This window comes from Parafrankia sp. BMG5.11 (assembly GCF_004337455.1).
In genome coordinates, this window is sequence record NZ_SJXI01000018.1 from 1 (window position 1) to 56107 (window position 56107).

Consider the following 56107-nt stretch of genomic DNA (forward strand, 5'->3'; position numbering starts at 1 on the left):
CAGCGTGGACGAACGACAGGTCGGCATGACCATCGCCGCGCCGGCTCGGCGTGCCGACCGCGATGAAAATGGCAGAGGCGCCGCGGATGCCGGCGGCGAGATCGGTAGTGAATGACAGCCGCCCAGCCTTCACGTTGGCTTCCACCAGCGCGTCAAGACCCGGTTCATAGATCGGCATGATGCCGTTCTCTAGCCGCTCGATCTTGGCGGCATCCTTGTCGATGCAGACCACCTCGTGCCCAAAGTCGGCGAAGCAGGCTCCCGAGACCAAACCGACGTATCCCGAGCCCACCATCGCGATCTTCATGCCGTCAGTGCTCCGTGTTCGATGTGCGTCGCGCCATCACGCTCCACCGCCTGGATGACCCGTCGTCCGGTCCCCTCCAGCACCAGGGCCGTCAGGCAACCCGAGCGATAGGCGCCGGTATCGATCCCGATCCGATTGGATCGCTGGTCGAGCCCCTCAGTGATCGTGTGGCCATGGATCACAAAGTGTTCATGCGGGTCGGCATGGTCGAGAAATGGCTCACGGATCCAGCGCATATGATGGTCCGCCTGCTCCGCCAGCGGGACGCCGGGCGCGATGCCCGCATGCACGAACAGGTAGTCGCCGGCGACGAGGTAATCCTTGGCGCTGCTGAGAAACTGCCGATCCTCCTCCGGCAACGCATTCGATAACAGTTGCTGCACCTCTTCAACGGTCGCGCGATCGTAGTCTTGACGGGAGATCCCGTAACTCAGCGCGGTTTCACGCCCGCCATGTCGCAGAAAGTGGCGCAGCACGGCCACGTCGCTGAGCCCTTCGAGGAACATCTCCTCGTGATTGCCGGCGAGCAGCTTGACCCGGCGCGTGGCCTGCCAAGCGCGCGCGCGGGCTACCACGCCCGCGCTGTCCGGCCCCCGATCGACGAGATCGCCCAGCAGGACGACCGCAGTTTCCGCTGGAGCAGCGGACGCGTCGTCCTGCTCAATCGCGGCAATGAGGGCTTCGAACAGATCCAGGCGGCCATGAATGTCACCCACCGCATACCAGCGAGTGCCTGGCGGTACTGCGGGAGGCGGACGGTCTGCTGCGCGGGGGCGCAGCCGGAACATTTGGCGGAGCGGTTCGAACATCAGGCGCGGTCGCATAGGCCACGGTATCCTGCCGGGCAATGAACGATGCCTGCGGGCGATGGCTGTGATGCATCGAATCCACATCGGCACGTCTCCTAAAGGCGACACGCCGTTTTTTCTTGTGCGATGCAGCAACTCGCGGCAAGAAAGTTGCGCATTGGCTGCCAATCGCCCGCGAGCACGACGGGCTTCAGCCGCGGCGCAGGTGGGACGATCGGCACAAACGAGGAGTTTGCCATGCTAACGTCCATCCGCGGTCTTGGGGCCGCAACCATTCTGGGTCTATCCGTCGTCGCGGCGCCTGCTTTCGCGCAGGACGAAAGCACTGCGGCCACCGGCGGCTTGTCCGTGTCTGGCAGCGTCACGCTGGTGTCTGACTATCGCTTTCGCGGCGTATCGCTGTCGGGGGGAGATCCGGCCATCCAAGGCGGCGTGACTGTCACCAGTGACACCGGGTTTTATGTCGGAACTTGGGCATCCTCGATCGACGATGGCGGCACCGACGTCTTTGGCGACGTCGAGGTCGATCTGTTCGGCGGGTGGAGCGGCGCCGTGTCCGAAGGCATCGGACTCGATGTGGGACTGCTGGGCCGGGATCGATGCCGAGTACTTCGAGCCTTACGCGACGGTCTCAGGCGATCTCGGACCAGTCTCGGCCAAGTTCGGGGTCAATTATGCGTGGGATCAAAAGGGGTTGGCCGACGACAACCTGTACCTTCACACCGAATTGAGCTCGGCAATTCCCACCACGCCGCTGACGCTGTCGGCGCATCTCGGCTATACCGACGGTTCGCTGGCGCCGACATTGCTCGCGGGCACGGGTGATGACAGCGCGTTCGACTGGTCGGTGGGCGCCAGCGCCACCGTCCTCGGCAGCCTCACCCTGGGTGTCTCTTACGTCGGTGTGGAGGGCCCCTCGATCGACGGGCTGACGGACGACGCGGTGGTGGTGTCCTTAGGCGCAAGCTTCTGAGCCGAATTGCGGGGCCGGTTTTCGCACCGGCCCCGACTTCGGCCATCGCCCGAGACCGCTAGTGATCAGTCACCCGCAGGACCATGGTGAGCGGCCGGGTTGATCGATCACCAAGTCAGCGGCTAGTTGCCTGGCTTGCAGCCGGCGGCATGGGCCGATCGGCCAGTGCTGACCGGAGTGTCCCTTGGCGAAGTTTCTTCACACGATGATCCGGGTGACGGACCCGGATGCGACCATCGCGTTCTTCAACCTCGTGGGTCTGGAAGAAGTGCGCCGGTTCGATAGCGAGCAGGGACGCTTCACCCTGATCTTCCTTGCGGCGCCGGGGCAGGAGGGGGTGGCCGAGGTCGAATTGACCTACAACTGGCCGCCCGCCGATGGCAGCGCGACCGAGCAATACGACGGGGGGCGCAATTTCGGGCACCTCGCCTACCAGGTCGACAATATCTACGACACGTGCGCCGGGCTGGCTGAGGCGGGCCACATCATCCACCGCCCGCCGCGCGATGGACACATGGCGTTCGTCAAGTCGCCGGACGGTATCTCGGTCGAGCTGCTGCAGGACGGTCGCCTGCTTCCGCAAGAGCCGTGGGCGTCGATGGAGAATACCGGCACTTGGTGACGCTGACCTGATCGACTTGAGCAGAGGCGGCGCGGCTAAAAGCACGATCCCCCGAGGTGCGCCTATGCAGCGTTGCTACCCCGCCAAGCTATTGAACAGTCTTCACGAATAGCGCGTTGCGCCCGGGTGTGCCGCTTGGTAGGCGGCGATCTCGGGCAAGAGGGGGTCGCAATTGCCGGGAGAAGGCTTCACGCCTGCGCAATGGCTTGTGCTGGTCGAGCATGAGCTGTTGCTTTTCGCCGGATTGTTCTTCCTGCTCGGCGCGCTCGACGAGCTGGCGGTCGATCTGATCTGGGTGTGGCTGCGGATCACCGGGCGCGGAAAGTCCGAGCGGCTGATGGCGGACCAGGAACAACTGCCGCTATCGGGGCGGGCGGCGGTTTTCATTCCGGCCTGGCGCGAGGAAGCGGTCATCGAAGCGACCGTGCGGCATGCCCTTGACGCATGGCCCCAGGCAGACCTGCGGCTCTACGTCGGCTGCTATCTCAACGACCCCGCGACCGCTCGCGCCGCGCGCGCCGGAGCCGATGGCGATGGCCGCCTCCGGGTGGTGATCATGTCCCACCCCGGTCCGACGACCAAGGCGGATTGCCTCAACGGCCTATATAGAGCGCTGCAAGATGAGGAGCGATCGTCTGGCGTGCCGTTCCACATGGTCGTGCTGCACGATGCCGAAGACATGGTTGATCCCGCTGCGCTGAGCCTGCTGGATCGGCACATCGGCGCTGCCGACCTGGTGCAGCTGCCGGTCCTGCCACATCCGATGCCGCAGTCGCGCTGGATCGCATCCCATTACTGCGAGGAATTCGCCGAACAGCACGGCAAGGGCATGGTCGTGCGCGATGCCCTGGGCGCGGGTCTGCCAACCGCAGGCGTGGGATGCGCCATTGCCCGCCACGCTTTGATGACTCTCGACAGCCGGAGTGCGGGCGAAGGGCCGTTCGCGGCGGAATGCCTGACCGAGGATTACGAACTCGGCCTGGGCGTTTCTGCGCTGGGCGGGAATGCCCGGTTCGTTCGCTGCCGGACGGCAAGCGGGCGCCTGGTCGCTACGCGCGCCTGTTTCCCGGCCAAGCTGGAAGCAGCTGTCCGCCAGAAGACCCGCTGGGTCCACGGCATCGCCTTTCAATCGTGGTACCGGCTCGGCTGGAGCCGCAATCCGGCCGATTTGTGGATGCGGCTGCGCGATCGGCGCGGTCCGCTCACCGCGCTGGTGCTATTGATCGCGTATCTGCTGCTGTTTCTTGTGTCAGCGGGATGGATCGCGCAGCTCGCCGGGTTTGCCCCAGAAGCCGATTTGTCGCCCGCGCTGCTCGTCCTGTTGGCTATCAATTTGGCGAGCTTTGCGTGGCGGGCGGCGTGGCGATTTGCCTTCACCGCCAGAGAATACGGCGCGGCGGAAGGTCTGCGGGCGATCCTGCGCATTCCTGTGACCAACGTCATCTCGATCATGGCGGGGCGGCGCGCGTTCGTCGCCTACGTCGCCTCGTTGGGAGGACGCAATCCGCGCTGGGACAAGACCGAGCACATAGTTCACCCGGCGCTCGCCGCCCCGCACCGGGAAGCAGCGTGAAACCACACGCCACCGCGCGCCGCCGCGGTGAGCCGCTGGCGGCGCTTGTCCTGCTTGTCGCAGGATGGATGGGTGTGCGCGCCGCGCTGTGGGAAACGCCCTTCTCATTTGTGCGGGAAACGCCCGCGCAAGATGCCGATGAGGACGCGCGGCTCATCAACTCTACTTCGCACGCAACACCGCGGGAATCGGGCCCAGAGACTGCGTTGCTTACTCGGGAGAGGAGCGCCGTCCGGGACCGGAAGTTCGTGTTCGCCCTGGCCCCCGTCGCGCCCTACCATGCCGGGATTGCGGCGCCTCCCTTGCCACGGCACCTCTACATCACCCCGGAGGCTGCACAAACGACGGCGAAAGCGCCCGATCGGGATACGCCGGTTCCGGCTATCGTCGCCTTGCCACCTCCCTTCATGCGCCCGCCAGCGACACGCTTGCACCTGGCAGCGTGGTCTTCGTGGCGGCAGGGAAGCGGACTGCCCAGACTGGCGAATGGGGCGCGGCCGGCGGGCTATGGCGGCACGCAGATGGGCTTTGTGGGACAGTTCGACCTGATGACAGAACCGCATCGCCCGGCGGTGCACGTGCGGGCGACTTACGCGCCCGATCGACCCCGCCAGCGCGAGGCGGCGGTGGGGATCGGCGTGCGTCCGCTGGCTGACGTGCCTATCCGTGTGCTCGCAGAGGTGCGGGCAACGGACAGCCAAGGATCGACCCAAATCCGGCCCGCTGCCTTTGCCGTCACCGAACTTGCGGCGACGCCTTTGCCGCTAGGTCTTTCCGCCGAAGGCTACGCCCAGGGCGGGTGGGTCGGCGGTCGTTTCGCCACGGCCTTCGCCGATGGCCAGCTTCGCGTGATGCGCCCGATAGCCCGGGGCGGCGGGGTTCGGGCAAGCATAGGTGTGGGTGCGTGGGGCGGCGCACAAAAGTTTGCCGAGCGCCTGGATGTCGGGCCAAGCGCCACCATCGACCTTGCGCCGGTGCGGCTCTCGCTGGACTATCGCGTGAGGGTCGCCGGCAATGCCACGCCCGGCAATGGCGCCGCTTTGACGCTTTCGACGGGTTTCTAGGCACCGGCACCTTCAATCGCGCGGCGCTAGGGCGTAGGGCCCCTTGTATGGACGTCTACCTCCCGATCGCGAACCTGTCGGTGAACGGACTGGTGATCGTCCTGCTGGGCGCGCTGACCGGTGTCCTGTCCGGCCTGTTCGGAGTGGGGGGTGGGTTCCTGACGACCCCGCTGCTGATCTTTTACGGCGTCCCGCCGACGGTGGCCGCTGCCTCTGCCTCGACACAGGTGACCGGAGCGAGCGTATCGGGCGTGCTGGCCCACAACCGTCGCGGCGGGGTCGATTACCGGATGGGCACGGTGACGATCGTGGGTGGGATAATCGGCAGCGGTATCGGCGCACTGCTGTTCCGCTTCTTCCAGTCGATTGGGCAGATCGATACGGTGATCTCGATCCTTTACGTGGTGATGCTCGGGTCGATCGGCACCCTGATGGCGCGCGAGGCGTGGACTTCGCTGCGGGCGGACAAGCGGAGTGCACGTCCGCGGGCCGCCAAGCGGCGCCACCACCCGCTGGTGGCGGCCTTGCCCGGCCGGTGGCGGTTCTATCGCTCGGGCCTGTACATCTCTCCGCTCGCGCCGCTGATCCTGGGGGTGGGCGTGGGCATTCTGACGATGCTGATGGGCGTCGGCGGCGGGTTCATCATGGTGCCCGCGATGCTCTACATCCTTGGCATGAGCGCCGGGGTGGTGGTCGGCACCAGCCTGTTCAACATCCTGTTCGTGACCATGGTCACCACGATGATGCACGCGTTGACCACCAAGGCGGTCGATATCGTGCTGGCCGCGCTGCTGCTGCTGGGGTCGGTGTCCGGGGCGCAGATCGGCAGCCAGTTGGCCCAGAAAGCCAAGCCCGAGACCCTGCGCCTGATCCTGGCGGCTTTGGTGCTGCTGATAGCGCTGCGCATGTTGTGGGGGCTGGGCGTGCGGCCTGACGAAATCTACACGGTGGCCCCGCTGTGAGGCGGCTTTTCTTGCTCCTGCTCGCGTTGTTCGCGCTCACCGGTGCGCGGGACCCCATCCTGGTGCCCGAAGTCAGCCAGCACGAGGTGCTGGTGCGCCAGGGCTTTACCGGCACCGAGCTGCTGTTGTTCGGCGCGATCCTCGACCCGGCGGGAACGCGGGCGGCGCGCGACTACGATGTTGTGGTGGTGCTCAAGGGGCCGACCGAACCGATCCGCCTGCGCGAGAAGTCGAAGGTGGGCGGCGTCTGGCTCAACGCCGCGAGCACCGATTTTCGCTCCGCTCCGTCATACTTTGCCGTCGCCGCGTCGCGCCCGGTCAAGGATATCGTCGATGAACGGACCGCCGCGATCTACGAATTCGGCACCGACTTCATCCAGTTATCGCCCATCGGGGAGATCGACCCGCAGGAACAGGCGCGCTTCAGTGCCGGGCTGGTCGATCTCATGCGCCGGCAGGGTCTGTATGCCGAGGCGATGACGGGGGTGAAGATCAGCGGCCAGGTGCTCTATCAGGCGCGCTTCCAGTTGCCGTCGAGCGTGCAGACGGGCACGTACACGGCCGAGACGTTTGCCGTTACCAGAGGCCGGGTGGTCGCTTCCGCTATCGCCGAAGTAGAAGTTCGCAAGGTCGGTTTCGAACGCTTCGTCGAGCTGTTCGCCCAGCAGCAGTCGTTGCTGTATGGCCTGCTCGCCGTCAGCCTGTCGGTAGCCATGGGCTGGATCGCGGGACGCCTGTTTGCGCTGATCTGATCAGGGAGCGCTCTCCACAGCGTTGACCCGATCTTAACCGCATTCAGGTCATGGCCGCCCTTCACGATTGTCGAGGGGCAGGTCCGCACATGGACGACATGGGTAAGCAGACGTTTCATGGTTCCGCCGGTAGTGCGCCGGCACTGGCTGCGGAGGACGGCGCAGCGGATGCGTCGATCGACAATGCGATGCAGCCAATCGGCGTGGTCCTGGAGATCGCCGGATCGGGGTCGCAGATCGCGCTTGATCTGCAGCGGCTCAACGAATGCATGACCGACGGCGACCCATCCATCGCGCTGGCGGGCCAGGTCGGCAGCCAGGTAAAGATTCGCGTTGGCAATTCGTGGCTGCTCGCCAGCGTGCGCAACCAGAAGCAGGACCGGCGAGCCGGCGGCGGGATTGTCGCCAACATCGATTTTCTGGGTGAAGGTAACGAAGAGAAACTGACCGGCCGGATCCACGGCTTCCGCCGCGGTGTCACCCGTTACCCTGTTCCCGGGGCGCTGATCTATCCGGCGACCACCGCGGACCTGCGGCAGATCTACGCCAGCGACGGCCGCTCGAATATCCAGATCGGCACGGTCTATCCAACCAAGGACATCCGCGCCGGCGTCTATATCGACGCGATGCTCGGCAAGCACTTTGCTCTGCTCGGTTCCACCGGCACGGGCAAGTCGACCAGCGCGGCGCTGATCCTGCACCGGATCTGCGATGCGGCGCCAGACGGGCACATCCTGATGATCGACCCGCACGGCGAGTATTCGGCGGCGTTCCGCAACACCGGCCTGATCCTCGACGTGTCCAACCTCCAGATGCCGTACTGGCTGATGAATTTCGAAGAGCACTGCGAAGTCTTGCTGAGCAGCAGCGGCAACGATCTGCAGACCGATCAGGACGTCCTTGCCAAGTGCCTGCTGCGCGCGCGCGGCAAGAACCGCCTGGCCGAAACGATGGGCAAGATCACCGTCGATTCGCCGATCCCGTATCTGTTGTCGGACCTCACCAACGAGATCCAGAACGAGATGGGCAAGCTCGACAAGGCGACCAACACCGCGCCGTACATGCGGATCAAGACCAAGCTCGACGAGCTCAAGGCCGATCCGCGGTACCAGTTCATGTTCTCCGGCATGCTGGTCGGAGACACGATGGCGGACTTTCTCGCCAAGATCTTCCGCATGCCCAGCGCCGGCAAACCAATCGCGATCATCGACGTGTCGGGCGTGCCGTCCGACATCACCAGCACCGTGGTCGCCGTGCTCAGCCGGTTGGTGTTCGACTTCGCCATCTGGGGCCGCGAGGAGCGTACCCGGCCTATCCTGTTGGTGTGCGAGGAGGCGCACCGGTACGTGCCGAACGAGAAGAATGCCGATGGCTCTTCGGTCGGCAAAATTCTCAGCCGTATCGCCAAGGAGGGCCGCAAGTACGGCATCAGCCTGGGCCTGATTACCCAGCGACCGTCCGACCTTGCCGAAGGCGTGCTGTCGCAGTGCGGCACCATCATTTCGATGCGCCTCAACAACGAACGGGATCAGGCGTTCGTGAAAGCCGCGATGCCGGAAGGTGCGCGCGGCTTTCTCGATTCCATCCCGGCGCTGCGCAACCGCGAGTGCATCATCTGCGGCGAGGGCGTCGCGATCCCGATGCGGGTCAGTTTCGACAACCTGGAGGAGCAGAAGCGCCCGGCTTCCGAAGATCCCAGCTTCGTCGATCTGTGGCGTCAGTCGGGTGGTGAGGAAGAGCGGGTTCACCGCATCGTCCAACGCTGGCGCAGCCAGGGGAAGTGATCACAGCTCCGGTTTGAACCGGCCGGCCGTGTCGGCGGTGGTGAGGCATTCCTCGGCTGCGCGCTCCGGGCTGATGGCGCGGCCTTGGGTGCGCCAGCCAGGACGGCGGTAAAACCAGATCGCGATCAGCATCGAAACCGCCGAGCCGAACGGAAAGCACAGCCACAGCGCGTCCTGGCCCAGCCATGGTTCGAGGGCATAGTAGAAGCCCAGCCTTGCCGGGAACATGGCGACGCCAAGCGCGATCAGCGGCACCCACACCACGCCTGCTGCACGCATGGTGCCGAATAGGACGATAGTGACCCCGAACAGGATGAAGCTCCAGCTCGCGAGATACTGGATGTGCCGGGCCAGCGGCACGGCGGGGCTGTCCGGGCCCAGGAACAGGACCAGCGCCGGCCGGTCGAACAACAGCAGCAGCGCGGCCATCGATCCGGTCATCGCCAGGTTCACCAGAATGCCGGCGCGGCTGATCTGATCGATCCGTTCCGGCAACCGCGCACCGATTGCCTGCGCCGCCATCGCGCTCACCCCCGCGCCGATCGCCATCGCTGGCATCTGGAGATAGGTCCACAGCTGGAGCGACGCCCCGTAAGCGGCGGCGGAGATGATGCCGTAGCGGTTGACGAGCCCGATGATGACGATCCCGGCGGACGAGATCAGCAGCATCTGCGCGCCCATCGGCAGTCCCTTGCCTACGATATAGCGGAGCTCCTCGCGGCGCGGGATCAGGTATCGGATCTCCGCCCCTCGCAGCCGCAGCGGCAGGTCCTTGGCATAGACGTAACCCACCAGCGCGGCGAGCGAGGCGTAGCCGGCAAAGGCGGTCGATGCCGCCGAACCGGCGATACCCATCTGCGGGAAGGGTCCGATGCCGGAGATCAGCAGCGGGTTGAGGATGACATCGAGCGCCACGGACAGGCCCATGAACAGGAACGGGGTGCGCGAATCGCCTGCTCCTCGCAGACCCATCGCGATCATCACCGTCAGCATCCCGCCGGGGATCGAGATGAAGATGATCCGCAGGTAATCGAGCGCCAGTGCATAGCTTTCGCCGGGCGTGCCGAGCAGCGTCAGCAGCGGTGGCGCGAACACCCACCCGGCGGTCGCCACGATCACCGCCAGCACCAGGCACAGCCCGACCGCGCTGCCGAACGTGCGGCGGGCGACGTCGACCTCTCCGGCGCCGAACGCCTGGCCCATCTTGACGGTCGCCGCCATGCCGAAGCCGAACACGGCGGAGAAGACGAGGAACATAACGATGTTGGCGTTGGCGGTCGCCGCCAGCGCGGCTTCGCCGATCAGCCGGCCAACCCAGATCGAATTCACCGTGCCGTTGAGCGATTGCAGCAGGTTCGATCCCAGCGTCGGCAGGCTGAACAGCACTAGCGTCCGCAGCACCGGCCCGGCGGTGAGATCGCGCATGCCCGGGCGGCGGGCGGGCAGGGCGGCCGCATCGCTCATGTGCCGCGCGTGTCGCCGTACAGGTGGATGTGCAGGCGGTCAGACGTATGGAAGCCGTGGCTGTCAGCCAACGGCACGAGCCATTCCTGCCGGGCGCGCAGGGTTGCGCTGTCGGTGCCCTCGGGCATCAGGAAAATCTTGTCGGAAGCGATGGCATAGGCACGTTGCAGGAACAGAACCTCGTCCACATCGGCGGGTTCCGCGATGACGAACTTGAAGAACGCGCGGGGATCGCCGGCCCATTGCCGCATCCGCGGCGGCAGCAGGGCAAGGGTGGCCGGATTGCCGCTGTGCGACAGTTTGGGGCTGACGTTGTACTGACTGACAAGAGGATCGAAGCGCGCGTGCGGCTCGAACGTGCCGTTGGTTTCGACCTCGATCGTGTGTTCGGGGAGCAGCGCGGCAAGCTGCGCCAGGGCCGCCCCTTGCAGCAGCGGTTCGCCGCCGGTCACGACCAGCCGGCGCGGCGGAACGGCGGCGATGAGACGCGCGGCTTCCGCCACATCGAGCACCACCTGGTTAGCCTTGCGAGCGTACGTCACCCCGCCGCGATGGGGCCGCTTGTCCCCCTCGAAGCGCCAGGTATAGTCGGTGTCGCACCACACGCAGGCAAGGTTGCAGCGCGACAGGCGGATGAACGCGCACGGGACACCGATCGATGGGCCTTCGCCCTGGAGCGAGGCGAAAATCTCCGGCCCGCCGGTGTCGTCGGTGGCGAGGACAAGGTTCACCGCTCAGCCCCGCGCGGCTGATGCTGAACCGTGGATCCCCTGGACCACTGACTTGGATTCAACGGCCAGACCTGCGGAAAGCCGGCGTAACGCGGTCGATTGAAGGCGCAAAGGAAGCACATCGCTCGCCCATGACACAGTCGCCGAGGGTAGGAAATTGCCATGGCCCGGGCGCATTGTCGTGCATCACGTGATGGCTCGGAAGTGGGCCGCGTTCTCAGGAATAAACCGTCACTTCGATGCGCATCCCATCGGGATCGCGGAAGAACGTCGCGATCTCGCTGCCAATATATTGCTTCTCAGGCACCTCAAACCCTGCCGATGTCATTCCTGCCCGGACGCGGTCGAGATCGCCCTCAGTGAGCGCGGTGAACCCGAGATGGTTGAGGCCCGGGCCGCGCCGTTCGTAGTCCCGCGTGTCCGGCTCCGCCTGCTTGAGGTCGAGATGAACGCCGTCCGCGTTGCCCCAAACGTGCGCCCGGCTCCTGGTGAAACCGATCAGACCCAGCAAAGTCTCGTACCAGGGAAGGCTCGCTTCGAGCGAGCGAACCTTCACGACCATGTGATCAAGCTTCACCGCGGTCAGCCCAACCGCTCGAGCGCCGCCTTGAGGCGATCGGCTTCAGCGCTGTGATGCGCGTGATCGGCGCGGGCCTTTTCCACCGCTTCGGGCTTGGCGCGTTCAACGAAGCTCGCATTGCCGAGCCGGCCGGCCAGGGAAGCCGCTTCTTTCTCAGAAGCCGCCAGCGCCTTGGTCAGGCGGGCCTTCTCGGCCTCAACGTCAATCAGTCCTTCGAGCGGTATTACCAGGGCATCGCTGCCCGCGCCGACCTGGATCGCCGGGCCTTCGGGCGCCGGAGTGACGTTCACCGCCAACAGCCGGGCGACCCGTTCGATGGCGGACGCGTTACCCGACAGCACCCGGCTGGCGGTGTCGGACGGGGTCGCCAGCCATGCTTCCAGCTTGGCACCGGGCGCGAGGCCGAGCTCGTTCTTGGCGGCGCGAAGCGAACGGGTTAGGTCGATCAGCCATTCGACCTCGGCGGTCGCGGCGGCATCGATCTCAGCCTCCGGCCGGGGCCATTGCGCCACGATCAGTTCGTACGGCCGCGAACCTTGCGCATGCCACAACTCCTCGGTGATGAAGGGCATGAACGGATGGAGCATAACCAGGATCTGGTCGAGCGCCCAGCCGGCGACCGCCTTCGTCTCCTCGTCTATCTGACCCTTGATGAGTTCCAGATACCAGTCGCAAAAGGTGTCCCACGCGAAGCGGTAGATCGCGCCCGCTGCCACGTCGAAGCGCAGCTCGGCCATGGCCTTGTCGAGTTCGCCCACGGTGGCGGCCACTTCGCCGATGATCCACTTGTTGACCGCCGCGGTCGCTTGAGGCGGGGCCACCGACGCGCTCGCGCCGATGCCGTTCGCCTGGCAGAAGCGGGTGGCATTCCACAGCTTGGTCGCGAAGTTGCGATAGCCTTCAACCCGGCTCTCATCCATCTTCACGTCGCGGCCCTGGCTCTCCATCGCGCACATGAAGAAGCGCAACGCATCAGCGCCATAGCGGTCGATCAGGCCAAGCGGATCAACCACGTTCCCCTTCGACTTCGACATCTTGGCGCCATCAGAGGCGCGCACGAGACCGTGGAGATACAGCCGTTTCCACGGCACATCGTCCATGAAGTGCATCCCCTGCATCGCCATCCGCGCGTCCCAGAAGAACAGGATGTCGAAGCCCGAGATCAGCAGGTCGTTGGGGTAGTGGCGCTGGACCAGGTCGCTCTGTTCGGGCCAGCCGAGCGTGGCGAACGGCCACAGCGCGGATGAGAACCAGGTGTCGAGCACATCTTCGTCGCGGGTCAGCACGGCGCCTTCCCCGGCGAGTGCCTGCGCCTCGTCCTCCGTCTCGGCGACGTACGCCTTGCCGTTCGCGTCGTACCACGCCGGAATCCGGTGCCCCCACCACAGCTGGCGGCTGACGCACCACGGCTGGATGTTCTCCATCCAGTTGAAGAAGGTCTTCTCCCACGTCTTGGGGACGATCTCGATCCGCCCGTCGCGCACCGCCTGCATCGGCGCCTGCGCCAGCTTCTCGGCATCGACGTACCACTGATCGGTCAGCCACGGTTCGATCACCACGCCGCCGCGGTCACCGAAGGGGGTGGCGATGGTGCGCGGCTCGGCGTCGTGTTCCGCCCCGTCCTTGTCGACGTGGGGGATGAGGAAGCCCAGTTCCTTCATCCGGGTCACCACCAACGATCGGGCAGCGAAGCGGTCGAGACCGATGAATTCGTCCGGCACTAACCCGTCGGCGGTCTGCACCACCGCGGCCTTCGCATCGAGCATGTTGAGCATGTCACCCGCCGCGAAGCCGGCGCGCTTGCCGACCTCGAAGTCGTTGAAATCGTGGCCCGGGGTGATCTTCACCACGCCCGAACCAAGCTCTGGATCGGCATGTTCGTCGGCAATGACCTTGAACCGGCGGCCGGTGATCGGCTGGACGATCTCCTTGCCGATCACGCTGGCATACCGCGCGTCATCAGGGTGCACGGCGACGGCCATGTCGGCCAGCATCGTTTCGGGCCGGGTGGTCGCAACCACCAGGTGATCCGCCCCGGCATCAGTGGTGACGCCGTCCGCGAGCGGATAGCGGAAGTGCCAGAAGCCGCCCTTGATCTCGTGCGTCTCGACCTCGAGGTCGCTGATCGCAGTGCCCAGCGCCGGGTCCCAGTTCACCAGTCGCTTGTCGCGGTAGATCAGGCCCTGGTTGTAGAGGTCCACGAACACCTTCACCACCGCGCGGGTGAAGTGGGGGTCCATCGTGAACTGCTCGCGCGACCAGTCCATCGAACAGCCCAGCCGGCGGAGCTGGCCCGTGATGGTGCCGCCGCTTTCCGCCTTCCACTCCCACACCTTGTCGACGAACAGTTCGCGCGAATAGTTCGTGCGCTTGTCCTGGTTGAGCGCCATCTGCCGTTCGACCACCATCTGTGTGGCGATGCCCGCGTGGTCGGTCCCGACCACCCACAGCGCGTCCTTGCCGCGCATCCGTTCGTACCGCACCACCACATCCTGGAGCGTGTTGTCGAGCGCATGGCCGATGTGCAGCGAACCGGTCACGTTGGGCGGCGGGTTGACGATGGTGAACGGCTGCGCGTCCGGCCGTTCGGGCCGGAACAGGCCCTTGGTTTCCCAATGCTGGTACCACCGCGCCTCGATGGCGGCGGGATCGAAAGTCTTGGCTAGTTCGCTGGTCATGGCGCGCGGGGACATGCCAGCGCGTCCCGCCCCGCGCAACGGGTTCAAGCATCCGCTTGTGGCAACGTGCTTTTCACCGCATACGCGCAAGCGATGAGCGACGGGGCGGCATTCACGATCGACGAGGCGAATGGAGGCCGGCGGCTGGCGCTGTCGGGCAACTACCTCGTATCGACGATTGGCCGGATCGACACCGACCTTCGCGCAGTCGACGAACCTCTGCAGGAGATCGACCTGTCCGCGGTGCGCGAGATCGACACCGTCGGCGCGTGGATCGCGCTCAGCCTGTCGCGCAAGACGGGGGGCGAGATCGTCGGCGCGAGTGATCGCGCGACCCGGCTGATCGAGGCGCTGAGCGCAACTGACGACAGCGGCCCGCTGGAACCTGAACGCCTGCCGGTGTTCACCCGCGTCGCGTCCGCCACCGGTGCCAGGGTCGCCGCCGCCCAGCGCGGCACGGTGGGCGCGGTGGCGTTCGTGGGCCAGTTCATCGCCGCCGTGGGGATGCTGATCCGCCACCCGCGGCGGTTCCGGACCAAGGCGTTCGTGCGGCAGATGGAGCTGGTGGGAGTCGACGCGCTCGGCATCATCGGTTTGATGAGTTTCCTGATCGGCATCGTCATCGCGCAGCAGGGCGCGGTGCAGTTGCAGCAGTTCGGCGCCGAGACGCTGACCGTCAACCTGGTTGGACGGATCACCATGCGCGAACTGGGCGTGCTGATGACCGCGATCATGGTCGCGGGCCGTTCCGGCAGCGCGTTCGCCGCCCAGCTGGGCACGATGAAACTGACCGAGGAGGTCGACGCCATGCGCACGATCGGCATTTCGCCGATGGAGGCGCTGGTCGTCCCGCGCGTGCTCGCGGTCACGGTGATGATGGTGCTGCTGGGGTTCTACGCCAGTTGCGTGGCGATCGTCGGCGGCGCGGTAATCGGAGAGCTGTCGCTCGGCATCCCGTTCGGATCGTTCCTGGCCCGGATCAAGGATGTCGTCCCGACCTATGACCTCTATGTCGGCCTGGTGAAGGCGCCGGTGTTCGGGCTGATCGTCGGGATGACCGGCTGCTATCAGGGGCTCAAGGTCGAAGGCAACTCGGAGCAGGTCGGTCTGAAGACCACCAACGCGGTGGTGTTCGCGATCTTCACCGTGATCGTGCTCGACGCATTCTTCGCGGTGTTCTTCACCAACGTGGGCTGGGCGTGATGGCGGACGACAAGCCCGACGAAGCCCAGACCGACGGCGCCGCCCTTGGCGACCCCGACGTCAACCGCCCGCTGGAGCGGTTCCGGGGTCAGTACCCGATCGTGGTCGAAGGGCTGACCAACTCTTTCGGCGAGCAGGTAATTCATGAAAACCTGTCGTTGATGGTGCGCCGCGGCGAGATTCTGGGTGTCGTCGGCGGGTCGGGCACCGGTAAATCGGTGCTGATGCGTTCGATCATCGGGCTGCAAACGCCGGATTCCGGCAATATCGAGGTGTTCGGTCGCTCGATCACCGATGGCGACCCGGAAGACGTGATCGGCGTGCGCAACCGCTGGGGCGTGCTGTTCCAGGGCGGGGCGCTGTTCTCCACCTTGACGGTGGGTGAGAACGTCGAGGTGCCGCTGAAGCAGTTCTATCCCGACATCGCGCTCGACCTGATGCACGAGATCGCCCGTTACAAGGTGACGCTGTCCGGCCTGCCGCCGGAGGCTGCGGCCAAGTTTCCGAGCGAGCTGTCGGGCGGCATGCGCAAGCGCGCCGGGCTGGCGCGCGCGCTCGCGCTCGATCCCGAACTGTTGTTCCTCGACGAGCCGACCGCGGGCCTCGACCCGATCGGGGCGGCGGCGTTCGACCGTCTCACCCGCGAGTTGCAGGATACGCTGGGGCTGACGGTGTTCCTGATCACCCACGACCTCGATACCCTGCACGAGATCTGCGACCGGGTGGCGGTGATTGCGGACAAGCGGGTGATCGCGGTCGATACCGTGCCCAACCTGATGAAGCTCGATCACCCGTGGATCCAGGAATACTTCAACGGACCGCGCGGCCGGGCGGCGCTGACGGCGCAGGCACTGGACGAACTGCGGCGGCACATGGACCAGCCGATCGCGGCGCACGCGGTCAAAGCGTTGGACAATATCAACGGTAAGCAGGCATAGGCGAAGGCGAATGGAAACCAGGGCCAATAATGTCTGGGTGGGGGCAGTCACCCTCGCGCTGCTGGCGGCGCTGGCGCTGTTCTTCGTCTGGCTGGCTGGCCTGAACAAGGGCGAGCAGAACGAATACGACATCTTTTTCAAGCAGTCGGTCGCCGGTCTTGCCAAGGGTTCGCAGGTGTCGTTCGCGGGCGTGCCGTCCGGACAGGTCGACACGATCGAGCTGTGGCCCACCGATCCCGGCTTTGTCCGTGTGCGGATCAAGGTGGATGAACAGACCCCGATTCTGGTCGGCACCACCGCCACCATCCAGGGGTCGTTTACCGGGGTTTCGACCATCCTGCTCGACGGCGCGCGCCGTGGGGCGCCGGCGATAACCTGCACCGGCACTGGTCTGGGGAAGACCGCTTGTCCAGAAGGCGTGCCGGTCATCCCGACCAAGCCGGGTGGCCTTGGCGAACTGCTCGCCAACGCGCCGTTGCTGCTGGAGCGGCTGGCGACGCTGACGGAGCGGCTGACGATGCTGCTGTCCGATCGCAATCAGGCCTCGATCGCGGGCATCCTCGACAACACCAACCAGATGACTGCCGACCTCTCGCAGGCGACCCCGCAAGTCCAGCGGACGCTGGCCGAACTGCAGGTGACCTTGCGCGAAGCAAGCGGCGCCCTGAACCAGTTCGAGACGGTGCTGGGATCGACTGACCGGTTGCTCAACCAGGAAGGGCAGAGCCTTGCCGCGCAGATGCGCGAGACGTTGAAGTCGGCCGGCGCGGCGGCGGATGCATTGACTGCCACTGCCAACGATGCGCGCCCTGCTACCCGGCAATTGTCCGAAAGCACGCTGCCTGCGGCCGAGGCTACCTTGCGCGACCTGCGTGAGACCAGCCGCGCCCTACGGGCGGTGACCGAGAAAATCGAAACCCAGGGTGCGGGCGGGCTGATCGGTGGGCAGAAGCTGCCCGATTACGATCCGAAGTAAGGTTGGCCGGCGCGCACCGGCCCAGAGAGGGACGCCATGAGCAAGATCAAGATCGCGGCCGCCGTGGGTGCCACCGCTCTATTGGCCGGCTGCATCAGCTTTGGCGCCGAGCCACCCGAAAGCTTGCTGAACCTCACGGCCGCCCGGACAGTGGCCGCGGGTACCACCATCAACGGTGATATCACCCAGGCGATCGCGGTGGTCGAGCCGGAGGCGCCCGCCAAGCTGGCGGTTACGCGCGTGCCCGTCCAGATCGACGATACCAAGGTGGCGTACGTGAAGGATGCGGTGTGGGTCGACCGGCCCACCCGCCTGTTCCGCCGGCTGCTGGGGGAAACCATCCGCGCTCGGTCCGGCCGGCTCGTGATCGACAACGACGATGCCGCGCTGACGCCCACGAACCAGCTGCGCGGCAGCCTGATCGACTTCGGATACGACGCGCGCACCGCCAGCGTGGTGGTGACGTTCGACGCGGTGCGCGACGTGAACGGCACCCAGGTGATGACCCGCCGCTTTTCGTCCACCGTGCCGGGCATCGCGGCCGAGGCTGCGCCGATCGGCGCAGCGCTGAACCAGGCGGCGAACGACGTGGCGGGCCAGGTCGCCGACTGGGTCGGCTGACCACGCGCAGCCCCGGCTGGGTCAGCGACGCGCCATTCCGCTCCACTTTGGCGGGGCGAAGCGCAAGATGGTGAAGCCGACCAGCGCCGACAGCAGCGAACCGCCCAGTACGCCGATCTTCATTTCGGACTGCAGCAACGGATCGGCAAACGCGAGGCCGCCGATGAAGAAGCTCATCGTGAAGCCGATTCCGCACAAGATCGACACGCCGTAAATCTGCAGCCAGGTCGAGCCGCTTGGCCGCGAGGCCAGTCCGAGCGCGATCGTCAGGGCGACACCGGCGAATACGCCGATCTGCTTGCCGAGAAACAGCCCCGCGGCGATCGCGACGGGCAGCGGTGCGAACACTTCACTCCACTCCATTCCGCCAAGCGGAACGCCCGCGTTCGCAAAGCCGAAGATCGGCACGACCGCAAATGCGACCCACGGCTGGATGCCGTGTTCGAGCCGGTGGAGCGGCGAAGTCTGGCTGTCCGGCCGCCCGGGCGTGCGCGTGACGGGGATGGTGAAGGCGGCGAGTACCCCCGCCAGGGTCGCGTGGACCCCTGACAAGAGCACCGCGAGCCACAGCACCGCAGCCAGCGCAAGGTAGATGGACAGGCGCTGCACCCCGGCTTTGTTCAGTCCAAACATCACCAACAGGATCACCGCCGAGGCGCCGAGGGCGAGCAGGTTGAGATCGGCAGTGTATGCAAGCGCGATGATCGCGACCGCGCCCATGTCATCGACGATCGCCACGGTGGTGAGGAACAACTTGAGCGATGTCGGCGCGCGGCGGCCGAGGAGGGCGAGCACGCCGATGGCAAAGGCTATGTCGGTCGCGGCGGGGATCGCCCAGCCACGGGCCAGGCCCGGCGTTCCGCCAACCACGAGCAGGTAGACCAGCGCCGGAATTGCCATGCCCGCAGCGGCGGCAATGAAGGGCAACATGCGATCCGCCCAGGTCGCCAGCCGTCCGTCGACGAATTCGCGCTTGATCTCCAGGCCGACGAGCAGAAAGAACAGCGCCATCAGCCCGTCGTTGATCCAGTGATGCACCGACAGCGGCCCGAGGTACGAATGGAGCACCTCGAAATATGGATCGGCGAGTGGGCTGTTGGCGACCACCATCGCCAGCGCGGCGGCGGCCATCAACAACAGGCCGCCGGTCGCCTCGCTCTTGAGGAAAGAGCGGAGGACCGAGTTGGTCCCGGTGCGCGCCACAATTGGTTTCGCAGGCGTGCTCATGGGTGCGCCGCCGCCCGCGCGAATTGCACTGCGTGGCGGAAATCGTCTGCGCGCCGTTGCCGGCGTTCCTCCGCCAGCGCATCGCTGCCCCACAGTTCCACTTGCCAGGTCTCCTCCAGTTCGGCCGCGGCCCACAGGGCGGCGGGATCGGCATCGGGTTCGAGCGCAGAAAGGGCGACGGTCAGCGATGCCGAAAGCGAGGCCAGCACTTCCAGCGCGGCCAGGGTGAATGGGTCGAGCGACTCCAGCCGCTGCTGCAGACGGTCGAGTGTCGCGGCCGGTTGCCGGCGGTGGACGATGCCGCTGACCCGTTCCAGCGTCACGCCTTCGCGCGCTTCGAACGCGGCGATCACCGGCTCCCATTCCGCCCACTGCCGCCGGTGCAGCGGCTCGTCGGGATCGGCGCGGTAGCAAAGCGTGTCGGTTTCAGCGTAGCGCAGGATCTTGGCGACCGCCTGGGCCGGATCGAGCGTGACAACATACAGCGCATAGTCGGCCAGGTCGCGCGCCCGGAACGCTGCGGGATCGATCTCCTCGCCCTGTGCGCGCCATTCATCGGCCAGCAGTTCGGCCAGCGCGCGGGAGGGGACAACCTGAGCGGCGCCGCCCTGGGTGCGCACACGGCGCCCGTCGAGCGTGACCTGCCAGCCACCGCTTTCCTGCTCGACCGACACGTCTTTCCAGAAACGCTTCATTTCGGCGTGCGCCACCTGCGAGCGAGAACCTGGGGCAAGACAAACAGATCGATCAGGCCGGCAATGATGATCGCGTATCCGACCACGCGGCCTTGATCCCGCTCAAAGCCCCAAATTCCCTGCGTGATCAGAATGCCGAGGATCACCAGCGCTACGCCGGCAAGCCGCGCCGCCTGCAACGCCGCCCAGCGGTTGCGGGCCCGCGTGTCGCTTGCCGCGGAACGGTCTACCGGTCCGTGGTCCTCAGGCGGGCGGCTGGCGATCGAGCAATCCTTCAAGTTCGTCCATCGTGTGCGCCACCGCGTCCGCCCCTGCGGCGACGAGTTCGCTCACTGTGTGATAGCCCCATGCAACGCCGATCGCCCGCACGCCAGCGGCGCAGGCCATCGCCATGTCGAAGCTCGTATCACCAATCATCACCGCCTGCGCCGGTTCCGCGCCGGCCTCGGCGAGAGCGGCTTCGAGCATCGCGGGATCGGGCTTGGATGCATGGCGGTCGGCAGTTTGCAGCGAACAGAACAGGTGGTCGATCCCATGGCTGGCGAGGCACGCGGCGAGACCCCTGTCGGACTTGCCGGTCGCGACCGCGAGCTGCCAGCCCGATGCGTGCAGCCGGGCCAGCAGGGCGGCCATATCCGGATAAAGCGGCTCCTCCAGCGATCCGCTGTCACGCGCGGCGCGGAAGGCGGCTTTGTAGGCGTCCACCGCCGTGGCCTGCCGGTCAGGCTCGGCTTCAGGAGCAAGCACGCGCACCGCTTGCGGCAGGCTGAGGCCGACGATCCGCCGCACATCGCCGCGGTCGGGTGCCGGCAGCCCGGCCTGCGCGAACGCGGCGTCCATCGCGTCGCACACCGCCGCCTGGCCATCGACCAGCGTTCCGTCGCAGTCGAACACGGCCAGCCTCATGGCGCCAGCCGCCGGACCAGCTCGGCCAGCGCAGGCGATCCGGCGGAATCCAGCCCGGCAGCGATCGCGGCGCGGTCTTCGGCCGGCTTGTTTTGCGACAGCTTGATGGTCGGCCGCCAGGCGAGCACCTCCAGCTCGAACCCGACGATGCCGCCCAGCAGCTGGCGCCACATGGCGGGCGGAGTTTCGTCAGCGCGCCACGGGTCCCCGCCCAGCTGTGTTTCATGCCGCTGGATCAGACCGTGGAGCAGAGCCTCTAGCCCGTCGCTGTCCATCCGCCGCACGCGGCCTTCCAGCTCCAGCGCGACATAGTTCCAGGTCGGCACGGTCGCCCGGTCGGAATACCAGCGGGGCGAGATGTAGCCGTCCGGGCCGTTGACCGTGATGAGGGCGGTGGCGCCGTCCAGCCAGCGGGTGAGGGCGTTGCCGCGCGCGAGGTGGAACTGCACCGCACCGTCCCCGGTCGAGAGAACGGGCGTGTGGGCCACCCGGGGGCCGTCGGGCGTGGTCTGGAAGATCATCCCGAAGCCTACCTCCTCGATCAGCGTTTCGAGCAGCGCGCGATCGTCGCTGCGGAACAGCTGGTTGGGGTGCATCAGCGCTTGCCCCGGCCGGGCGGTTTGGGTCCGGGCTTTGGTCCACTCTTGTTCGGGCCCGTCTTCTTCGGCGGAGCCTTGGGCACGTCCTTGCGCCCGCGGCGGGTCGGCTTGGACTTGCGCAGTTGCTTGGCGTGCTGGCGCGCTGCCTGCTTCTTGTCCTCGCGCGACGGCGGCGGCGGGCCTTCGGTGGGGGACGCATCGCTCAAGGATTCATCGAAGCCCAGCTGGATCATGCTGGCGGCGAAGTGCTCGGGCAGCGGTGCGGTGACGTCCAGCTTGCCGCCACCCCCGGACTTACCGACCGGGTGATCGATGATCAGGCGGCGCGCGTGAAGGTGCATCTTGCGGCTGACGCTGCCGGTCAGGAACGCCTCCTGCCCGCCATACTTGCCGTCGCCTACGATCGGGTGGCCAATCGCCGCCATGTGCGCGCGCAGCTGGTGCGTGCGGCCGGTGAGCGGTTCCAGCTCCACCCATGCCGCGGCGTTGCCGGCGCGTTCGACGACGCGATAGCGGGTCTTGGCCGGCTGACCGTTCTCCTCGTCGACGTGCATCTTTTCGCCGCCGGTGCCGGGCTGCTTGGCGAGCGGCGCCTCGATCACGCCGTGCGCCACGTCGGGCACGCCGGTGACCAACGCCCAATAGACTTTCTTGGCCGAGCGGCCGGAGAACCGCTTGGAAAAGAACGCCGCGCTGCCGGGAGTTCGGGCGATCAGCAGGACGCCGGAGGTGTCCTTGTCCAGTCGGTGAACCAGCCGAGGGCGCGGCTCCTCGCCGCTGACGAAGGCATCGAGCAGGCCGTCGACATGGCTGTGGGTCTTGGTGCCGCCTTGCGTGGCCAGGCCGGGCGGCTTGTTGAGCACGATGGCGGCCGGCGTCCTTTCCAGCACCATCGCTTCGGCTTCCGCGATCTGCGCGTCGGTCAGCTCGCGCTTGGCGGGGGCGGCCTTGCCGCGCGGCTGGTCGCCGCCGGGCGGGACCCGCAGCACCTGACCAGCGGCGAGGCGATCTTCGGGCTTGGCGCGTTTGCCATCGACCCGGATCTGTCCGGTCCGCGCCCACCGGCTGACGGTGGCGAAGCCGACCTGCGGCAGGTGGCGCTTGAACCAGCGGTCGAGGCGGATGTCGTCATCGTCCGGCGAGACGGTGAACTGGCGCACATCGCTCGATGGCAGGGGATCGCTCATGCCGCGAGCCGCATGATGATGAGCCCGATATACAGCCCGGTCAGCCCCGCCAGTACCGAAACCGCGGCGTATGCCAGCGCAGCACCGCTCTGCCCCCGCTCAATCAGCAGCATCAGTTCCAGGCTGAAGCTGGAGAAGGTGGTGAACCCGCCAAGCAGGCCCACGCCCACCAGCAGGCGCCACTGCTCACCACTCGTGCCATGGCGCGCTAGCCAGCCCGCGAGCAGGCCCATCGCCAGGCTGCCGGCGACGTTGACCACCAGCGTCGCCCATGGAAATGCCATCATCGCGGAGGGGCCGAACACCTGGGTGAGGCCGCGCCCCACCTGATAGCGCAGCAGGGCGCCCGCTCCGCCGCCGGCGAAGACCATGGCACTTGCGGTCAATGGAGAAGGGGCGTTCACGCCGGGCGCCTTAGCGGGTGCCTCGCGCGATGCAAAGGCATGCGCGGCCTTGCAGAATCGCGGAGGCCGCGCTAAGGGCGCTCCGGTTCGCGGGACATCCGGCTCGGATGCCTCGCCTTTTTCGTTATAAAACAATGGCGCAATCCCGCCGCGAAGCGGGCTCTGGGCTTTTGCTGTGAGGTTTACGGCTACATGCAAATCATCGTTCGCGATAACAACGTCGACCAGGCTCTGCGCGCGCTCAAGAAGAAGCTGCAGCGCGAGGGCGTGTATCGCGAGATGAAGCTGCGCCGGCACTATGAAAAGCCCAGCGAAGTGCGCGCCCGTGAAAAGGCTGCCGCCGTTCGCCGCGCCCGCAAGATGGAGCGCAAGCGCGCGGAGCGCGACGGGGTCAAGTAAGCCCCGCTTGCACCGAACACAGCTCTAAGGCATCGGGGCGCGGAGAAATCCGCGCCCTTTGCTTATCACCCGCGAGAACAGTTTATGACCGAGATCACCCGCGTACCGCTCCGGCCGATCACCAGGGGATCGCTGACCAAGCTGTGGCTGGGCGTCGCGGCGGCGGTTGCGCTGGCCGGCGGGCTCGCCTGGGCGGCCGCGCCGCAAGGGGTGCAGGTGGAAACCGTGACCGAGGGCAGCGGACCGCGTCCGGGACCCGACGATGTGGTGTTCATCCGCTATACCGGCAAGCTGACCGACGGCACGGTGTTCGACCAGTCGAAGGAACTGCCGTTCCCGACCGGTGGACTGCTGCCCGAAGGCATGCCGATGCAGGTGTCAGGCGTCGTCCCGGGTTTCAGCGAAGGGCTGCAGCAGATGCAGAAGGGCGGCAAGTATGTCCTGACCATTCCGTCGGATAAGGCGTATGGCGCCACGCCGCCCCCGGGCGCTCCGATCCCGCCCAATGCGGACCTCGTGTTCGATGTCGAACTGGTCGATTTCATGAGCGAGGCCGATGCCCAGCGCCGGTTCCAGGTGCTGCAGCAGATGATGGAACAGCAACAGGGTGCCCAGGGAGCCGCTCCCGGCCAGGCTCCGGGCGCGCCGCGCGATCCGGGCGCCCCGCAGTAAGCTTTTCACGACAAGCTCACCTTTCGCTCATGGCGCGCGAAATGTGATGCGCTAGCGTGGCTCCATCGAAAAGGGAGGAGCCACCTGTGCGCGAAACGACAACTGATGACCTAACCGGCGAAGACCGGGCGGAATGGCCGCTGCGCCCATGGCTGTTGGCGGCCTTGCTGGGCGGCGCAGGCCTGCTGGTTTACCTTGCCAGTGGCGGCGACGGTCCTGACACGCGGGTCCCTTGGCGGGCAGCGGTCGTGGCGCTGTGCTTCTTCGGCCCGCTCGCGTTCGCCTTTACCCTTGAGCGGGAGCGGTGGAGGGAACCGCTGGCGTTCGCCGCCCTTGCCGGCGCGGTCATGGCCGGTCTGGCGTGGCGCGCGGTGGCGGGCGCGGAAAGCTATGCCAGCCCGCAGTACGGCTTCCTTGCTGGAGTGATTGCCACCGCGATCGCGCTGCCGCTGTTTCAATCCGGTTTTCACCGCACCCGCTTCGCCACGTCCTATCCACTGGTGCACGGGCACGCCTGGGGCGATGCAATTTCTGCCGCGGGCGCACTGGCGTTCACCGGCGCGTCGTGGCTGCTGCTGCTGGTGCTGAGCGAGCTGTTCCACCTGCTCAAGATCGACATCCTGCGTGACGTGATGGACGAAGGCTGGTTCGGCTGGACCTGGTCGGGGGCCGCCTTCGGCGCGGCGCTGGGCGTGCTACGCAACGAAGCACGCATCATCGGCACCCTGCAGCGGGTGGTGATGGTGGTGATGAGCATCCTAGGCGTGCCGCTGGCCGCTGGGCTTGCGCTGTTCCTGGTGGCGATGGTCGTGTCCGGGCCGGACGTGCTGTGGCAGGCAACCCGCAGCGCCACGCCGGTGCTGCTGATGTGCGCGGCGGGCGCCTGGCTGCTGGTGAACGCGATCGTGCGCGACCGCGATACCCAGACCAGCTCCAGCCGGATCTTGCGCGGCGCCGCCTTGGTGCTGGCGCTGGCGGTGCTGCCGCTGACCGCGTTCGCCGCCGTGTCGCTCGGCACGCGGATCGCGCAGCATGGCCTCAGTCCCGAACGCCTGTGGGGCCTGATCGCGATCGCTGCCGCGACTGCGTACGGTCTTGCCTGGCTGGTAGCGGTGGCGTGCGGTTGGCGGAGCGGCGCCTGGCGCGAGCGACTGCGGCGCGCGAACCTTCACCTGGCGGTGGTGATCAGCGCCATCGCGCTGTTCCTGGCGCTGCCGATTCTCGATTTCGGCGCGATCAGCACGCGCCAGCAACTCGCCCGGCTGGAGAGCGGCAAGGTCAGCGCAGAAAACTTCGACTACGACGCGCTGCGGTGGGACTTCGGCAATGCCGGCCGGCGCGCGCTGGCGCGCCTGGCCAAAAGCGACAACGCCACGGTCGCCGATCTGGCCCAAGTGGCGGCCGCGCAGACCGCGCGCACCTGGCGCGGCTTTGGCCGGCCGGTGCGCGATGCCGCCGACATCAACGTGCGGCTGCAGCCGGAAGACCCGGCGCTGCGTGCGCAGGTCATCCAGTACCTGCGCGCCAATCAATGGCTTTGTGACACCTACTGTGTCGCTCTCGATCTTGGTCGCGCGGAGAACGGCGCACGCGAAGTCGCGCTGGTGACCGGGTCCACTTACCAGCGGGTGCAATTCTCGTCGGCGGGGGGCGGGGTGCAGGCGCCCGAGGTAACCCCGGCGGCGATCCCCCTGACGCCGGACAGCGCGGTGGAGGTCCGCACGATCGAGCGCCGTTACATCATGGTGAACGGCAAGCCTGTTGGCCCGCCGCTGGACGATGCCGCACAGCCGCTTGAAGGTGCCGCCCCGCCTCGCTAACGCGCGGGCCATGTCAGTCACACGCGAAACCGTGGCCAAGATCGCCAGCCTCGCGCGCATCCGCATGGATGAGCCGGCGCTCGACCGGATGGTCCCCGAACTCAACGCCATCCTCGACTGGGTGGAGCAACTGGGCGAGGTCGACACCAGCGGGGTCGAGCCGATGACGGCGGTGATCCCGAACCACCAGCGGCTGCGCGATGACGTGATCGATGCCGATCCGCTGACCGGCGGCGGCATCCGTGAGGCGGTGCTCGCGAACGCGCCAGCAGCCGAGCATGGCTTTTTCGGCGTACCCAAGGTGATCGAATAGATGAGCGACCTGACTGATCTGGGCGTCAAGGCGATCCGCGACGGGGTCGCCGGCGGTGACTTTTCCGCGCGCGAAGTGGCCGAAGCGTTCAACGCCAACGTCGCGGCAGCGCAGGACGCGCTGAACGCCTTTATCGTCGCCACGCCGGAAAAGGCGCTGGAGGCGGCCGATGCGGTCGACGCCGCACGGACGAAGGGCGAACCGCTCGGCAAGCTTGCCGGCGTGCCGATCGGTATGAAGGACCTGTTCGCCACCAGGGGCGTCCAGACCACCGCGGCGAGCCACATCCTCGAAGGTTTCGTACCCGAGTACGAGAGCACCGTATCCGCCAACCTGTGGCAGGCGGGCGCGGGGATGCTGGGTAAGCTGAACCTCGACCAGTTCGCGATGGGTTCGTCGAACGAGACCAGCTATTTCGGCAACGTCATCTCGCCCTGGCGGACGAACGACGGTGGCAACGCCGCGCTTGCTCCCGGCGGATCTTCGGGCGGCAGCTCGGCGGCGGTGGCGGCGCGGCTGTGTCCGGCGGCGACCGGGACCGACACCGGCGGCTCGATCCGCCAGCCGGCGGCCTTCGTCGGCATCTCGGGCATCAAGCCGACATACGGCCGGTGCAGCCGGTGGGGTGTGGTCGCGTTCGCCTCCAGCCTCGACCAGGCGGGCCCGATGGCGCGCGACGTGACCGACTGCGCAATCATGCTGGAAGCGATGGCTGGCTTCGATCCCAAGGATTCGACCAGCCTCGACCTGCCGGTGCCCGAATGGGAAGCCGGCCTGTCCGATGACTTGCGCGGCAAGCGCGTGGGCATCCCGCGCGAATACCGGATGGACGGCACCGACCCCGAAATCCTCGCCAGCTGGGACCAGGGCGTCGCCTGGCTCAAGGACGCGGGCGCCGAGGTGGTCGAGGTCAGCCTGCCGCACACCAAGTATGCGCTGCCGGCGTACTACATCGTCGCGCCCGCCGAAGCGTCGAGCAATCTGGCGCGCTATGACGGCGTGCGATACGGCCTGCGCGACCTGCCGCAGGGCGCGGGGCTGCAGGACATGTACGCCGCCACCCGCGCCGCCGGCTTCGGGGAAGAGGTCAAGCGCCGCATCCTGATCGGCACCTATGTGCTCAGCGCCGGGTTCTACGACGCCTATTACAACCAGGCGCAGCGGGTGCGGACGCTGATCGCGCGCGACTTTGCCGAAGCGTTCGAACAGTGCGACGTGATCTTGGCGCCGACCACGCCGACCGCCAGTTTCCCGCTGGGCGACAAGGTGGACGATCCGCTGGCGATGTACCTCAACGACGTGTTCGCCGTGCCCGCCAGCCTCGCCGGCCTGCCCGCGATGAGCGTGCCGTGCGGACTTAATGCCGCCGGGCTGCCGCTGGGGCTGCAGGTGATCGGCCGCGCGTTCGACGAACAGGGCGTGCTCAACGCCGGCCTCGCGATCGAGAAGCGCGCGATGTTCAACGCCAAGCCGGAGCGTTGGTGGTGAGCATCGCCACGATGGAGGTCATCGCGGGCATTGCAGTCGTGATCGTCCTGTCCATCATCCCCGCGATCATCGCGCGGCGAGTGCAGCATGGTGAAGCGCGCTTCGATAAAGACGGAAAGCTGATCAAAGATGAGTAGCTATCGCATCCAGGGCGCCACGGGCGAGTGGGAGGTCGTGATCGGCCTTGAAGTCCATGCGCAGGTCACTTCCAGCGCCAAGCTGTTCAGCGGCGCGGCGACCGCGTTCGGGGCGGAGCCGAACAGTCAGGTGAGCCTGATCGACGCAGCGATGCCGGGCATGCTGCCGGTGCCCAACCGCGAATGCATCCGCCAAGCGGTCCGCACCGGCATGGCGATCGAGGCGCAGATCAACCGTTGGAGCCGGTTCGACCGGAAGAACTACTTCTACGCCGATCTGCCGCAGGGCTACCAGATCAGCCAGCTCTACCACCCGATCGTGGGCGAGGGGTCGCTGACGATCGAGGCGGACGAGAAGGCGGGCATTCCGACTGACAAGGTCATCGGCATCGAGCGGATCCATGTCGAACAGGACGCGGGCAAGCTGATGCACGACCAGCATCCGAGCATGTCCTACGTCGATCTCAACCGCAGCGGGGTCGCGCTGATGGAGATCGTCAGCCGCCCGGACATGCGCTCGCCCGCCGAAGCCGGGGCTTATGTGCGGAAGCTGCGCGCCATCCTGCGCTATGTCGGCAGCTGCGACGGCAACATGGAAGAAGGCTCGATGCGCGCCGACGTCAATGTTTCGGTGCGCAAGCCGGGTGACGAGTTCGGCACCCGGACCGAGACCAAGAACGTCAATTCGGTGCGCTTCGTCATGCAGACGATCGAACACGAGGCGCGCCGCCAGGTCGACCTGATCGAGGATGGCGGCACCGTGGTGCAGGAAACCCGGCTGTTCGATCCCGGCACCGGCACCACCCGGTCGATGCGCAGCAAGGAAGATGCGCACGATTACCGCTACTTCCCCGATCCCGACCTGCTGCCGATCGAACTGGACGACGCGTTCCTCAGCGAATGCCGCGAAAGCCTGCCCGAACTACCCGACGCGAAGAAGCGCCGCTACGTCGAGGAACTGGGCCTTACCCCCTACAATGCGCGCGAACTAACCGCCGAGGTCGAGGGGTTTCGCCGGTTCGAGGAGTTGCTGGCCGTGACCGCAGGCACCATCGGCAAGTCCGAAGCCGACGTGGCGACGCAGGTGGCCAACTGGTCCCTATCGGTCGCGCCGGGCGTGCTCAGCGCCGCCGGCGCCGAAGAGCACGCGCCGCCCAAGGCGCAGGCGGCGATCCTTAGCATGCAGGCCGCCGGAGAAATCAGCGGCGGGCAGGCCAAGGAAATCTACGAGATCGTCCTCAAGACCGGGCGCGAACCGGGCGAGATAGCCGAGACCGAGGGTCTCAAGCAGCAGAGCGACACTGGCGCCATCGAAGCCGAGATCGACAAGGTGCTCGCCGCCAATGCGGACAAGGTCGCCGAATACCGGGGCGGCAAGGACAAGCTGTTCGGCTTCTTCGTCGGCCAGACGATGAAAGCGATGGCGGGGAAGGGCAACCCCGCCGTGGTCAATCAGCTGCTAAAGGCAAAACTCGACGCCGGCTGAGCGCGCTCGCGCTCAGCCCCACAGGCGCTCGCGATAGGCATCGAAGCAGCGTTCGCCGCATTTTAGGCGGATTAACGCGCCTTCGGCCATCGCTGTCGCGCGGCGCGGATCTTCCTCAACCGCGGGGCGGATCGCTTCCTTGTTCCACTCTTCCGAATGCTTCACGTCGAGCACGGCATGGAGCGTGAAATAGCGCGCTTCCTTGGGCGTCAGACCCACGCGCTTGAGCGCGTCGGCCACCAGCGCCGATCGGCCAGGGGCGGTCAGTTCGACCACGCCCAGCGCACCGACCGACAGCCATGCGTAACGCCGGTTGACGGCCATCGCCGTCATCGCGTTAGCCAGCGCCAGGCTCTCCCACACGGTGTTCTCGATCGTGGGGTCGACCTGCAACGTCTCGACCAGGGCATCGAGCATCGGGCCGTGCATGCCCTTGACGGTGCCGTGGCCCATCTCGTCCCAGTAATTGCGGGCCAGTTCCAGCTTCGGGCGGGTCGGCAGCTTTACCTGCGTGAGAGCAACCAGATCATCGAACCCTGCCTCTCCGGCTGCTTCCTGCTCAAAGAACCAGCGCAGTTGATCCTTGTCGGCATGCTCGGCGAGCCAGGGGAATAGCGGATCGCCTTGACCCGGGCCAACCCGCTTCAGGTTCTCGAACCAGTCGATGAAACCATCGGCATCGGTGGGAGCGCTGGCGGCTTCGTCGCGTACTTCTCGGCGCAGTTCTTCGATAAATGCGCCTTCCAAGCGCTGCATGCGATGATCGCGCTCGGCGGTTTCGCGCCAGTCATCCTGCGGGAGACCGGGCTCAAGCCGCTGGCGATTCCAGTGCGCGAGACCGCGCTGGAACGAGTCCGTGAGGAATTGCGAGTCTCGTCGGACCCGGTAGTCTGTGGCGCGCGTAGCCATGAGTGGATGCTGCTCCTTGTTCGACAAGAAAGCGTGCGAGCGCGCCTTGGGTTCCCTGGCTACTCCGTAAAGGATTGATTTTGAGGGCTAACTCTTATCAACTTTGACCCTCCGACTCGCCGAAACACCTCACGTGCAGCGAGCTTGTTCGATCCGCGCCCGGCCGCGCGATTTGGCGCTGAGGAGCGCCAGTTCGGCTTCGCGCAGAGTGGTGTCAGCGCAAATATGGAACGGCGCGATGCCGCCACTGGCGGTGAAGCGATGCTCCGTCCGGCCGGCCCCGTCCATCTCGCCCAAGGCCTCGACGACCCGCTGACAGGCTGCTATCGCGCGCGGCTGGTCGGCGTCGGGCAGGAGCACGCCAAACGTCCCGCCGTCGATCCGGCTGAGGATGTCGTCGGCCCGCAATAGCGTGCGCAGCAGGCGGGCGAAGGCGATCAGCACCCGGTCCCCGCCGCTGTGCCCGTGCCGCAGGTTGATCGTGCGGAAATGATCGAGATCGAACAGCGCCAGGTGTCCCGGCGCGCCGCTTTCCACCAGATGCCCCAGCATTCGGGTGAAGGCGGCGCGGTTCGTCAGGCCGGTCAGCGGATCGGTCATGGCGGCCACGAACAGCCGGTTCTCGAGACTGCGGCGATCCTCGATCGAGCGCATCATGCACAGGGCGCCATTGCGTTCGGGCAGGGCGCCTAGCTTCATTTCCATCCACCGCTCGGCGCCATCCTGCGCGACCACCAGCACTTCGATCCAGCCGCCGCCCATGCTGCCGGCCATCGCCGCGCTGTGTTCGGCGATGACGATGTCGGCGAACGATGGGTCGATCAGTTCCAGGATGTGCCGGCCCACCGGATCGCCGGCGAACGCCATGCCCAGCCGCGAACTGCCGGCCGTGGCGTGAACGATCCGCCCGCGTCGATCGGTCTTGACCACCAGGTCGGTCGGGCTGGTCGCGACCAGCCGGTACAGCGCCGAGCATTCGCCCGGCGAAATCGTGCCCCACATAGAACCGCACAGCCCCTGCCTTGCCGCCGCCCCCCGCGTCCACCCGGCGCGAGAAGCACGCGTGCCCCCTGCAACGTCAGGCGAGCCTGACGCACCACGACCTCAGAGCAGCCGAAACTGCTCCGCGGGGTTCCGAACAACCGTTAGCTTTTCCGGTTAGCTTAGACTAACTATATGATATAAAAGCTAAAAGCGATTCGTTAACCAACTTCGTCATGCGCCGGATTTGCAACTGATCGCAAGGTTTTTTGCCCGGCTGAGTGCCTACAGCTCGATCATGATCCGCACGCGGGCCGGTTCCACTCCGTATGCATCAGCGATTCTGCGGCGGCTCAGTTCCAGTTCCCGATCGGGGCCGGGGGCTGCCGGTTCCAGCCCCGAAAGGCTGACGCCCAGGACATCCGCCAGCGCCGCAAGGCGCCGTTCCACCGGGCGCGACTTGCCGTGCTCCCACGCCCATACGGTCGGCTTGCTGACGCCTAGCCGGGTCGCGATGTCCCCCAGCGAGAGGCCGCGAGCGACGCGCAGGCGATGGAACCGGGCCCCGAAATCCTCCGCGCCCGCTCCCGCGTCAGCGTCGGTGAGCGGTTCGCCGCGCAATTGCGCCGCGCTCAGCGCCGCCGCGCCGAGCGGTTCGGCAAAACGGCACCCGAACATAGGCGCATCGGCCCAGACGACTTCGGCGCTCTGTTCCCCCGCCTGCGGCAGCACGACGGCGAAGGTGTCGCCTTGCCTTAATGGCTCGCGTGTTTCGATCAGCAGGCCGCTTTGCGACACGTTGTGCACCGTGACCGCGCCGTCGCCGCGGGCGAACTTGCCGGTGGTGCCGAGCCGCAACATGCGGCGGCCATCGCCGCGGCGATTGGCGGCATCGCCCTCGAATCGGGCTGCGATCTTCACTGGCGACTCTCCTGTTATTGAAACCGGAGAATCGCGCCTGAGGGTTAAGACCGGGTTAGCTTGACCCCGCCGCCGGGCGCGCGCGGGGCTCCACTCGGCGGATCATGCCCTCCTGCGCCACGCTGGCGACCAATCGGCCATCCTGGAAGATTTGCCCGACGTTAAACCCGCGGCTGCCGCCGGACCATGGGCTTTCGCAGTGGTACAGCAGCCAATCGTCGGCCCGGAACGGCGCATGGAACCAGATCGCGTGGTCCAGGCTGGCGCTTTTCACCTCGCCCCGCATCCACGACAGGCCATGCGGCATGATGCTGGTGCCCAAAAGCTGCATGTCGCTGAGATAAGCGAGCACTGCGCGGTGAATGCGCGGATCGTCGGGCAGCGGCGCGCGTGCGCGGAACCACGAATTCTGCAACGGCTCCTGCGGGCCCTCGCTCAGCCAGTGGCGCGCAGTCGTCGCCTTGATCTCGATCGGACGCGCTTCGGTGAAGATATGACGGACCCGCTCGGGCATGGTTTCCGCCACCCGCAGGCGCAGCACCTCGTCGCTTTCCAGGTCGTCGGGCGGAGGCACGTCGGGCTGCACAGCGCGCTCGTGCTCCAGGCCGGGCTGGTGCTTCTGGAAGCTGGCCGCGAGGTTCAGAATCGGCTGCATCGTGCCGTCAGGCCCGGGCTGGCTCGCGACGACGCGGCGGTTGGAGAAACTGCCGCCGTCGAGCTGGCGGTCGACGGTGAGCTGGATCGGATGATCCTCGCTGCCCCCACGCAGGAAATAGGCGTGTAGCGAATGGGCGGCGCGGTCATCATCCACCGTGCGCTCCGCGGCGATCAGCGCCTGGCCGATCACCTGGCCGCCGAACACGCGGCCGACGCCGCCCTTCTTGCGCGGTCCTTCGAAACGGTCATCTCCCAGCGGCGCGGGATCGAGCAGCGCGAGAAGATCGGCGATCAGTTGTTCATCGTTCGGCATGTCGGTCATCCGCGTGCCTTGCGGCAGCTTTACGCTTGCGTCAACTTGCCCTGAATAAGCGCCGCCAGGCGCGGAAGGCCAGCGCCTTGCCACGATTGGTTTGGGGCCAGCGGCCAGGCGTGCGGGGTCGCAGCCCGGCCGAGCGCAGCAAGCCGTTCCAGCAGCGCGCGTCGGCTTCGGCGAACGACCAGTCGCTGCGCCAGGTGATCGACATGGAAATGGAGCTGACCGGGCCATTGCGCACATGATGCGGCGCCATAACCGGCACCATCACCGCTTCGCCCGGGCCGATGGCGAAGGCGGTGCCGCCGTCGGCCAGCGCGTCGTGCCAGACCAGCTCACGCGGGCCGCCGGAGTGATAGCTTTCGTGCGTCGTATCGGGCGCGAAGCGAGGATCCCCGGCCGGGAACTGGGTCATCACCTTGTGGCCCGCCAGTTGCAGCAGGATGTTGTGCTCAGGATCGAAGTGATAGGGTGTCACCGCATTGGGGCTGGAGATGAACACGAAGCCCTGCGGCCGCAGCATCGCGCCGGTCTTCGCCTCTATTTCGCCCCGCAGCTCGCCGAGCAACGCCAATAGCAGCGCCTCGTAAGCCGGATCCTGCTCGATGTTCTTGAGCACCGCCCAACTGTTGCTGATCGCGATGTGCCGGATAGTGTCCTCGATCCCGATGTCCGTGGGACCAGGCTTGCCGTCCACGCCCAGCGGCAGGTCGCCGCGATTGTACTCGATCGCGGTGTCCGGCAGCTTGGCCGCCAGTGCGGCGAGCGCGTCCAGCGTCAACAGGGGGTGCTCGGCCAGGTCGTGCCGCAGGATGACCGGCGTTTCGGGATAGGCAGCGGCAAACTGCGCGCGCGCCTGCGGCCCGAACACAGGGCGGTCGGTGATGGTGAAGCCGGTCAGCCCATGCATGGCTTACAATCCTTCGGCAGGTCTGCGCAGTTCGGCGCGGAAGATGGAAGCGGTAGCAGCGCGGCGGAGCGGGCCGCCGATCGCGATGCTGACCCGAACGACTGGGCGCTTTTCGCGCCAGATCCGCTCGATCATCGGGTGGTCGGCAGCGGCGCAGCTGTCGGCCCAGGCGATGTCTTCGCGCGCGAGCAGGGCGAGGTTTTCGCGCTGCAGCAACACGCCGGGGGAGAACCGGGCGTAGCGTTCGTCGTACGCGGTCTTGAAACTGTAGGCGCCGGGCGGGCTGATGAAGTTCGCCAGCATGGCAATCGGCGCGCCGTCGAGGGCGAGGGTCAGCCGCTCCAGCCGGCCACGCCCGGCGGCGCCAGCGAGCGACTGGCGGAAGAACGCCGCCGTCGCAGGATCGCAGGCGAGCGCCGAATTCTCGCGGCCTTTCCAGCCAGCGCGTTCGAGCGCGAGGAATGCGTCGGTCCACGCGTCCAGCCCGTCCGGGCCGGTCTGCCGGTCAAACGACAGGTCCCCCTGTTCGGCCAGCCGGGCGTGCTGGCGCCGCGCTTCCTTGCGCTTTTTGCCGCTCAGCGCCGCGTCGTAATAGTCCTGTGGCGCCAGATCGGAGGAGAGCAGCGCACGGTCGAGCCGCTGAACCACCGCTGCCGGTCGCTGTTCCAGCGCGCAGACATCGCGCAGCGCCGCGAACAGCGGTCCATCGGCGGGCAGGCACTGAAGGTGCAGGAACAGCGCGCGGCCGGCGTGGCGATCGGCCCACCGCAGCAGTGCACGCCAGAACGCGTGTTCATGGCCGGCGGCCGCCAGCGGCGCTCCGCAAAAGGCGTTGGCGTGCATCCAGTTGCCGAGGTGCGGGAGGGGGCGCCCCGCGTACGACCAGCGGCGAGCCAGCGGCAGGCTGCCGACGAGCGCGCCATCCGCGGTGACGGCGGCAAGCCGGACCCCGTCCCGGCGATCGAACGCCGCCAGTCCTGCCTCGAGGCACCAGCGTTCGGCAAACGGGTTGGGCTCGGCCACACGGCTGGCCAGCGATTCCCATCCGGCGCGGTCGGCGAAGTCACGCCAGGGCACCACGGCGCAGCAGGCGTCGATCCCGCGGGTGGATCGGGTGAGGCCGAGCGGTTGTTCCACCCGTGCGCCGGTAGCGGATCACCCTGATGGAAGCTTTAACGCGGCCAGCAAAAACCCCGCCCCGTATCGAAACGGGGCGGGGTTCTGGCCACCGGTTAAGGTGCAGGTGGTCGATCAGGCTCCCGCCCGCTTAGACACCAGCCTGGGCGGCCAGCGCCGCGAGCAACAGCAGCGCGACGATGTTGGTGATCTTGATCATCGGGTTCACCGCCGGGCCGGCGGTATCCTTGTAGGGATCGCCGACCGTGTCGCCGGTCACCGCGGCTTTGTGGGCTTCGGAGCCCTTGCCGCCGTGATGACCGTCCTCGATGTACTTCTTGGCATTGTCCCACGCGCCGCCGCCGGCGGTCATGGACAGCGCCACGAACAGCCCGCTGACGATCACGCCGAGGAGCAGCGCGCCCAGTGCGGCAAAGCCGTTCTCCTGCCCCGCGATCGCGGTGATCGCGAAGTACACCACCAGCGGCGCGAGCACCGGCAGCAGCGACGGGATGATCATTTCCTTGATCGCCGCCTTGGTGACGAGGTCTACCGTGCGGGCGTAGTTGGGCTTGGAGGTGCCGGCCATGATGCCCGGGTCGCCCGCGAACTGTTCGCGCACGTCCTTCACCACGTCGCCCGCCGCGCGGCCAACGGCGGTCATGCCCATCGATCCGAACAGGTAGGGCAGCAATGCGCCGAGCAGCAGCCCGACGATCACATACGGGTTCTCGAGGCTGAAATCGACGTCCGCGCCGGGGAAGTATTCGGCGAGGTCGGCGGTGTAGGCGGCGAACAGGACCAGCGCGGCGAGGCCCGCCGATCCGATCGCGTAACCCTTGGTCACTGCCTTGGTGGTGTTGCCCACCGCGTCGAGCAGGTCGGTCTTCTCGCGCACGCTGTCGTCGAGGCCCGCCATTTCGGCGATGCCGCCGGCGTTGTCGGTGACAGGGCCGTACGCGTCGAGTGCCACCACCATGCCGGCCAGCGCCAGCATCGCGGTCGCCGCGTAAGCGATGCCGATCAGGCCCGCGAGCTGGTAGGCGATGACGATGCCCGCCACGATCACCAGCGTCGGCAGCGCCGTCGCTTCCATGCTGATGGCAAGGCCTTGGATCACGTTGGTGCCGTGGCCGGTTTCCGACGACTTGGCGATCGAGCGCACCGGGCGGTAGTTGGTGCCCGTGTAATACTCGGTGATCCAGATGATCAGCCCGGTGATGACCAAGCCGAGGAGCGAACACCAGAACAGGTCCATGCCGGTGAACGACACGACCTGTTCGGACAGGCCTTCGGTCGCCATCGGATCGCCGATGCCGACGCCTTCCGGATTGGCGCCGATGGTGGTGCCGAGGCCAACGGCATAGTCGATGGCCAGCCAGATCAGCGGGATCGACAGGATCGCGGTGACCAGGAAGCCCTTGTACATCGCGCCCATGACGTTCTTGCCGCCACCCAGACGCACGAAATAGGTGCCGATGATCGAGGTGACGATGCAGGCGCCGCCAATCAGCAGCGGCAGGCTCATCATCGGCATCAGCAGATCGCCGAGGCCCTTCATCAGCAGCGCAGTCAGCACCATCGTCGCGCCCACGGTCACGACATAGGTTTCGAACAGGTCGGCGGCCATGCCGGCACAATCGCCGACATTGTCGCCCACGTTATCGGCAATCACCGCCGGATTGCGCGGATCATCCTCGGGAATGCCGGCCTCGACCTTGCCGACGAGATCAGCGCCGACGTCGGCCGCCTTGGTGAAGATACCGCCGCCCAGGCGCGCGAAGATCGAGATCAGCGAGGCGCCGAACGCCAGCGCAACCAGCGCGTCGATCACGGTGCGGTCATTGGGGGGAAGGTTCATCGGCCCGGTAAGGACGTAGAAGAAGCCTGCGATGGCCAGCAGCGCCAAGCCCGCCACCAGCATGCCGGTGATCGCGCCGGCGCGGAATGCCAGCGTCAGACCCTGTTGCAGCCCTTCGCTCGCCGCCTGCGCGGTGCGAACGTTGGCGCGGACCGAGATGTTCATGCCGATGAAGCCGGCCACGCCCGACAGGATCGCGCCGAGCACGAAGCCGGTGGCCGAGATCGGCCCGAGAAACACGGCGACGAGCACCGCGACAACCACGCCGACCACCGCAATGGTGGTGTACTGGCGCCGCAGGTAGGCCTGCGCGCCTTCCTGGATGGCGGCGGCGATTTCCTGCATCCGGGCGTTGCCGGCGCTGGAGCTGAGCACCTGGCGGCTGGTGACGAAGCCGTACACGATCGCCAGCAACCCGAGTATTATCGATATCAGTACAAGGTCCACGTAAGTCCCCTCCTGCTTAGTGGAAAACCGCCTCTCCCGAGCGGCTAGAGGCGTCGAGGTATAGGCAAGCGATTCGGGTGCGCAAGAGCCAAACGCGCGCAGCGCCGGGGCGCACGCTCAGTGCTGATAACCCAGCGAGTCGTCTGGCGCGGGCGCGGTCCCGTTGATCAGCAGCGACGAGCCTGCGAAGGGGCGTGCTTCGCCAATCTGGTGCGCCGGGATCGGCGGTTTCCAGTGGACCGGCAAGGTGAACAGCAACTGGTAATCGTCGCCCCAGCGCAGCGCTTCGGCGCGGCGGTCCCCGGGCGCGCTGATCGGCACCGCCGCCGTGTCGATCGCCAGCGTTACGCCGCTGGCATCCGCGAGACGCCGGGCATCGAGCAGCAACCCGTCGGACACGTCCATCATTGCACTCACCAGCGGTGCGAGCGCCCGTCCCTCTGACAGCAGGGGGCGGGGGCGGCGGAACGCGGCGCTGTCGGCGGCGGTGCCGTCGCGCAGCGCCTCGAACCCCAGCATCGCCGCGCCGACCGGTCCGGTGAGCCACAGCGTGTCGCCCGCGCGCGCACCGCGACGGTCGGGCACCGGACGATGAGTGGCACGGCCGACCGCGGTCAGCCCGAAGGTGCGCGGCGGCCCGCCCGCGACGGTGTCTCCGCCAAGCAGCGGTACCAGGTACTCGTGCAGCACCTCGCCAAGGCCGGTGACGAACCGCTCGTCCTCAGCGCCCAGCATGAAGCCGAGCAATACCCCGATGGGCTCCGCGCCTTTTGCGGCGAGGTCGGACAGGTTGGCCGCGACCAACTTCCACGCGACGTCTGCCAGGTCCTGTCCGGGTAGCCAGTGGACCCCTTCGACCATGGCATCGTGCGTCAAGACCAGCGCTTCGCCGCCGATTTCGATCACCGCTGCATCATCGGCCAGGCCGCGCGCGGCGGGGGTGTCCGCCAATCCGCGGAGCGCTGCGATGATGGACGCCTCGCGGCTCAGCGCGCGTCCTTGGCGACGGCATCGAGCACGCCGTTGACGAACTTCGCCTCGCGATCGTCGAAGAACGCCTTGGCGACATCGACCCATTCGCTGATCGCCGCGCCGACCGGCACATCCGGCCGGGCGAGCAATTCGTAAGCGCCGGCGCGCAGGATCTGCAGCATCGTCTTGTCGAGCCGCTTGAGCGTCCAGCCTTCCGCCAGCTTGGCGGTCAGCAGATCGTCGATTTCCTCGGCGCGAGCGATCGCGCCGCGCACCAGGTCGTCGAAGAACGCGACCTCGGCATCGGCGAATTCGGCGTCGTCCTCGTCATCGCTCATGCCCAGGCGGTGCTGGTGGAACTCGTCGAGCAGTCGGGCGGTGGGGGTGCTTTCCAGATGGTGCTGGTACAGCGCCTGGACGGCGGCCAGGCGGGCGGCGGAACGCGCCTGGGAGCGCGGGTTCTGGTTCATTTCAGACGGACCTCGATCGATTGGGCGTGGGCCGGCAGTCCCTCGGCGTGGGCGAGAGCAGCGGCGGCGGGGCCGATGGAGCGGAGCGCGTCCGCGCCGAGTTCGATGAAACTGGTCCGCTTCATGAAGTCCAGCACCGACAGCCCGCTGGCGAACCGCGCGCGGCGGCCCGTGGGAAGGACGTGATTGGGGCCGGCCACATAATCACCGACCGCCTCGGGCGCCATGCGGCCCATGAACACGCTGCCGGCGTGGCGGATGGCGCCAAGGAACGGCTCGGGATCGTCCACCGCCAGTTCGACGTGCTCGGCAGCGAGCGCGTTGGCGAGGGCGATTGCCTGCTCCAGCCGTTCGACCACGATGATGACGCCGTGATCGTCCCAGCTCGTCTGCGCGGTGCGGCGGGTGGACAGCATGGCGCACTGAACGTCGATCCGGTCGGCCACCTGATCGGCGAAGTGCTCGTCATCGGTAATCAGGATCGACTGCGCATCGGGATCGTGTTCGGCCTGGCTGAGGAGGTCGGCGGCGATCCAGTCGGGATCGTTGCGATTGTCGGCGATCACCAGGATTTCACTGGGGCCCGCCACCATGTCGATGCCCACCACTCCGAAGAGCTGGCGCTTGGCCTCCGCCACCCAGGCGTTGCCGGGGCCGGTGATCACGTCCACCCGCTTGATCCGGTCGGTGCCATAGGCGAGCGCGGCGACCGCCTGCGCGCCCCCGACGCGCCAGATCTCGTCCACCCCGGCAAGGTGCGCAGCGGCCAGCACCAGCGGGTTGGCCGTGCCGCCGGGCGTGGGCGTCACCACCACCAGCCGCTCCACGCCGGCGACCTTGGCGGGGATCGCGTTCATCAGCAGCGACGAGGGATAGGCCGCGCGCCCACCCGGCACATACAGCCCCGCGGCATCGACCGGGCGCCATTTCGCGCCCAGGCGGACGCCGGCGCTATCGGTTTGGTCGCGGTCGGCCGGGCGCTGGGTCTCGTGAAATGCGCGGATGCGCTCCGCCGCCAGCGTCAGCGCATCGCGCAATGCGGGGTCGAGCGCGTCGAACGCCGCGCGGCAATCGGCAAGGTCGATCCGCCAATCACCCTCGTCGGTCAGTTGATGGTCATCGAAACGGTGGGTGTATTCGGCCAGCGCGGCGTCGCCTTTTGCCCGCACGCGGGCGATGATCGAAGCGACGTCAGCCCCCACGTCGCCGCCGCTTTCGCGCCGGTCATCGACGATCCGGCGGAACCGGGCGTCGAAGTCCTTGTCGGTGATCCGCAGCCGTTTCACGCCGCGAACTCCCGGAACCGCTCCACCAGCGCGAAGACCCGCGGGTCTGTTTTTAGCGCCGCGCGGTTGACGATCAGCCGCGCGCTCACTTCCATGATCGTGGCGGTTTCCACCAGGCCGTTCTCCACCAACGTGCGCCCGCTTTCGACGAGGTCGACGATGCGCCCGGCAAGACCCAGCGCCGGGGCGATCTCCATCGCGCCGTTGAGCTTCACGCATTCCGCCTGAATGCCGTGCGCTTCGAAATGGCGGCGGGTGAGGCCGGGGTACTTGGTCGCCACCCGCACGTGGCTCGCCCCGTCGATCGAGGCGCCGCCGCCGGCAGGCTCGGCCACCGAGAGCCGGCACTTGCCGATGCCCAGATCGACCGGCGCGTAAAGGTCCGAATAGTCGAACTCCTCGATCACGTCGGAGCCGACGATGCCGGCCTGCGCCGCGCCGTGGGCAACGAACGTCGCGACATCGAACGCGCGCACGCGGATCACGCGAAAGTCCTGGTCTTCGCACCCGAACGCCAAGCGCCGGTCGGCCTTGTCGTGAAAGCCTGCTTCGGGCACCACTCCGGCGCGCGCCATCAGTGGCAGCGCCTCGTCGAGGATGCGCCCCTTGGGGACGGCGAACGTCAGCGCGGTCTTGGACAGGGGCGGGGCCATCGCGGGGGCGCTTAGGGCAAACCGGCGGGGAAGGGCAACGCGAACATGGCCGAACATGGCGAGAAGCCGCAGTATCAGCGGATCGACCTCGATGCGAAAGGGGCCGGCACCGTGGCGACCGCGTTTTCCAACCAGGTCGCGTACTGCACCGCGGCGGACGCGCCGATCACCGCGCGGGTGGTGGCAGCGGTGGGCGATTTGCTGGACGATCAGACCCCGGGCGTGCTGCTCGACCGCATCCGCGGGTGGGAGGGCGCGCCGCTCGCCGATGCGCTGCCCCTGCGGATCGCGGGCGGCTTGCACGCGCTGTTCCTGTCGGGCGACGCGCCGGCCCTGGGCGCGATCTATCGCGGCAAGAATGCGGACGACGCGGCGATCGTGCGCCAGGTGATCGCCGCGCACGAAGATCGGCTGCTGCCTTCGCTCGATGGCCCGCCGCAAACGAACGAGGCAGGGCGCTCGTCGAGCTTCATCGCCGCGGTGCTGTGGCTCGCGGAACAGGGCCTGCCTGCGCGGTTTCAGTGCCTTGAAATCGGTTCGAGCGCCGGGATCAATCTGATGATCGACCGTTATGCCTATGATCTGGGAGGGGTGAAGGCCGGCCCGTCCGATCCGGTGATGGCGTTCGCGCCCGATTGGCAGGGCAACCCGCCGCCTGACCACCCGATCGCCATCACCAGCCTGAAGGGCTGCGATGTGGCCCCGGTCGACCTGACCGACCCGGCGCAGGCGCTGCGGTTGAAGGGGTATATCTGGCCCGAACACGGCGTGCGGTTCGAGCGGATGGACGCGGCGATCGGCGCGGCGCGCGCCAAAGCACCTGACCTGGTGCGCATGAATGCCGCCGACTTCATCGAGACAGAACTGGCGCGGCCGCAGGAACCGGGCACCACCCGGATGCTGATGCACTCGATCGTCTGGCAGTACGTGCCCAAGGATCAGCAGGCGCGCGTCACGAAGGCGATGGACGCCGCCGGCGCCGCGGCCACGGCGGACCGCCCGCTCGCTTGGGTCGCGCTCGAAGCCAACCGCGACACGCACCGGCACGAACTGGTCGTCCGCTATTGGCCAGGCGGGGCCGGGGGCCAGCTATTGGCAGAAGCGCACCCTCACGGTGCTTGGATCAAGTGGATGGCCTGAAGCGGCGTCGGACCCGCGGCATGATGTTGCGGGCGTTGCCGCTTTCGCTCGCGATTGGCGGCTGGACACGCCGCCGGCTCCGCCAGAGCGCAGGGTCGATCTCTTTAGCTGCGACCACGACCTGACGGACCGGGCCCGCCCGGATCAGGCCACTTCCAGGCTCGCGGACTTGGCTCGGCCCTGCAGCAATGCGACGGCTTCGAGACACTGGCTTTGGGAGCGGTATCCGCACCCTTCGACCAGCACATCCCCGGCGGCGCTTGCCAGTCGCCAGTGCCAGTCCCCGCCCGAAAAAAGGGTGGAGGTCAATTGCACCTCATCGGTGCGGAACACCTCGAAACTATCTCCGGTGGCTGCGTCACCGGCAGAGGTCGGGCCATCGCCGTTTCGCCCCCCGGCAACCGGCGCCGCGCCATCGGTGCTTTCCTGAGACCCGGACGATTGCACACACTGCGCCTGCACCAGGGCCACGCCGCGATCGTGGTACAGCTTGTTGACGGTCATTTCGTTGTCCGATCCTGGGGGGACGATTGCAGGTCACCGACGCGCAGGCTCACGATATAGCTGACCAGATCGTTCACGTGTTCTGCCGGGATTTCGAAATACATTTCGTCCGGGTGTGCGTGCTGGGTTCTCAGCCAGGTGCCCAGGCTCGACGGGGTGAGGCCGGGCCTTCGGGCGATGGCGGTGAAGCTGGGCGCCTGCGGGAGCGGGGAATCCTTCCCGGCCTCTACCGCGTGGCAATCCGCGCAGCGATCCTGGGCGAACTTGTGCCCGCGCCACTGCGGGGACGCGAGCTGTGCCGCCCGCAACTGCCTTGCCTGCGAAGCGCTCGAGACGTCAGGCGAAACCTGGCAGGCGGCCAGCAGAGTGGTTGCGGCAAGAACGACAGCTGGCTTCACAATCCGTCCCGATCTCTCTGTGCCCCCGCTGCCCGGCGCGAACGGCGTTTGTTGCAACTGGGCCGGTCAGGCACCCGGCACGAGCGGGAACTGGAACTCGGCTTCACCCTTCAGGCGCGCACCAGCCGCGACCATCCGCCTGCCCTCGGCGAGCGATGCCGCGGCCTTGCGCGCGTCGGCGGTGGCTCGATCGGCGCGGGCTTGATGCCTGCTCGCCGTGCGGGAGTAACTGGCGACTCGGTCCTGCGAACGCGCCATCAGCTTACGCCCTTCGACGGTCATCTTCTCGCCCTTCTTCCAGTCTTTGGCCAGGTGCGACTGACTTTCCGCGCGCTCAGTCGTGTGCCGGGCCTCTGTTGTCATTTCAGCGCCGGTATTCTGAGCAGTCACTGGCGCAGAAGCAAGGAGGGCGATGGCGGATGCGCCGATGATCAAACGAGGGGTCATGCGTTTTTCCGATTAATATGGGGATCAGGCGGGGCGGATGATGCGGCTACCAGAAGTTCCAGAACAGCAGCCCGATGGCGGAGAAGATCACCACCACGCTCAGATACTTGGGCTTGTCGGCGTCGCGCGCGGTCATGCCAGGCGCTCTTGCGACAAGGACGGTTCGACGACTAGCGCGCGCGTCATTCCGCTTGCAGCCCGTGAGCCACCGGAGCGTAGCGCGACAAAAAATCCGCCACGCGCGTCGTCTGGTAAATTGGGTGAAAGAAAGCTGATAGCGACACCCCGTCAAAAAAGCGGGAGCGCGATGTCTCTCAGGCGACGGCTGCCGAAAAAGTAGGCCATCGATATACACCAATATGAGGCGGCGCGGCGTTATTACAAGCTGAGCAGGCGAATCCGCTCAGCGATAACGAACCTGTGATGGCGAAAGACTTGTCTGGAGAAGGGACAGGAGACGAATCAGCCGGTTCGCGCCAGGAACGCCTCGATCGCCGCGTTTACCGCATCCGGCGCTTCCCATGGCACGAAGTGGCCGCTGCCCGGCACCTCGACCAGCGTCAGGTCGTCGATGATCGTGTCGAGGCCATCGAGGTTCTCGGGCGGCAGGGCGAGGTCGTCCATGCCCCAGATCACCAGCGTCGGGATCGACAGGTTGGGGAGCGTTGGCGGGGTCCAGCCGGCAGGCACCTCGAACGGAGCGTCCATCGGGGGCACGTCGATGGGCGACGCGCGGTACCAGTTGAGCATGGCAAACGCGGAGTCGCGATCCTGCCAGTCCTGCAGCAGCGCGGCGCGCTCTCCAGGTTCCATCACGTCGCCGCTGTCCCACTTGATCTCCTGCAGCAGGATGCCGGCGAGGCCGAACTCGCGGACCAGCGCATCGTTCTTGGGATCGCGGAACCCGCGCATGTACTGGCTGGATTCGCGCTGATGCGGGTTGGTGTAGAGCAGCTTCTGGAAAATCGCCGGATGCGGCGCGTTGGCGATGATCGCGCGCGCGACGCGGCCGTTCATCTGGCCCGAAATCGCGGTTCCCCATGCGATCGCGCCGCCCCAGTCGTGGCCTAGGATCGTGAAGGTGTCGATGTCGAGCGCGTCGGCCAGCTGGAACACGTCGCCGATCAGCTTGTCCGGGGTGTAGTCGCTCACCTCTGGCGGCTTCGACGAACCGCGGTAGCCGCGCTGGTCGGGTGCGATGCAGCGGTAGCGGTCGGAGAAGTGCGCCACCTGGTGCCGCCAGGTGCGGTGGCTTTCGGGAAAGCCATGGAGGAAGATCAGCGCCGGCGCATCGGTCGGCCCTTCGTCAACCACATCGAGCGCGATGCCATTGGCGAGTGTTACCCGGTTCATGCGCTAATCTCCCTTAAGGCGCTGCATGTACCCGGCGGCGACCATCGCCGCGATCTGATCGAACAGCGCATCGGGCGTGCGCCGCGCTTCGCCCGTCGCCTTTTCCGCGCCTTCGGCCACGATGATCTCGCGGGCGCCGGCGGCGATCGCGTCAAGCATTTCGGCGGCGGCGGCATCGGGGTCGATCCCCTCGTCGATCGCCTTGTCGCTCTTGCCGCGCACGCTGCCGTCCGCGGTCAGCGCGTTGCGGCTGACATCGGTGCGGATCGATCCGGGGTAAATTACGTGCACCGCGACGCCGCTTTGCGACAGCTCCCCGCGCAGGGCGTCGGCATAGCCCGCCAGCCCGAACTTGGCGGCGGAATATGCCGTGCGCATCGGCACGCCGACTTTGCCGGCGATCGAGGAGATGAAGGCTAGCCCGCCGCTGCCCCGTTCGCTCATCGGGCCGATCAGCCCTTGGGCGAAGGCGATCTGGGCGAGGAGATCGACCTCGATGATCTCGCGGTAGACCCGCATGTCGGTTTCGACCGCGGCCGACCGCTGGGAAATGCCAGCGTTGGCCACCGCCAGGTCGATTGCGCCTTTCCACGCCAGCGCCTTTCCGGTCGCCTCCGCGAGCGCCGCCTCGTCGCGCACGTCGAACGGGAGGATCAGCGCCTCACCGCTCAACGAACTGGCGACCTCGCCCAGCCGGACCTCGTCCCGGCCCGACAGGATCACGTGCCCGCCGCGCTTCGCCCAGCCGCGTGCCAGCGCCGCGCCGATGCCGCTCGATGCGCCGGTGATCCAGGCGACTTGTCCTGCCATGCTCATGGATAGCTCACTGTGTTGGGTTGATCGGGAATGGGAATGAATTCGTCCGAGTCGCCCGGCACCAGCGGGAAACGCCCGGCGCGCCAGTCGTCCTTGGCCTGGTTGATCCGCTCGCGGCTGGAACTGACGAAGTTCCACCACACGTGCCGCTTGGTCTGGAACGCTTCGCCGCCCAGCAGCATCACCCGCCCGCCGCCATCCGACGCCAGCCGCATCGCCGCGCCCGGTGCCAGCACCGTCAGCACATATGGATCGAGGGGGTGACCATCGATCGACGCCGTGCCGCCGACCAGCATCACCGCCCGCTCATCGGCCTCGGCATCGATCGGCAGCGTGCCCCCGGCAGCCAGGTTGATCTCCGCATAAATCGTTTCGGCGTGGGTCGTGGTTGGGGCGCGGGTCCCCCACAGCTCGCCCATGATCACGGTCGCGTGCGCGCCGGAATCTTCCACGATCGGCAATCCGATCTGCGCTTCGAAGGCAGGTTGCACCTCTTGTGCGTCATCGGGAAGCGCCAGCCAGGTCTGCATGCCATAGAGCTTTGCGCCCCGGTCACGCTCCTCCTGCGGGCTGCGTTCCGAATGGACGATACCGCTGCCCGCGGTCATCAGGTTGACCTGCCCCGGGCGGATCGTGACGTATGTGCCCAAGCTGTCGCGGTGGTCGATCGCCCCTTCGAACAGCCAGGTGACCGTGGCCAGGTTGATGTGCGGATGCGGGCGGACGTCCATCCCGGCCCCGATATCGAGCGTCGCGGGACCGAATTCATCCACGAAGATGAACGGACCCACCATCGTCCGTCCGCGGCTGGGAAGTGCGCGGCGGACCTGGAATTGCCCCAGGTCGTGCGTGACCGGTTGAATGGTGTCGATCACGCTCATGCTTCGGCTCGCTCCAGCAGGGTCAGGATTTCGGGGGGAAAGATCGTCTCGTGCCAACCGGCCAATTCGGCGCGGGTAAACCAGCGGTGATCCAGCATGATCTGGCGTTCAAGCTCGGTATGACCGTCGGTGCGGATGTCGCAGGTCGGCACCCGGATGCGGAAGTACCGCTCGTCAGCGGTGACCGGCTCGCCCTCGGCGGTGACGAACTCGTTGCCCCGCTCCGCGATGGCAGGCCCGGGGTCGCACGCCAGCCCGGTCTCCTCGAGCAGCTCGCGCCGTGCGGCGGCTGCGAAACTTTCGCCGGGGTCGCATTCGCCGCCGGGCGTGGCCCAGAATGGGGAACGACCGCCGAAGGTGAAGCGGAACAGCAGGACCCGACCGGCGTCGTCGGTCACCAGCAGCCGCGCCGCCCGGCGAACGCGCCTTGCCGAGGTTGCGGTCGTCATTGCCGGGTGCCGGGGGCAAAGGCGCGGATCGCCAGCGCGTGCACGCGGTTGCCGGGAATGTCGCCCAGGGCGCGGTTCACCATCCGCTGCCGCTCCAGCCGCGACTTGCCGGCGAAAGCGGCGCTCTCGATCGCGACGGTAAAGTGCGATTCGCCGCTTCCATCATCGCCGCTGTGTCCGCGATGCTTGGCGCTGTCGTTGATGACCTCAAGGTGCAGCGGCTCGAACGCTTCCCGCAGGAGAGTTTCCATTTCCAGTTGTAGCGGCGTGCTCATGGGGAGCAGGTTTGGGGGTTCACATGCGGCTTGTCCATTCCCATCCTTGGCCGGTGAAGCAGTCCAGATTCCATGGCCGGGTCGAAGCGGACGATCGCGAGTGTGAAGCGGTCGGATGCGAGGAACCGGGAGAATTCCGCGCGCCCGGCGACCGCGGGGCGGGGTTCGACGGGCCGGGCCAGTGGCGCTGGTTCTGCCTCGATCACGTGCGCCTGTTCAACTCGAGTTATAACTGGTTCGCCGGGATGAGCGCGGACGAGATCGTCGCCGCGCAGCATCCGGCGGCGGGCTGGGCGAATTCCAGCACCACCCGGGCGTTCCGGGCCGATGCCGGTGTCGACGGCACTCCGCGGTGGGCGGACTTCGACGATCCGCTGGACGCGATTGGCGCGCGGGCACATGACGTTCGGCAACGCGCGCGAAGGGAAGCAGCCACATCGCGCTTCACGCGTGACGAGCGCGCGGCGCTCGACACGCTGGAACTGGCGCCGGACGTCGATCGGGCCGGGCTGCGGCGGCGCTACAGCGAACTGGTCCGCCGCTACCACCCTGACCGGAATGGCGGCGACCGGCGGCATGAAGTGCGGCTGACCAGCGTGGTGGAAGCGTATCAGCTCTTGAAGAAGAGCGCCGCGCTCGCCTAACCGGGCGGGATGAAATTCATCCGCTTCGCCGCCCTTATCCTCGCCGCCACGGCGGTGCCCGCCCACGCGGATACGCTGGTGGACAATGTCCAGGGCATGTCCATCGATCGCGAGGGGAAAGTCACCCGCTTCACCGGCATCTGGATCGATGACGATGGCCGGGTGAAGCAGCTGCTGGACCGGAAGGACAAGCGTCCGCGCGCCAAATACGGGGTCGACGCGCAGGGAGCGGTGGTGATCCCGGGCCTGGTCGATTCGCATCTTCACATGATGGAGCTGGGGTTCGGCGCCCTGACGCTGGACCTGACGCAAACCCGTTCGCTGGCAGAGGCGCAGGCCGCGATACGCGAGTATGCCGCGGCGCATCCCGACCGCAAGTGGATCATTGGTCGGGGGTGGAACCAGGAGACCTGGGGGCTGGGCCGCTTCCCCACCGCCGCCGACCTCGACGCTGCCGTATCTGACCGCCCCGTGCTGCTCGCGCGGGTCGATGGCCATGCGCAATGGGCGAACAGCGCCGCTCTAGCGGCCGCAGGAATCAGCGCGCAGACCGCCGATCCCGCCGGCGGCCGGATCGAGCGGCTCGCCGGATCGCGCGCGCCGGCGGGCGTGCTGGTCGATAACGCGATGCAACTGGCCGAACGCGCCATGCCCGCGCCGCGGCCTGACGACCACGATGTGGCCTTGGCAAAGGCGCAACAGATCCTGCTGTCTCGCGGCATCACCGCAGCGGCAGACATGGGGACCACGATCGAAGCCTGGCAGAGCTACCGCCGCGCCGGCGACGACGGCTGGCTCCGGGTGCGGATCATGGCCTATGCCGCAGGGGTTCCGGCGATGGAACTGATCGCTGGCCCGCGGCCCACTCCGTGGCTTTATGCCGATAAATTGCGCATGGCCGGGGTGAAGCTGTACCTTGACGGGGCGCTGGGCTCGCGCGGGGCGTGGCTCAAGGCCCCTTATGCCGATGACCCCAGGAACACCGGTTTGCCCTTGCTGACCGGCGCGCAGCTCAGGAACCTGATGAGCCGCGCCGCCCTCGATCAGTTCCAGGTCGCGGTGCACGCGATCGGTGACGCCGGCAACGCCGAGGCGCTGAACGCGATCGAGGAGCTGTCTGAAACCTACAAAGGCGATCGGCGCTGGCGGATCGAGCATGTGCAGGTGGTGGACCCGGCCGACATCGCGCGGTTCGGGCGGAACGGCGTGATCGCTTCGATGCAGCCAGTGCACCAGGCATCCGACCGGCTGATGGCTGAGGCGCGGCTGGGTCCCGCCCGGCTTGCGGGCACGTACGCCTGGCGCTCGATCGATGCAGCCGGCGCACCGCTGGCATTCGGCTCTGATGCACCGGTGGAGGCGCCGGACCCGTTCGCGGGCATGGCAGCGGCGATCAGTCGGACGGGGCCCGATGGCCAGCCGTTCGGCGGCTGGATGCCGGGCGAGACGGTGAGGCGCGAAGCTGCGCTGGCCAGCTATACCGCGCAAGGAGCATTCGCCGGTTTTGGCGAAACGCGATTTGGCGAACTGAAGCCCGGCTTGCGAGCGGATTTCGTGATCATCGATCGCGATCCGATGCTGGCCACCCCCCAGGATCTACGGGCGGCAAAGGTCCTGCAAACGTGGGTTGGCGGAGAACGGGTCTATGTCGCTGGTGACCAGGCTGGAGAACGCCAAGAGGGACGTTAACCTCATCGTAACTCACTTGGTGCCAACCCACGCTCCGCTCCGCAAGGTCACTGATCCGTCAAACGCGACGGGAACAGGCCGGCATCTGGAAGGTTGGTGGTGCGGCTTGGTGGAGCCGAAAGGCGTACCGTTGCGCAATTGCAGCAACGGCATGGAAATGGACCAAGCGACTGTTATTTTCGCAAAATTGCGCAACAACCGGGGTTGCCTGAATCGCCGACCTCATCTAGGGGCGGCCGGGACTGACCATAGAATACCAAGACTTCGAGGAGATATCATATGAAGATCAGCAAACTGGCTACTGCCGCTGCAGCAGCAATTCTCATGGCGGCTCCGGTCGCCGCTCAGGCCGCTCCGCAGCGCGCCGCAGCACCGACTGTTGAAGGCAGCGAAATCGGCGGCTCGTCGAGCGCGCTGATCATCGGCCTGCTGGCGCTCGCCGCCATCATCGCCGCGATCGTGATCGCGACCGGTGACGATGACGACTCTGTCAGCGCCTAAGCTTTCAGTCGACTTGTTAGGAAAACGGGGCTTTCGGGCCCCGTTTTTTTTGCGCGCGTGACGGGCGGCAACCGGGTTCCGCTTGCCAGGTCGCCGGGTCATCGGCACGTGCCCTTCAGATGAACATGTTCGAGGGACCCTTTAACGCCGAAGTGCTGTCGAAGTGGGTCCTAACGCGCGCGCATCCGGGGTGGCTGGGCCTCAAGTATCGCGATCACGGGGCCGACTGGGTGGAGCTCGAACTCCCTTGGCGCGCCGACCTGGTCGGCGATGAACGACGGCCGGTGCTCGCCTCAGGTCCGATTGTCAGCTTGATGGACATGGCCGCCGGAATGTCCATCTGGGCCGCTAATGGAACGTTCCGTCCGGTGGCTACGCTCGATCTGCGGGTGGACTACATCCGGCCCGCGCGGGAGCGGGCGTCAGTCATCGGACGCGTCACGTGCTACCGCAGCACCCGCTCGGCCGCATTTGTCCGCGGCACCGCGCATGACGGCGATGCAGCCGATCCCGTGGCGGACGTATCCGGCGTGTTCATGGCGCTTGATCCGGCGCGCATGCGGTGACTGTCCGTCTCACCGCCTATGCCCGCGCGCTTGGTATAGCCGAGGCCGAAGAGGGCCCCGCCGGCGCGCCCACGCTGGTGCAGGCGTTCAGCCACGATCTGGAAGGCCGGCCGGGTGCCTGGCACGGCGGGGCGATCGCGGGCCTGCTCGAAACCGCAGGCTATGCCGCCCTCCAGGCGGAACTGGCCGCGAGAGGGCGCGATCCACTGCTCAAACCGATCAATGTCACGGTGCAATACCTGTCAACCGCGCGCACGCAGGCGAGCTATGCGCGTGGACGGATCGTCCGGCTGGGCCGGCGCAACGCCAACATTGCGGTCGAGGCATGGCAGGATGATCCGGCCAAGCCGATCGCCAGCGCCGTCATGAACATCCTGATGGCGGAAGAGACGCGCTAGGGACCGCCGGGGGCGGGTGGAGCGCTGGGTGTAGGGGTGGGCGCCGGCTGCACCCGCAGCCCGTCTCGGTCCAGCCGCACGTCGACTGGAAGTCCTTCGATATCGGTGGTGACGGTGACCCCTTCGCCGCCAATCCGCACGCGGGAGCGGTCATCGATCGGGAATTCGGCAGTCGGGATCGCGTCGGGCCCGGGCACGTCCATCGGTTCAACCGGAGTGCCGGGATCTTCGCTCGCGCCCGGCGCGGGCGCGGGGCGGGGCGCTGATTTGCCGAGCGCCTGAGCCATGAAATCGCGCCAGATTCGCGCCGGGATGCTGCCGCCGGTCACTCCGTTCAAGGGGGTGTTGTCATCGTTCCCGACCCACACGCCGACCACCAGGTCGCCGGCGTAACCCACGAACAACGCATCGCGGTAATCCTGGCTGGTGCCGGTCTTGCCGAACGCGGGCACCGACAGCGCGGCGGCGCGGCCGGTTCCGCGGCTGACCGCCGCGCGCATCATCTGTTCGATATCGCGGTGCGTGCGGCCGGACAGGCTCTCGTGCCTGCTCCACTCCCACGCTTTGGCAAGCCAGCCCTGTTTGGGCGTGGCGAAGGCATGCGGCCGGACTGGAAACTGGTTCGCCGCGACCCCGGCATATGCGCTCGTCAGTTCCAGCAAGGTCATTGTCGAAGTTCCGAGCGCCAGGCTGGGGTCGCCCTGTGCGAGCGGCGCCTGAACGCCTAGGTCGCGGGCCGTGGCGATGACGTTTTCGCTGCCGACGGTCTTCAGCAAACGCACGGCCGCCACGTTACTGGAGCGGGCAAAAGCGTCCTCAAGCGTAATGGACGCCGAATAATTGCCCCCGGCATTCTTCGGGCGATAGCTGCCGGTGGTGATCTCGCGATTGTCGATCATGTCATCGGGCGACATCCCGCTTCGCAGGGCGGCGAGCCACACGAACAGCTTGAAGGTGGACCCGGGCTGCCGCCGCGCCTGTGTCGCTCGGTTGAAGGGTGAGCGAGCGTAGTCCTTGCCGCCGATCATCGCCACGACCTCGCCGTTCGGGCGCATGGCGACGAGTGCGACCTGCGCCTTGCCAGGCACCCGCTGGGTCGCACGGCGCGCGATCGCCTGCAGCCGCGAATCGAGGGTCGTGGTAAGGGTCTGTCCGCCGTAACCGGCCTCGGCAAGTTGCCGGCCCTGCGGCAGCGCCCAGTCAGCGAAATAAGTGCCTGTGGGCAGCGCCTTGTTCGGCCGCACGTCGAGCCTGGGCGGGCGCATGGCGCGCGCTTCGGCCGCGGTGATGTAGCCGGCATCCTCCATCGAGCCGACGACGAGCTTCATCCGCCTGGCCGCGCGTTCATAGTGCTTGGTCGGAGCATAGCGCGAAGGCGCCTGAACGAGTCCTGCCAGCATCGCGGCCTGATCCGGCTTCAGCCGCTCTGGCTGGCGATAAAAGTAATGCAGCGATGCCGCCCGCAGGCCGTAGACGTTGTCACCGAAATACGCGTTCGACAGATACCGTTCGAGGATCTCGTCCTTCGTCAGCCATGCTTCCAGCCAGAAGGCGATCAGCATCTCGCGCGCCTTGCGGGTCAGCGTCTGTTCGGGCGTCAGGAAGGTGAATTTGGCGAGCTGCTGCGTGATGGTGCTGCCGCCGCCGTATCCGGTCCACGCCGCGCGGGCCATGCCGCGCGGATCGATCCCCCAGTGGCTGTAGAACCGCCGGTCCTCGATCGCCATGAACGCCTCGACCACATGATCAGGCAGTTGGGCCACCTCGACCGGCTTGCCGATAACCGCGCCGTTGCGCGCGATCGGCGTCCCGTCGCTGGCGAGCAGCGTCAGTTCCGGCGGAGCAATCGGCTGCAGCGACTTGGACAGGGGGGCGGTGACGGCGAGCCAGGCGACGATCACGATGAACAGTGCGATGAGCGCGGCGATGGCGCGTACGATCCACCAACTGCGCCGGCGCCCGAACCACAGCCGGTGGGCGGTGTCCGGTTGAGTGGTGCCAAGTCGCCGGTCCCAGTCGTCGAACTTGTCGCTTACCGGCGTGTCGTCGCCATACGCCTCGTGCAGGGCGAAATAACCGGCGTGAGGCGCCGGCTCGGGGGCGGGCTTGGGACGCGACCTGAAAAACGCCATCGGCAGTGTATTACCACTTCAACACAGCGCATCAAGCGCCGTCAGTTCTTGCCGACGACGCTTTCGGGCAGATCGACGCCGAACACCCGCTGGTAATATTCGGCCACGAGGACTCGCTCGGCCTCATCGCACTTGTTGAGGAAGGTCAGGCGGAACGCGAACCCGACGTCCCCGAAGATCGAGGCGTTCTGCGCCCACGTGATTACCGTGCGGGGACTCATCACCGTGGAGATGTCGCCGCCGATGAAGCCCTGGCGGGTCATGTCAGCGACCTTCACCATGTCAGCGATCACCTTGGCATCGGTACCCGGGCTCTTTGCCGCAACGATCGCCTGTTCTGTCTTGGCCGGCAGGTAATTGAGCGCGACGACCAGGTTCCAGCGGTCCATCTGGCCTTGGTTGATCGCCTGGGTGCCATGATACAGTCCGCTGGTGTCGCCCAAGCCAACGGTGTTGGCGGTGGCGAACAGGCGGAAGTGGGGATCGGGACGGATGACGCGGTTCTGGTCCAGCAACGTCAGCTTGCCCTGCTGTTCCAGAACACGCTGGATCACGAACATCACGTCGGGCCGCCCGGCGTCGTATTCATCGAACACCAGCGCGACGGGGTGCTGCAGCGCCCACGGCAGCAGGCCTTCGCGGAATTCGGTTACCTGCAATCCGTCCCGCAGCACGATCGCATCCCGCCCGACGAGATCGATGCGGCTGATGTGCGCATCCAGGTTGATGCGGATGCACGGCCAATTAAGCCGCGCGGCGACCTGTTCGATGTGAGTGGACTTGCCGGTGCCGTGATAGCCCTGGACCATCACCCGCCGGTCGTGCGCGAACCCGGCCAGGATGGCGAGCGTGGTATCGGGATCGAACACATAGCTGTCGTCGATGTCGGGGACCCGCGCATCCGCCTTGGAAAACGCGGGGATTTTCCAGTCGATGTCCAGGCCGAAGACTTCTCGCGCATCGACCTCGGTGTCGGGGGCGGCGAGCAGGGTTCGCTGGGCGGTATCGAGGCCGTCGGTCATGTCGTTCATCGCCGGCGGTGCCTATACGCGGGGGGCAAGCCTCGCAAGCGTCCTTGCGAGCAACTTATCGCGCCCCGATATATGCCGGCGATGCTGCCCACCCCGTCCGACCTGATCCGCCGCCGCCTGGTGGGCCAGGTGCGCGCGGTGTTCAACGATGCAGCGTCCGGCCAGCAGCCGGTGCCGATCAGCGAGCACGCCTTGTTCGAACGCGATTCGCCGATCCGGATGGTCCATTCTGGCGTGGTGTCTATGCTGGTCGGCGGCATTCGTTCACTGCTGTTGCAGATGCTCCATCCGCACGCACTGCAGGGCGTGCTCGATCACTCCGATTTCCGCGCCGATATGCACGGCCGCCTGCGGCGGACCGCGCGGTTTATCGCGGTGACGACGTTCGCACACCGCGATGACGCGATGGCGGCGATCGGCCGGGTCAACCGCATCCATGAACGCGTCAGCGGTACGCTCCCCACCGGGGAGGCGTACTCAGCGACTGCTCCGCGCACGCTGGCCTGGGTGCACGTGGCAGAAGCGACCAGCTTCCTGGAGGCGTATCTGGCATACGTGCACCCGGCGATGCCGCACGGCGAGCAGGATGAATACTTCCGCCAGTTCGCCGTGGTGGCCCGGGCGCTCGGTGCCGACCCGGTGCCTAAGAGCCGAGCCGAAGCCGAGGCGCTGATCGCCGAATTGCGATCTGATCTTGCCGCCAGCGACGCCTCCCGCGAGGTCGCGCGCCTGGTTCTCAGCCAGCGGCCGAAGGGCGCGCCGGTGGCGGTGCAGCGGACTCTCGGGACTGCTGCGGTTGATTTGCTGCCATCTTACGCGCGAACGATGCTGGCCTTGCCGCGCCCAGCGGTCACCGCGCTGCCGGCCCGTCTGGCGACGCGAACGATGTCGCAAACGCTGCGGTGGGCTTTCCGCCAGCGCTAGGCGATTTTCGGCGGCAGCGAGAACAGCGCTGCATATTGCAGGGCAAGCGCGCGGTTTCCGCTGATCACCAGGCCGGCATCGCGCTCAAGATCCGCCCACGGCACACCGGCATAAAGGCCGGCGGCCATCACCGGCGCCGCTGGCGCGGTGAACACGGCGTGCGCTGCGTCCAGGTTGCCCCGTCGGATCGGCAGGGTCCCGTGATCCGGCTCGGCAAGAAACGTCTCATCGCCGATCGCAAGACCGATGGTGCCCTTCACGGAGCCGACCCGTCGCTTGTCCACCATGGTCCGCATCGACAGCATCAACGACACCGGTGACAGGGGCAAGGTGGGGTCGTGCGAGCTCGATTGTGCGGCCCATCGCCCCAACTCCTGCAACAGTGGTTCGGCGGCATATCCCCACTGGGTCAGTTCATAGACTTGCGCCTTGCCCGGCGGCGGTAACTGCCGGCGGACGACCACCCCCGCCTCTTCCAGAGAAGCCAGCCGTTCGGTGAGAACCTTTGCGCTGATACCGGGCAGGGCGGCGCGAATATCGGAAAACCGCCGCCCGCCCAGCATCAGTTCGCGCACCACCAGCAATGACCAGCGCTCGCCCACCAACTCCATTGCGAACGCAGTGCCGCAGGCATCACCATACCAGCGGCCATGAGCGCCTTTCTCCGCGTCAGTTTCCTTTGGTAACTCCACAGTTGCAATTAGTAACTTCTAGGATCAAGAAGAACAAGGGGGGCGAGTCGCGGCGAGAGATAGCGCTGGCGTGGCTCGAAGGATGTTGAGGACCAGCCGGCGGACAACGTGAACGCGGCAGGCGCGACCGCTTAAGGGAGACAGGTAGTGAGCTATTTCGATGGTTTCGTGATCCCCGTCGCAGCGAGCGACCGGGATAGGTTTGTGCAGCACGCGCGCACGATCGACCCGATCTTCCTTGAGAACGGTGCGTTGCGGGTGGTCGAATGCTGGGGTGCCGACCTCAAGCCGGGTAAGACCACCGACTTCCAGGGCGCGGTAGCCGCCCGCGATGGCGAAACCGTTGCCTTCGCCTGGGTCGAATGGCCCGACAAGGACGCGCGTGACACTGGCATGGC

The 56107-nt window shown here is 66.9% G+C and carries 61 protein-coding genes and 1 pseudogene (1 of these 62 cut by a window edge); 27 read left to right on the forward strand and 35 right to left on the reverse strand.

Features of this window, described 5'->3' with window-relative positions; all coding sequences use genetic code 11:
- Together E0504_RS14210 and E0504_RS14215 are read right to left on the reverse strand one after the other, a co-directional pair.
- Nucleotides 1–307, reverse strand: a 307-nt coding sequence (locus E0504_RS14210; RefSeq protein ID WP_131624732.1) for a 3-hydroxyacyl-CoA dehydrogenase NAD-binding domain-containing protein, incomplete at its 3' end; no start/stop codon positions are given.
- Entirely contained in the window at nt 304–1023 is a 720-nt protein-coding gene (locus E0504_RS14215) for a metallophosphoesterase family protein (protein ID WP_207912530.1), read from the reverse strand. The genes E0504_RS14210 and E0504_RS14215, both read right to left, overlap by 4 nt.
- A 330-nt stretch (nt 1024–1353) precedes the next feature.
- On the opposite strand from E0504_RS14215, the pseudogene E0504_RS54225 reads away from it, so the two are divergent.
- From E0504_RS54225 to E0504_RS14250, 8 genes and pseudogenes are all read left to right on the forward strand, one after another.
- Nucleotides 1354–1644 (forward strand): annotated as a pseudogene (locus tag E0504_RS54225) (TorF family putative porin); the annotation flags it as partial.
- A gap of 46 nt (nt 1645–1690) precedes the next feature.
- Nucleotides 1691–2089 carry a TorF family putative porin gene (locus tag E0504_RS14220; RefSeq protein ID WP_373693905.1) on the forward strand — a complete coding sequence of 133 codons (399 nt, stop codon included), beginning with the start codon at nt 1691–1693 and terminating at the stop codon, nt 2087–2089.
- A gap of 184 nt (nt 2090–2273) precedes the next feature.
- Nucleotides 2274–2711 (forward strand): VOC family protein, encoded by a 438-nt coding sequence (locus E0504_RS14225; RefSeq protein WP_131624734.1) that lies wholly within the window; start codon nt 2274–2276, stop codon nt 2709–2711.
- A 172-nt stretch (nt 2712–2883) separates the two neighbouring features.
- Nucleotides 2884–4284: a glycosyl transferase family protein gene (locus E0504_RS14230; RefSeq protein WP_131624735.1), complete on the forward strand. Its 1401-nt coding sequence runs from the start codon at nt 2884–2886 to the stop codon at nt 4282–4284.
- Nucleotides 4285–4358: 74 nt separating this feature from the next.
- Complete coding sequence (locus E0504_RS14235) at nt 4359–5348, forward strand: hypothetical protein (protein WP_131624736.1); 990 nt, start codon at nt 4359–4361, stop codon at nt 5346–5348.
- Nucleotides 5349–5395: 47 nt separating this feature from the next.
- Complete coding sequence (locus tag E0504_RS14240; RefSeq protein ID WP_131624737.1) at nt 5396–6310, forward strand: sulfite exporter TauE/SafE family protein; 915 nt, start codon at nt 5396–5398, stop codon at nt 6308–6310.
- Nucleotides 6311–6321: 11 nt separating this feature from the next.
- The gene (locus E0504_RS14245; RefSeq protein WP_207912533.1) at nt 6322–7062 is read left to right on the forward strand and encodes a TIGR02186 family protein; all 741 of its coding nucleotides are present in this window, start codon (nt 6322–6324) and stop codon (nt 7060–7062) included.
- Nucleotides 7063–7151: 89 nt separating this feature from the next.
- Nucleotides 7152–8846, forward strand: a complete 1695-nt coding sequence (locus E0504_RS14250) for an ATP-binding protein (RefSeq protein WP_207912534.1) — start codon at nt 7152–7154, stop codon at nt 8844–8846.
- On the opposite strand, the gene E0504_RS14255 is transcribed toward E0504_RS14250, so the two are convergent.
- From E0504_RS14255 to E0504_RS14270, 4 genes are all read right to left on the reverse strand, one after another.
- A complete protein-coding gene (locus E0504_RS14255) occupies nt 8847–10310 on the reverse strand; it encodes an MATE family efflux transporter (protein WP_131624739.1) in 1464 nt (487 codons plus the stop codon).
- A complete protein-coding gene (locus E0504_RS14260; RefSeq protein ID WP_131624740.1) occupies nt 10307–11041 on the reverse strand; it encodes a 7-carboxy-7-deazaguanine synthase QueE in 735 nt (244 codons plus the stop codon). Before E0504_RS14260 ends, E0504_RS14255 begins: the two co-directional genes overlap by 4 nt.
- A gap of 217 nt (nt 11042–11258) precedes the next feature.
- Nucleotides 11259–11618, reverse strand: coding sequence for a VOC family protein (locus E0504_RS14265; RefSeq protein WP_131624741.1), 360 nt, complete (start codon nt 11616–11618; stop codon nt 11259–11261).
- Between the two features lie 5 nt (nt 11619–11623).
- Nucleotides 11624–14314 carry a valine--tRNA ligase gene (locus tag E0504_RS14270; RefSeq protein ID WP_207912535.1) on the reverse strand — a complete coding sequence of 897 codons (2691 nt, stop codon included), beginning with the start codon at nt 14312–14314 and terminating at the stop codon, nt 11624–11626.
- Between the two features lie 78 nt (nt 14315–14392).
- Between E0504_RS14270 and E0504_RS14275 the strand changes: the two genes are divergently transcribed.
- The 4 genes from E0504_RS14275 to E0504_RS14290 are packed head-to-tail and all read left to right on the forward strand — an operon-like array spanning nt 14393 to nt 18037.
- On the forward strand, nt 14393–15502 hold the full coding sequence (locus tag E0504_RS14275) for an ABC transporter permease (protein ID WP_131624742.1): 1110 nt from the start codon (nt 14393–14395) through the stop codon (nt 15500–15502).
- Nucleotides 15502–16440 carry an ABC transporter ATP-binding protein gene (locus E0504_RS14280; RefSeq protein WP_131624993.1) on the forward strand — a complete coding sequence of 313 codons (939 nt, stop codon included), beginning with the start codon at nt 15502–15504 and terminating at the stop codon, nt 16438–16440. Before E0504_RS14275 ends, E0504_RS14280 begins: the two co-directional genes overlap by 1 nt.
- A gap of 10 nt (nt 16441–16450) precedes the next feature.
- On the forward strand, nt 16451–17416 hold the full coding sequence (locus E0504_RS14285; RefSeq protein ID WP_131624743.1) for an MlaD family protein: 966 nt from the start codon (nt 16451–16453) through the stop codon (nt 17414–17416).
- Between the two features lie 36 nt (nt 17417–17452).
- Nucleotides 17453–18037: an ABC-type transport auxiliary lipoprotein family protein gene (locus tag E0504_RS14290; RefSeq protein ID WP_131624744.1), complete on the forward strand. Its 585-nt coding sequence runs from the start codon at nt 17453–17455 to the stop codon at nt 18035–18037.
- Between the two features lie 21 nt (nt 18038–18058).
- Here E0504_RS14290 and nhaA read toward each other — a convergent pair whose 3' ends face one another.
- From nhaA to crcB, 7 genes are read right to left on the reverse strand one after another with little or no spacing between them, the layout of a single operon-like run.
- Nucleotides 18059–19264, reverse strand: coding sequence for a Na+/H+ antiporter NhaA (gene nhaA / locus E0504_RS14295; protein ID WP_131624745.1), 1206 nt, complete (start codon nt 19262–19264; stop codon nt 18059–18061).
- A complete protein-coding gene (locus tag E0504_RS14300; RefSeq protein ID WP_207912537.1) occupies nt 19261–19974 on the reverse strand; it encodes an ATP12 family chaperone protein in 714 nt (237 codons plus the stop codon). Before E0504_RS14300 ends, nhaA begins: the two co-directional genes overlap by 4 nt.
- Nucleotides 19956–20237 carry a hypothetical protein gene (locus E0504_RS51300; protein ID WP_207912538.1) on the reverse strand — a complete coding sequence of 94 codons (282 nt, stop codon included), beginning with the start codon at nt 20235–20237 and terminating at the stop codon, nt 19956–19958. The genes E0504_RS14300 and E0504_RS51300 overlap by 19 nt, the downstream gene beginning before the upstream one ends.
- Complete coding sequence (locus tag E0504_RS14310) at nt 20203–20865, reverse strand: HAD-IA family hydrolase (RefSeq protein ID WP_131624746.1); 663 nt, start codon at nt 20863–20865, stop codon at nt 20203–20205. Before E0504_RS14310 ends, E0504_RS51300 begins: the two co-directional genes overlap by 35 nt.
- Nucleotides 20862–21461 (reverse strand): FMN-binding negative transcriptional regulator, encoded by a 600-nt coding sequence (locus E0504_RS14315; protein WP_131624747.1) that lies wholly within the window; start codon nt 21459–21461, stop codon nt 20862–20864. Before E0504_RS14315 ends, E0504_RS14310 begins: the two co-directional genes overlap by 4 nt.
- The gene (locus tag E0504_RS14320) at nt 21461–22651 is read right to left on the reverse strand and encodes an RluA family pseudouridine synthase (protein ID WP_131624748.1); all 1191 of its coding nucleotides are present in this window, start codon (nt 22649–22651) and stop codon (nt 21461–21463) included. Before E0504_RS14320 ends, E0504_RS14315 begins: the two co-directional genes overlap by 1 nt.
- Entirely contained in the window at nt 22648–23055 is a 408-nt protein-coding gene (gene crcB / locus E0504_RS14325; RefSeq protein ID WP_131624749.1) for a fluoride efflux transporter CrcB, read from the reverse strand. Before crcB ends, E0504_RS14320 begins: the two co-directional genes overlap by 4 nt.
- A 192-nt stretch (nt 23056–23247) precedes the next feature.
- Between crcB and rpsU the strand changes: the two genes are divergently transcribed.
- The 7 genes from rpsU to gatB all read left to right on the forward strand — a co-directional run bounded on the left by rpsU (nt 23248) and on the right by gatB (nt 29370).
- The gene (rpsU, locus tag E0504_RS14330) at nt 23248–23454 is read left to right on the forward strand and encodes a 30S ribosomal protein S21 (protein WP_131624750.1); all 207 of its coding nucleotides are present in this window, start codon (nt 23248–23250) and stop codon (nt 23452–23454) included.
- Between the two features lie 84 nt (nt 23455–23538).
- Nucleotides 23539–24126: an FKBP-type peptidyl-prolyl cis-trans isomerase gene (locus tag E0504_RS14335; RefSeq protein WP_131624751.1), complete on the forward strand. Its 588-nt coding sequence runs from the start codon at nt 23539–23541 to the stop codon at nt 24124–24126.
- A gap of 86 nt (nt 24127–24212) precedes the next feature.
- A complete protein-coding gene (locus E0504_RS14340; RefSeq protein ID WP_131624752.1) occupies nt 24213–25946 on the forward strand; it encodes a DUF4153 domain-containing protein in 1734 nt (577 codons plus the stop codon).
- 10 nt (nt 25947–25956) lie between these two features.
- Complete coding sequence (gene gatC / locus E0504_RS14345; protein WP_131624996.1) at nt 25957–26259, forward strand: Asp-tRNA(Asn)/Glu-tRNA(Gln) amidotransferase subunit GatC; 303 nt, start codon at nt 25957–25959, stop codon at nt 26257–26259.
- Complete coding sequence (gene gatA, locus E0504_RS14350; protein WP_131624753.1) at nt 26260–27747, forward strand: Asp-tRNA(Asn)/Glu-tRNA(Gln) amidotransferase subunit GatA; 1488 nt, start codon at nt 26260–26262, stop codon at nt 27745–27747.
- A complete protein-coding gene (locus tag E0504_RS50375; RefSeq protein WP_207912539.1) occupies nt 27741–27884 on the forward strand; it encodes a hypothetical protein in 144 nt (47 codons plus the stop codon). Before gatA ends, E0504_RS50375 begins: the two co-directional genes overlap by 7 nt.
- Nucleotides 27877–29370 (forward strand): Asp-tRNA(Asn)/Glu-tRNA(Gln) amidotransferase subunit GatB, encoded by a 1494-nt coding sequence (gene gatB / locus E0504_RS14355; RefSeq protein ID WP_131624754.1) that lies wholly within the window; start codon nt 27877–27879, stop codon nt 29368–29370. Before E0504_RS50375 ends, gatB begins: the two co-directional genes overlap by 8 nt.
- A 12-nt stretch (nt 29371–29382) precedes the next feature.
- Here the strand turns inward: gatB and E0504_RS14360 are convergent, their stop codons facing one another.
- The 11 genes from E0504_RS14360 to hisG all read right to left on the reverse strand — a co-directional run bounded on the left by E0504_RS14360 (nt 29383) and on the right by hisG (nt 40869).
- Nucleotides 29383–30279, reverse strand: coding sequence for an iron-containing redox enzyme family protein (locus tag E0504_RS14360; protein WP_131624755.1), 897 nt, complete (start codon nt 30277–30279; stop codon nt 29383–29385).
- A gap of 129 nt (nt 30280–30408) precedes the next feature.
- Nucleotides 30409–31281, reverse strand: coding sequence for a sensor domain-containing diguanylate cyclase (locus tag E0504_RS14365; RefSeq protein ID WP_131624756.1), 873 nt, complete (start codon nt 31279–31281; stop codon nt 30409–30411).
- Between the two features lie 264 nt (nt 31282–31545).
- Nucleotides 31546–32181 (reverse strand): helix-turn-helix domain-containing protein, encoded by a 636-nt coding sequence (locus E0504_RS14370; protein ID WP_131624757.1) that lies wholly within the window; start codon nt 32179–32181, stop codon nt 31546–31548.
- A 55-nt stretch (nt 32182–32236) separates the two neighbouring features.
- Nucleotides 32237–33160, reverse strand: a complete 924-nt coding sequence (locus tag E0504_RS14375; RefSeq protein ID WP_131624758.1) for an acyl-CoA thioesterase II — start codon at nt 33158–33160, stop codon at nt 32237–32239.
- 31 nt (nt 33161–33191) lie between these two features.
- On the reverse strand, nt 33192–34064 hold the full coding sequence (locus E0504_RS14380; protein WP_131624759.1) for a transcriptional regulator: 873 nt from the start codon (nt 34062–34064) through the stop codon (nt 33192–33194).
- A gap of 3 nt (nt 34065–34067) precedes the next feature.
- Nucleotides 34068–35201, reverse strand: a complete 1134-nt coding sequence (locus tag E0504_RS14385) for a GNAT family N-acetyltransferase (RefSeq protein WP_207912540.1) — start codon at nt 35199–35201, stop codon at nt 34068–34070.
- A gap of 130 nt (nt 35202–35331) precedes the next feature.
- Nucleotides 35332–37488: a sodium-translocating pyrophosphatase gene (locus E0504_RS14390; RefSeq protein ID WP_131624760.1), complete on the reverse strand. Its 2157-nt coding sequence runs from the start codon at nt 37486–37488 to the stop codon at nt 35332–35334.
- Nucleotides 37489–37605: 117 nt separating this feature from the next.
- Nucleotides 37606–38478 carry a thiamine-phosphate kinase gene (gene thiL / locus E0504_RS14395; protein WP_373693906.1) on the reverse strand — a complete coding sequence of 291 codons (873 nt, stop codon included), beginning with the start codon at nt 38476–38478 and terminating at the stop codon, nt 37606–37608.
- Nucleotides 38475–38930: a transcription antitermination factor NusB gene (gene nusB / locus E0504_RS14400; RefSeq protein WP_131624762.1), complete on the reverse strand. Its 456-nt coding sequence runs from the start codon at nt 38928–38930 to the stop codon at nt 38475–38477. The genes thiL and nusB overlap by 4 nt, the downstream gene beginning before the upstream one ends.
- Nucleotides 38927–40216: a histidinol dehydrogenase gene (gene hisD / locus E0504_RS14405; protein WP_131624763.1), complete on the reverse strand. Its 1290-nt coding sequence runs from the start codon at nt 40214–40216 to the stop codon at nt 38927–38929. Before hisD ends, nusB begins: the two co-directional genes overlap by 4 nt.
- Nucleotides 40213–40869 (reverse strand): ATP phosphoribosyltransferase, encoded by a 657-nt coding sequence (hisG, locus tag E0504_RS14410; protein ID WP_131624764.1) that lies wholly within the window; start codon nt 40867–40869, stop codon nt 40213–40215. The genes hisD and hisG overlap by 4 nt, the downstream gene beginning before the upstream one ends.
- A gap of 45 nt (nt 40870–40914) precedes the next feature.
- Here hisG and E0504_RS14415 point away from each other — a divergent pair, with 45 nt between their 5' ends.
- A complete protein-coding gene (locus E0504_RS14415; protein ID WP_131624765.1) occupies nt 40915–42009 on the forward strand; it encodes a DUF2332 domain-containing protein in 1095 nt (364 codons plus the stop codon).
- A 144-nt stretch (nt 42010–42153) separates the two neighbouring features.
- Here E0504_RS14415 and E0504_RS14420 read toward each other — a convergent pair whose 3' ends face one another.
- The 8 genes from E0504_RS14420 to E0504_RS14455 all read right to left on the reverse strand — a co-directional run bounded on the left by E0504_RS14420 (nt 42154) and on the right by E0504_RS14455 (nt 47132).
- Complete coding sequence (locus E0504_RS14420) at nt 42154–42513, reverse strand: DUF1508 domain-containing protein (RefSeq protein ID WP_131624766.1); 360 nt, start codon at nt 42511–42513, stop codon at nt 42154–42156.
- Nucleotides 42510–42911, reverse strand: coding sequence for a c-type cytochrome (locus tag E0504_RS14425; RefSeq protein WP_131624767.1), 402 nt, complete (start codon nt 42909–42911; stop codon nt 42510–42512). Before E0504_RS14425 ends, E0504_RS14420 begins: the two co-directional genes overlap by 4 nt.
- A gap of 66 nt (nt 42912–42977) precedes the next feature.
- Nucleotides 42978–43358 (reverse strand): hypothetical protein, encoded by a 381-nt coding sequence (locus tag E0504_RS14430; RefSeq protein WP_131624768.1) that lies wholly within the window; start codon nt 43356–43358, stop codon nt 42978–42980.
- 462 nt (nt 43359–43820) lie between these two features.
- Complete coding sequence (locus E0504_RS14435) at nt 43821–44711, reverse strand: alpha/beta fold hydrolase (RefSeq protein ID WP_131624769.1); 891 nt, start codon at nt 44709–44711, stop codon at nt 43821–43823.
- 3 nt (nt 44712–44714) lie between these two features.
- Entirely contained in the window at nt 44715–45527 is an 813-nt protein-coding gene (locus E0504_RS14440; RefSeq protein ID WP_131624770.1) for an SDR family NAD(P)-dependent oxidoreductase, read from the reverse strand.
- Entirely contained in the window at nt 45524–46408 is an 885-nt protein-coding gene (locus E0504_RS14445; protein WP_131624771.1) for a pirin family protein, read from the reverse strand. The genes E0504_RS14440 and E0504_RS14445 overlap by 4 nt, the downstream gene beginning before the upstream one ends.
- Entirely contained in the window at nt 46405–46857 is a 453-nt protein-coding gene (locus E0504_RS14450) for an NUDIX hydrolase (RefSeq protein ID WP_131624772.1), read from the reverse strand. Before E0504_RS14450 ends, E0504_RS14445 begins: the two co-directional genes overlap by 4 nt.
- The gene (locus E0504_RS14455; RefSeq protein ID WP_131624773.1) at nt 46854–47132 is read right to left on the reverse strand and encodes a BolA family transcriptional regulator; all 279 of its coding nucleotides are present in this window, start codon (nt 47130–47132) and stop codon (nt 46854–46856) included. The genes E0504_RS14450 and E0504_RS14455 overlap by 4 nt, the downstream gene beginning before the upstream one ends.
- A gap of 245 nt (nt 47133–47377) precedes the next feature.
- On the opposite strand from E0504_RS14455, the gene E0504_RS14460 reads away from it, so the two are divergent.
- The 5 genes from E0504_RS14460 to E0504_RS14480 all read left to right on the forward strand — a co-directional run bounded on the left by E0504_RS14460 (nt 47378) and on the right by E0504_RS14480 (nt 50930).
- Entirely contained in the window at nt 47378–47776 is a 399-nt protein-coding gene (locus tag E0504_RS14460; protein ID WP_207912542.1) for a J domain-containing protein, read from the forward strand.
- Nucleotides 47777–47785: 9 nt separating this feature from the next.
- Entirely contained in the window at nt 47786–49465 is a 1680-nt protein-coding gene (locus E0504_RS14465; RefSeq protein ID WP_131624775.1) for an amidohydrolase, read from the forward strand.
- A 279-nt stretch (nt 49466–49744) separates the two neighbouring features.
- A complete protein-coding gene (locus E0504_RS14470) occupies nt 49745–49966 on the forward strand; it encodes a hypothetical protein (protein WP_131624776.1) in 222 nt (73 codons plus the stop codon).
- A 125-nt stretch (nt 49967–50091) separates the two neighbouring features.
- Complete coding sequence (locus tag E0504_RS14475) at nt 50092–50532, forward strand: PaaI family thioesterase (RefSeq protein ID WP_131624998.1); 441 nt, start codon at nt 50092–50094, stop codon at nt 50530–50532.
- Nucleotides 50529–50930: a PaaI family thioesterase gene (locus tag E0504_RS14480; RefSeq protein ID WP_131624777.1), complete on the forward strand. Its 402-nt coding sequence runs from the start codon at nt 50529–50531 to the stop codon at nt 50928–50930. The genes E0504_RS14475 and E0504_RS14480 overlap by 4 nt, the downstream gene beginning before the upstream one ends.
- On the opposite strand, the gene E0504_RS14485 is transcribed toward E0504_RS14480, so the two are convergent.
- Together E0504_RS14485 and cobS are read right to left on the reverse strand one after the other, a co-directional pair.
- A complete protein-coding gene (locus tag E0504_RS14485) occupies nt 50927–53062 on the reverse strand; it encodes a transglycosylase domain-containing protein (protein ID WP_131624778.1) in 2136 nt (711 codons plus the stop codon). The genes E0504_RS14480 and E0504_RS14485 overlap by 4 nt on opposite strands.
- A 41-nt stretch (nt 53063–53103) precedes the next feature.
- Complete coding sequence (gene cobS, locus E0504_RS14490; protein WP_131624779.1) at nt 53104–54093, reverse strand: cobaltochelatase subunit CobS; 990 nt, start codon at nt 54091–54093, stop codon at nt 53104–53106.
- Between the two features lie 72 nt (nt 54094–54165).
- On the opposite strand from cobS, the gene E0504_RS14495 reads away from it, so the two are divergent.
- Nucleotides 54166–55017: an oxygenase MpaB family protein gene (locus tag E0504_RS14495; RefSeq protein ID WP_373693902.1), complete on the forward strand. Its 852-nt coding sequence runs from the start codon at nt 54166–54168 to the stop codon at nt 55015–55017.
- Here the strand turns inward: E0504_RS14495 and E0504_RS14500 are convergent.
- Entirely contained in the window at nt 55014–55709 is a 696-nt protein-coding gene (locus E0504_RS14500) for a helix-turn-helix domain-containing protein (protein WP_165938516.1), read from the reverse strand. The two genes, E0504_RS14495 and E0504_RS14500, sit on opposite strands and share 4 nt — an antisense overlap.
- 147 nt (nt 55710–55856) lie before the next feature.
- On the opposite strand from E0504_RS14500, the gene E0504_RS14505 reads away from it, so the two are divergent.
- Nucleotides 55857–56107: the 5' portion of a DUF1428 domain-containing protein gene (locus E0504_RS14505; RefSeq protein ID WP_131624780.1), read on the forward strand. 490 nt of this gene lie beyond the right edge of the window; the window shows 251 of its 741 coding nt (coding positions 1–251); the start codon lies at nt 55857–55859; the stop codon falls past the right edge of the window.

Excerpts from the sequence above, each read along its gene's own strand:
- cobS (WP_131624779.1), bottom strand. The coding sequence starts at position 54,093 with ATGAACGACATGACCGACGGCCTCGATACCGCCCAGCGAACCCTGCTC.
- E0504_RS14285 (WP_131624743.1), top strand. The coding sequence starts at position 16,451 with ATGGAAACCAGGGCCAATAATGTCTGGGTGGGGGCAGTCACCCTCGCG.
- E0504_RS14470 (WP_131624776.1), top strand. The coding sequence starts at position 49,745 with ATGAAGATCAGCAAACTGGCTACTGCCGCTGCAGCAGCAATTCTCATG.
- E0504_RS14435 (WP_131624769.1), bottom strand. The coding sequence starts at position 44,711 with ATGAACCGGGTAACACTCGCCAATGGCATCGCGCTCGATGTGGTTGAC.
- E0504_RS14460 (WP_207912542.1), top strand. The coding sequence starts at position 47,378 with ATGAGCGCGGACGAGATCGTCGCCGCGCAGCATCCGGCGGCGGGCTGG.
- E0504_RS14275 (WP_131624742.1), top strand. The coding sequence starts at position 14,393 with ATGAGCGACGGGGCGGCATTCACGATCGACGAGGCGAATGGAGGCCGG.
- E0504_RS14445 (WP_131624771.1), bottom strand. The coding sequence starts at position 46,408 with ATGAGCGTGATCGACACCATTCAACCGGTCACGCACGACCTGGGGCAA.
- E0504_RS14280 (WP_131624993.1), top strand. The coding sequence starts at position 15,502 with ATGGCGGACGACAAGCCCGACGAAGCCCAGACCGACGGCGCCGCCCTT.
- rpsU (WP_131624750.1), top strand. The coding sequence starts at position 23,248 with ATGCAAATCATCGTTCGCGATAACAACGTCGACCAGGCTCTGCGCGCG.
- E0504_RS14255 (WP_131624739.1), bottom strand. The coding sequence starts at position 10,310 with ATGAGCGATGCGGCCGCCCTGCCCGCCCGCCGCCCGGGCATGCGCGAT.
- E0504_RS14290 (WP_131624744.1), top strand. The coding sequence starts at position 17,453 with ATGAGCAAGATCAAGATCGCGGCCGCCGTGGGTGCCACCGCTCTATTG.
- E0504_RS14440 (WP_131624770.1), bottom strand. The coding sequence starts at position 45,527 with ATGAGCATGGCAGGACAAGTCGCCTGGATCACCGGCGCATCGAGCGGC.
- E0504_RS14450 (WP_131624772.1), bottom strand. The coding sequence starts at position 46,857 with ATGACGACCGCAACCTCGGCAAGGCGCGTTCGCCGGGCGGCGCGGCTG.
- E0504_RS14310 (WP_131624746.1), bottom strand. The coding sequence starts at position 20,865 with ATGAGGCTGGCCGTGTTCGACTGCGACGGAACGCTGGTCGATGGCCAG.
- nusB (WP_131624762.1), bottom strand. The coding sequence starts at position 38,930 with ATGAACCAGAACCCGCGCTCCCAGGCGCGTTCCGCCGCCCGCCTGGCC.
- E0504_RS14270 (WP_207912535.1), bottom strand. The coding sequence starts at position 14,314 with ATGTCCCCGCGCGCCATGACCAGCGAACTAGCCAAGACTTTCGATCCC.
- gatC (WP_131624996.1), top strand. The coding sequence starts at position 25,957 with ATGTCAGTCACACGCGAAACCGTGGCCAAGATCGCCAGCCTCGCGCGC.
- E0504_RS14315 (WP_131624747.1), bottom strand. The coding sequence starts at position 21,461 with ATGCACCCCAACCAGCTGTTCCGCAGCGACGATCGCGCGCTGCTCGAA.
- E0504_RS14420 (WP_131624766.1), bottom strand. The coding sequence starts at position 42,513 with ATGACCGTCAACAAGCTGTACCACGATCGCGGCGTGGCCCTGGTGCAG.
- E0504_RS14365 (WP_131624756.1), bottom strand. The coding sequence starts at position 31,281 with ATGTGGGGCACGATTTCGCCGGGCGAATGCTCGGCGCTGTACCGGCTG.
- nhaA (WP_131624745.1), bottom strand. The coding sequence starts at position 19,264 with ATGAGCACGCCTGCGAAACCAATTGTGGCGCGCACCGGGACCAACTCG.
- E0504_RS14375 (WP_131624758.1), bottom strand. The coding sequence starts at position 33,160 with ATGACCGACATGCCGAACGATGAACAACTGATCGCCGATCTTCTCGCG.
- gatA (WP_131624753.1), top strand. The coding sequence starts at position 26,260 with ATGAGCGACCTGACTGATCTGGGCGTCAAGGCGATCCGCGACGGGGTC.
- E0504_RS14380 (WP_131624759.1), bottom strand. The coding sequence starts at position 34,064 with ATGCATGGGCTGACCGGCTTCACCATCACCGACCGCCCTGTGTTCGGG.
- E0504_RS14360 (WP_131624755.1), bottom strand. The coding sequence starts at position 30,279 with ATGGCTACGCGCGCCACAGACTACCGGGTCCGACGAGACTCGCAATTC.
- E0504_RS14475 (WP_131624998.1), top strand. The coding sequence starts at position 50,092 with ATGTTCGAGGGACCCTTTAACGCCGAAGTGCTGTCGAAGTGGGTCCTA.
- E0504_RS14240 (WP_131624737.1), top strand. The coding sequence starts at position 5,396 with ATGGACGTCTACCTCCCGATCGCGAACCTGTCGGTGAACGGACTGGTG.
- hisG (WP_131624764.1), bottom strand. The coding sequence starts at position 40,869 with ATGGCCCCGCCCCTGTCCAAGACCGCGCTGACGTTCGCCGTCCCCAAG.
- E0504_RS14250 (WP_207912534.1), top strand. The coding sequence starts at position 7,152 with ATGGACGACATGGGTAAGCAGACGTTTCATGGTTCCGCCGGTAGTGCG.
- E0504_RS14220 (WP_373693905.1), top strand. The coding sequence starts at position 1,691 with ATGTGGGACTGCTGGGCCGGGATCGATGCCGAGTACTTCGAGCCTTAC.
- E0504_RS14465 (WP_131624775.1), top strand. The coding sequence starts at position 47,786 with ATGAAATTCATCCGCTTCGCCGCCCTTATCCTCGCCGCCACGGCGGTG.
- E0504_RS14485 (WP_131624778.1), bottom strand. The coding sequence starts at position 53,062 with ATGGCGTTTTTCAGGTCGCGTCCCAAGCCCGCCCCCGAGCCGGCGCCT.
- E0504_RS14495 (WP_373693902.1), top strand. The coding sequence starts at position 54,166 with ATGCCGGCGATGCTGCCCACCCCGTCCGACCTGATCCGCCGCCGCCTG.
- E0504_RS14335 (WP_131624751.1), top strand. The coding sequence starts at position 23,539 with ATGACCGAGATCACCCGCGTACCGCTCCGGCCGATCACCAGGGGATCG.
- E0504_RS14430 (WP_131624768.1), bottom strand. The coding sequence starts at position 43,358 with ATGACCCCTCGTTTGATCATCGGCGCATCCGCCATCGCCCTCCTTGCT.
- E0504_RS14415 (WP_131624765.1), top strand. The coding sequence starts at position 40,915 with ATGGCCGAACATGGCGAGAAGCCGCAGTATCAGCGGATCGACCTCGAT.
- E0504_RS14455 (WP_131624773.1), bottom strand. The coding sequence starts at position 47,132 with ATGAGCACGCCGCTACAACTGGAAATGGAAACTCTCCTGCGGGAAGCG.
- E0504_RS14320 (WP_131624748.1), bottom strand. The coding sequence starts at position 22,651 with ATGAGCGATCCCCTGCCATCGAGCGATGTGCGCCAGTTCACCGTCTCG.
- gatB (WP_131624754.1), top strand. The coding sequence starts at position 27,877 with ATGAGTAGCTATCGCATCCAGGGCGCCACGGGCGAGTGGGAGGTCGTG.